The following is a 55,137-nucleotide window of genomic DNA, read 5'->3' as shown; positions in this document are numbered from 1 at the left end:
GTGGGGAAGGGGTGATGGGTGGAAGTCGTTCCGACGCGGTATGCGGAACCATCACTGCTTGAAGCAGTGCTCGCGGTGCCATTGCAGGAAATGAGGATGAGGACGTTCAAGCTGTCGACGGGGTGTAAGCGCCCGGCCTGACTTGTTGACGAACGCCCTTACGCTCTCAGGATCATTGACCTGTCGTGAAATCAGGATTTCCAGATCATCATTTAGGCCGATCAATCCGCGATCGAACATCCAATGCGCTGTGCCGGAGAGTGCAATGCCGTTGCTGACAATATCTGGCCCGCTCGCTTCGACAGGTCGAATATGGGCTGCGGCAACCTCCGCACGGCCACGACCGTTTATCAGCTTAAGTCCCGTGATCGCACAGCGTTCGTCATAAGCGCGCAAAACGATGCGGCGGAAAATGCGGTCCCGTACAATCCTTGATCCGACATAAGCGACACGGTCGCGGCTCTGCTCGAACTGGAATGGAACCTGCTCCTCTTCAAACTCAAAACCGATCTCATCGACACGCGGCAGGAGCGGCTCGTTCTCGTTCAATCCAAGATCGACAATTCGGTTGAAATCGCTCGGGCTGAGCGGACGAACCGCCGATTGGGCGCGACCAGAAATCTGCCCTTCATCATTGAGCAACCCTCGCTCTACGAGCCCATCCATCCCGCTGAACGGAACCGGATTGACGAAATCGAGGTAACTTCCCGGTTCGATGAGAGCGAGGTACATGCCCTGAATCGCAGGATCACGGATGACCTGCTGCACCTTGGCCATGGCGAAATAGCCCCGAGTCTCCGCGATCTTCCGAGGCTCGTAGTAGATGATCCAGCCACCGACGCATGCCTCGACGCGACGCAGATACTGGCTTGGGAACTGATATTGCTCCGCCGGGCTGTCGTCGTAGATCGAATCTGAGCGATGAATAAAAACCCCGAATCCCATGGTCGTCTAATACTAAAGTTTTTGAAGGTATGCATTTCTTTGAATCTGCGGATTTACCGTTCGGCGAATGGGCTGTTACCTGTTCAGCCCACCCTTACCCATAACACCCCCGCTCCACCGCCAACCTCCGTACCAGCGCCAGCACCCCATCGATAGCCGGCGTCGGCTTGCCCGTCAGCCGCCCAAGCTCCTGCACCGCGCCCACCAGCGCGTCGATCTCCATTGGCCGCCCGCGTTCCAAATCTTGCAGCATCGAGGTCTTGTGTTCGCCGACGTCGCCGGCGCCCTTGATGCGGCGGTCGACGTCTATGGGGAAGCGAACGCCGAGGCTTTCGCCGATCGCCTGCGCTTCCAGCATCATGGTGCGGGCGAGCGTGCGGGTGCCCTCGTCGGCGACGATCGCGGCCAGCGTGCTGCCGGTCAGCGCCGAAATCGGGTTGAAAGAGAGGTTGCCCCAGAGTTTTATCCAGATCTCTGCGCGTATGTCGTCGCGCACCGGCGCCTGCAGCCCGGCCTTGACCATCTCCCCGGCCAGCAGCGTGGCCCGTTCGCTCTTCTCGCCCGAGGGTTCGCCGAGCGAGAAGCGCCTGCCCTCGACATGGCGGATCAAGCCGGGCGCGTCGACCTCGACGGCGGGGTAGACCACCGCGCCGATGACGCGCCGCGGGCCGAGCCGGTCCCATATCGTGCCGCCGGGGTCGACCTGATGCAGCCTGGTGCCTTCGAGCGCGCCGCCTGCCTTGTAGAAATACCACCACGGCACGCCGTTCTGCATGGTGACGACCGATGTGTGGTCCCCAAGCAGCGGCGCGATCTGGTCGAGCGCGGGCGCGACGGAATGCGCCTTCAGCGCCAGCACGACATAATCCTGCGCGCCGAGGTCTTCGGCCTTGGCAGCGGAGCGGACGGGGGCGCTCGTCTCCTTGCCGTCCTCGATCAGGCGCAGGCCATTTGCCTTGATCGCTTCGAGATGCGCGCCGCGGGCGACGATCGACAGGTCGGTCCGGCCGGCGATGGCCAGCTTGGCCGCGAGATAGCCGCCGATGGCGCCGGCGCCGAAGATGGTGATCTTCATCGTTAGAGCCCGAGCTTGGCGGCGAGACCGATGCGCTGCAGCTTGCCGGTCGCACCCTTGGGGATCTCGTCCAGGATCAGCACCTTGCGCGGCACCTTGAAGTCGGCGAGCCGGGTCGCGGCGTGGGCGCGGATATCGCCCTCGGTGGCGCTCATGCCTTCGCGCAGCACCACGGCCGCCGCCACCTCCTCGCCGAGCTTGTCGTGCGGCATGGCGAAGGTGACGACCTGCGCCACCGCCGGATGGTCCATCAGCACATCGTCGACCTCGAGCGGCGAGATCTTTTCGCCGCCGCGATTGATGATTTCCTTCAGCCGTCCGGTGACCCTGAGATAGCCGTCATCGTCGAGCACGCCCTGGTCGCCGGTGTGGAACCAGCCATGCGCGAAGGCCGTGGCGTTGGCGTCCTGGTTCTTCTCGTAGCCTGACGTGACATTGGGGCCGCGAATGACGATCTCGCCCGTCTCGCCGGCCTGCACCAGCCGCCCGTCCGGCGCCATGACCGCCACTTCCGGCCCGCCCGCCGCACCGACGCTGCCCGGCTTGCGCAGGCCCGGCGGCAGCCGGTTCGACGCCATCTGGTGCGCGGCCTCGGTCATGCCGTAGGATTCGATGACCGGGCAGCCGAAGGTCGCTTCGAGTTCGGTCATCACCTGCGCCGGCAGCGATGCCGAGGACGAGCGGATGAAGCGCAGGCGTGCCGCCGCCAGCGCTTCGGCATTGCGCGCAGCGCGCGCCAGGATCGCCTGGTGCATGGTCGGCACGGCCGTGTACCAGCTTGGTTTGGCGTCGCCCAGCCACTGGAAGAAGCGCAGCGCGTTGAAGCCCGGCGTGCAGTAGATGCTGCCGCCCGAGGCCAGTGACGACAGCACCGCAGCGATCAGCCCATGAATGTGGAACAGCGGCATGATGTTGAGGCAGCGGTCATTGGCCGTCAGGCCAAGCGTCGCGCCGATATGGCGGGCGGACGCCGCGACATTGGCCTGGCTGAGCGGCACCAGCTTGGGGCGTGAGGTGGTCCCGGAGGTGTGCAGCAGCAGTGCGATATCGTCATCTCCCGCCATGGCGGCCGCCGCTTGCGGGCCGACCGCCGCGCCCTCGATGGTGAAGCTGCCGGCAGGGGCATCCGGCGCCACGATGAGCCGCAGCACGCCGATGCCGAGGCGTTCCGCAACGGTCACCGCTGGCCCCGCCTCGTTTTCCGCGACAAGGATCGCCTTGGCGCCGATGTCGGTCAGGTAGAAATCGAGTTCGTCGGCCCGGTAGGCCGGATTGAGCGGCGCCGTCGAGGCTGTGGCCGCGACCGCGATGAAGGCCGTCGCCATCTCCGGCCCGTTCGGCAGCACGATCGCCACCCGGTCGCCCCGGCCGATGCCGAGCGCGTGGAGCTGCGTGGCCGTGGTCGTGATCAGCGCGCGCAGGCCGCCATGGGTGAGCGTGGGTCTGTCGGGTGCCAGGATGGCAGGCGCATCGTCGGCGCCGGCGACGAGGCGGCGGGAGAGGTTTGGATGATTTTGGGTCATGATCACCGGCTATGTTTCATGTGACTGCTTATGAAAGTCCAGCGCGCCAATTTTTCTATGTTGGCGCCGCCCCTCATTACCCTGCCGGGCATTTCTCCCCGTATAGTGACGGGGAGAAAGGGGCTGTTGTCGATGGTTTCGCCAACTGCCGGCGTTGCCAAGAAAGCGCCGAGGGACCGGCGCGCCCCTCTCCCCGTCACTATACGGGGAGAGGATGCCGGCAGGCAGGTGAGGGGCAGCGCCAGCGCCTGAAAAGTAGCGACCAGCGCCACACCTGCCCATCTGCGCCTCGCCACCGCCTTGCCCATCCCCTCAATACCCCAGCGCCATCCCATCCTTGCGGGGGTCCGATGCCCCCGTCAGCGTTCCCTTTTCCCAGTCGATCAGCACCGCCTGGCCGCCGCCGAGCGGGTGGTGCGGCTCGGTGATGGTGTGGCCGCGCCGGCGCAGGCCTTCGACCGCGCCGGCAGGCACGTTGCGCTCGGCTTCCACCATGCCATCATTGTAGAACACGCGCGGCGCGTCGAGCGCCTGCTGCGGGTCCATGCCGAAATCGATCATGTTGGTCAAAAGGTGGACATGGCCGAACGGCTGGTAGCCGCCGCCCATGACGCCGAACGGCATCACCACGCGGCCGTTTTTGGTCGCCATGCCGGGCATGATCGTGTGCATCGGCCGCTTGCCGGGCGCGATCGCGTTGGGGTGCGCCGCGTCGAGGCGGAAGCTCGAGCCGCGGTTCTGCAGCACGACGCCGGTCTTCGGGCCGACGACGCCGCTGCCGAACGAATAATAGGTCGAGTTGATGAACGAGACCGCGTTGCGGTCTCGGTCGACAACCGAGATGTAGACGGTGTCGCTGCCGGGCAGCTGGACATCCGGAAGATGGGTCATGGCGCGCTCGCGGTCGATCTCGGTGCGCAGCCGATCGGCATAGGCGGCCGACAGGAGCTCCCTCACCGGCACCGGGACACGGTCCTGGTCGCCGACGAAACGATCGCGGTCGCGATAGGCCAGCCGCCCGGCTTCGATCTCCAGGTGCAGGCGCTCGGCGCCGTTCGGGTCGAGCTCGCCGAGCCTGAAGCCCGACAGCACATTCAGCATCAAGAGCGCCGTCAGGCCCTGGTTGTTCGGCGGCATCTGGTGGATCTCGTAGCCGCCATAGCTGACGCTGACCGGCGCCACGTAGTCGCCCCTGGTCGCGGCGAAATCCTCATGCGAATGCAGTCCGCCCAATTCCTTGAGCCGGCGCACCATGTCGTCGGCGACAGCACCCTCGTAGAATCCGGCGCGGCCCTGTTTGGCGATCACCCGCAACGTCGCGGCCAACTCCGGCTGCCGGTGCACGTCGCCGGCCTTCGGCACGGTGCCGCCCGGCAAGAAGATGCGCGCGCAATGTTCGTCGGCGGCAAGATCGATTTCCGGGTCGGCCCAGTCGAGGGCGACGCGGTCGTGCACGACATAGCCGTTCTCGGCATAGTGGATCGCCGGCGCCAGCACTTCCGTCAGGCTCTTGCTGCCATGGTCCTCCAGCAGCCGGCACCAGGCGTCGATGGCGCCTGGCACGGTGACGGGATGCGGCCCTTGGAGCGGGATGCGGTCGAAACCCTTTTCCAGATACCAGTCGACGGTCGCGGCCGCCGGCGCCCGGCCGGAGCCGTTGAAAGCCAGCACCTCGCTTTGTCCGTTGGGGCAATAGAGGACAAAGCAATCGCCGCCTATCCCGGTCGATTGCGGCTCGACCACGCCCTGCACGGCGGCCGCGCAGATGGCGGCATCCATGGCATTGCCGCCGGCGCGCAGCATCTCGATGGCCGCCAGCGTCGAAAGCGGATGCGATGTCGCGGCGATCGCTTCCGTGGCACGAACCGGCGAGCGGCCGGGAAATTGGAAATCACGCATTTTGGTCTGGATATCCTTGAGGCACTTGAAGCGAATGGGTCCGATGAAATCAATGCCGCCGGCCGAAGATCTGCGCCAGCGACAACAGCAGGACCGACAGCACGATCAGGCAGGTCGAGATGGCGGCGATGGTCGGGTCGATCTGGTCGCGCAGCGCGTTGAACATGCGGCGCGTTAAGGTCGTCGTCTCGCCGCCCGAGATGAACAGCGAGACGACAACTTCGTCGAAGGAGGTGATGAAGGCAAACAGCGCGCCCGAGACGATCGAGAAGCGGATCTGCGGCATCGTCACCTGCCAGAAGGCAGCGACACGCCCCGCGCCCAGGCTGCGCGCCACCCGCTCCTGGTTCATGTCGTAGGAGCGCAGGCCCGACAGCACCGTCAGCACCACCAGCGGCAGCGCCTGCACCGTATGCGCGATGACCAGGCCGGTCAGCGTGTTGTTGAGGCCGATGCGCGCATAGAGGAAGAAGGTGCCGATGCCGACCAGGATCACCGGGATGATCAGCGACGCCGTGAGCAGCGCGTTGATGGCGCCGTTGAAGCGCAGCGTGCCCCGGTTGATCGCATAGGCCGCGGCGGTGCCGAGCGGCGTCGCCACCAGCGCGGTCATGACAGCGACCTTCACCGACACGATGGTGGCGTCACGCCATTCCAGCGACTGGAAATAGCTTTCGTACCAGCGCAGCGACCATTGCTGCGGCGGGAACTGCAGCAGCGTCGAATCCGAAAACGACATGATGACTATGATGACCGACGGCGCGATCAGGAACAACAGCACGAGGCCGCCGAGGCCATAGAGCCACAGGCGTTGCCGGTGCGAGATCGGCAGGCCGATATCTTCGCTCATCGCGAACTCCATACGCCGGTGGCGCGCGCGCCGAGCAGCCATTGGAACAGGCCGAGAAGCGCCAGTGTGACCACCAGCAGCACCACGCCGAGTGCGGCGCCCGCACCCCAGTTGGAATAGAGGCTCGTGGTCTGTTCCATGCGCATTGCCCACATCACCACCTTGCCGCCGCCCATCAGCGCCGGCGTGACGAAGAAGCCGAGGCAGAGCACGAAGACCATGACCACGCCGGACGCAAGGCCGGGCAGCGACAGTGGAAAGAAGATCTGCCGGAAGGTCGCGGCAGGGCCGGCGCCGAGATTCATGCCGGCGCGCAGGCAGTCGGTGTCGATCGTCTTCATCGAAGCGTAGAGCGGCAAAACGAGGAACGGCAGCAATATGTGCGTCATGCCGATGACCACGCCGGAAAGATTGTTGGCGAGCGACAGCGGCTGGCTGATCACGCCGAGGTCGATCAGCCAGTTGTTGATCAGGCCCTTGCGCTGCAGGATCACCAGCCAGGCATAGGTGCGCACCAGCACCGAGGTCCAGAACGGCAGGATGACGAAGATCAGGCAGATCGACGCCGCCCGGCGCGGCAGCTGCGACAGCATGTAGGCCAGGGGATAGCCCAGCAGCACGCAGGCGCCGGTGACGATGAAGGCGACCTTGAAGGTGGTGATGAAGGTCTTGATGTAGGAGGCCTGCTCGAAAAAGCGCGCGTAATTGGCGGCGCTGAAGGCACCGGTCTCGTCGAACAGCGACAGCCAGAACAGCCAGCCGATCGGCACGATGATGATGGCGCAGACAAGGAACAGGCTCGGCGTCAAAAGCGCCAGCAGCCGCAGCGACTCGCGCCGCGCATCCGCGCGCAGCGCCTGCGCATTTAGGTCCTGCCCCGCCGGGCCGGCAATCTCGTCTAGCAGGGCGGATTGCGCGCTCATCCCTCGGCCGCCACCAGGATCGTGTCCTTCGCATCGAGGCCGAGCGTGATCGGCTGGCCGGGAGCCGGCAGCCTTGCCAGCACGTCGCTGCGGCAATAGTCGCGCAGCGTCAGCTGGCGGCCGTCGCTCAGGCTGGCGTAGCAGACGAAACTGTCGCCCTGGTAGATGATGTCGCTGACTGTCGCATCGAGCACATTGATGCCGGTCGACGGCTCGCTTGCCGTGACCAGCCGCAGCTTCTCCGGTCGCACCACCATCAGATGCGGACCCCCCGGCGGTGTCGGTGCGCCGGTCTGGATCAGCCTGTCCTGGTACCAGACCGACCCGTTGCGGCTTTCGACCGGGATGAAATTCGATTCGCCGATGAAGCCGGCTACGAATTGCGTCTTCGGCGCGGCATAGAGGGTTTCGGGCTTGTCGAGCTGTTCGATGCGGCCGCCGTTCATCACCGCGATGCGGTCCGACATGGTGATGGCTTCGCGCTGGTCGTGCGTGACATAGACCGTGGTCATGCCAAGACGGCGATGAAGCGCGCGCAATTCGATCTGCATATGCTCGCGCAGGCCCTTGTCGAGCGCCGACAGCGGTTCGTCCATCAAGACGATGCGCGGCTCGAAGACGATGGCGCGCGCCAGTGCCACGCGTTGGCGCTGGCCACCGGAAAGCTGGTCGACGCGGCGCTCGCCCAGGCCCTGCAGCTTCACCAGTTCCAGCGCCTTCTCCACCCGCTGCGCCGTCTCGACGGCCGCGACGCCGCGCTGCTTCAGCGGAAAGGCGATGTTGTGGAAGACATTCATATGCGGAAACAGCGCATAGTTCTGGAACACCATGCCGATGTTGCGCCTGTGCGGCGGCGTGGTGATGATCTCGTCGCCGCCGACGTTGATGCTCCCGCCATTGGCTCTGACGAAACCGGCCAGGATCATCAGCAGCGTCGTCTTTCCCGATCCGGAGGGGCCGAGCAGCGTCAGGAACTCGCCGGCCTCGACATCGAGGTTGAGGTCGCGCAGCACCGGCACGCTGCCAAATCGTTTCTCGATCCGGCGCATGCTGATCGGCAGCGCGGATGGTGCAATGGACAAGATCGTTTTCTCCCGGGCACAGACTGAAGGAGCAGGGCGGCGTTTGCGCCGCCCGCAATGTCAGGGTTCCGGCCTATTGCTGGATCAGGTTGTTGAACTTTTCCGTCGCCTCGACGAGGGTGTCGCGCCAGAACCCGGCGTCCTGCAACACCTGCTTCTTGACGTTCTCCGGCGCCGAGTTGATGTCTTTGATCCGTTCCGGCGGGATCTTGCCGGTCTCGAAAGCCTTCTCGTTGACCGGCCCATTGTCGACATAGAGCGGCAGATTGGCCTGCAGCTGCGGGCTGACGAACATGGCCAGCGCCTTCATCGCCGCTTCCTTGTTCTTGGCGCCCTTGGGGATGACCATGCAGTCGGCGGTGAGCACGCCCTGGTCGAAGGAGAAGCTGACCGGCGCGCCTGCCTTTTTCAGGGTGCCGGCGCGTCCATTCCAGATGCTCGCCATGTCGACTTCGCCATCCTTCACCAGCTGCATGGCCTGGGCGCCCGACGTCCACCAGGCATCGACATGGCCGCGGATCTTGTCGACCGATTTCAGCGCCCCGTCGATGTCGACGGGATAGACCTTGTCGATCGGCAGGCCGGAGGCGAGCGCGGCGACGCTCAGCGTCTCCGTTGCCTGGCTGCTGCTCAGCGCGCGCCGTCCCGGGAATTTTTCGATGTTCCAGAAGTCGGCCCAGGTCTTCGGGCCCTTGTCGCCGAAGACGTCGGTCCGGTAGATCAGCACGACGGAGGTGTAGGAAATGCCGACCCAGTCGTCATGCACCAGCTTCGGGTTGATGCCGCTCTTGTCGATGACGCCGTAATCCAGCTTCTCGAACAGGCCTTCCTTCGAGCCGCGCGCGCATTCGTCGGCGCCGAGCTCTGTGATGTCCCATTTCACGGCATTGCCGGTCACCTGCAGGCGCACGTCGTCGAGGCCGTTGGTGGTGTCTTCCTTGATGGTGATGCCGAGCGCATCGGCGGTCGGCTTGAAGAAGGCCTTGGTCTCGGCCTCCTGGTAGGTGCCGCCCCACGAGGCGACGGTGATCGTGTCGGCGGCGACGGCGGGCACTGCCACGGAGGCAATGAGGCCGGCTATCGCGAAAGTTCTAAAGCTGGTGGTCCTGTTCATTTCGGTTCTCCAACCGGTGTTCCCATTTGTTTTTGATTTAGCATGCGATTTTGTATACAATTTCGAATGTAGCCGAGAGATCGGTGTTGTCAACTGCGATGGGCGCGATCAGTTGGACGGTGGGGACGGCGCCGCAGGGCGTGGCAAATTGGGCCGACTGCGACTACAAACGAGGCAATGCCTGGCCAAAGCGGCCGGAGAACTGGGAACGGAACTTGGCCAAGGAAACCAAAAACACCCTGCGCGACTCGGTCTATTCCGCGCTCAAGGCGATGATCGTGACCGGCCAGATTCCGCCGGGCTCGCGCGTCACCGAGAGCGACATCGCGGCGAAACTCAATGTCAGCCGCACGCCCGTGCGCGAAGCCTTCAATCGGCTGGAGCGCGACGGGCTGGTCACCGGCCGGCCGCGCCAGGGCTATGCCGTCACCGAATTCGACATCAACATGTTCCGCGAGGCCTTCGACATCCGTGAACTGCTCGACGGCCATGCGACCGAACTCGCGGCCACAGCGGCGACCGAGAAGGACAAGGCGCGGCTGCGCGCCATGCTGGCCGAATGCGAGCGGCTGGCCGCCATTCCCGATCGCACCACGCGCGAAAAATTCCAGGAGCTGGAAGTCGGCATCGACCTGCACCGCGTCATTGCCGAAATCAGCGGCAATGCGATGCTGCACGGCATGCTGTGCAGCATCCTCGACAAGTGCCAGCATTATGTCTGGACCGAACTGTTGTGGCTCGACGAATGGAAGATCGCCCGCGACGAGCATGCCGAGATCGTCGAGGCGATTTGCGCCAGCGACGCCGTCAAGGCCGGCGCCCTGGCCCGCGCCCATGTCCGCGGCTCCCGCGAGAACGTGTTGCGCCTGCTGCAGGCGAAATCGGACTATCAGAGTTTTCTGGCCAAGGCGTCCTGAGCGGGACGGCCATTCGCCCCTACCAGGTCCAGCCGCCCTTTCCGAGCGTGGCCACCGCGTCGACGATCCGGGTGAAGCTGGCGCGGGCGCGGCCGACGCTGTGCCGGGCCCTGAGGTAGCCGTGCACTAGGCCGGGCTCCTCGAACCAGGCGGCGCGTCCCCCTGCCGCGACGATGCGGTCGCGATAAGCCTCGCCATCGGATGACAGCGGGTCGCACTCGGCGGTCATCAGCACGGTCGGCGGCAGGTTGGCGAAATCGGCATCGGCCAGCGGCGACAGCGTGATGTCACCGGTCTGGTCCACGCCCCCGGTGCGGATGTGCATGTAGAATTCGAGGTCGCGCACCGTCAGCATCGGCGCTTCGGCATGCCTCACATAGGAGCCGCGCGAGCGATCGCCGCCGAGACCGGGATAGATCAGCACCTGGCCGATCGGCTTCTTCGCATGGCCACGCGTCGCGTGTGCAACGGCGGCGCAAAAATTGCCGCCGGCGCTGTCGCCGCACAGCATCACCGGACGGTCGTAGGTCCGGGCGGCCCATTCGAAGGCGGTCATCGCATCGTCGAAAGCGGCTGGATGCAGATGCTCCGGAGCCAGCCGGTAATCGACCGAGACCACCTCATGACCGGTGCGGCCGCAAAGCTCGGCGCAGACATCGTCATGGCTGTCCAGCCCGCCGAGGATGAAGCCACCGCCATGGATATAGAGCACCATGGCGGCATGGTCCGGCGTCGCGTTGCGATAGGTGCGGATTGGCATGTTGTTGGCGGGTGTGGTGATCGCGGTCGTCTCGGCTGCCACGCCTTGCGGATAGCCGGCAAAGAACTCGCGGCACATGCGGTCATAGATCTCGCGCTGCTGGGCAATCGTGTAGTCGATCGTATCGGGCGGATAGTAGGAGTTGGTCCGCTCGATGAAGGCCCAGGTCTCGGCGTCGATGAGGGTTTTGTAGTCGGTCATGAAGGGAGACCGAACTGCAACGAATGCGCCCAGGCGCCCCCCTCTGGCCTGCCGGCCATCTCCCCCTCTAGGGGGGAGATCGGATGTCGTCTCGGCTTTCGCCAATCTTCAACGTTCGAGGAAAGGCGGCGCTGTTGAAGTTGCCAATCTCCTCCCTTGCGGGGGGTGAGGAGTGGTCCGCGAAGCGGACGGAAAGCCAATTGCTTGGCTTTCCGAATGACGAACGCCCGGAGCGACAGCGAAGGGCCGGGTCCGGCAGGACAGAGGGGGGTGCCTGGCGCGATCATCTCCAGTGTCACTTCCCCTTCCACACCGGCTCGCGTTTCTCCGCGAAAGCACGGAACCCTTCCATACCGTCCTCCGATCCATAGAGCGCATCGACCGTCGGCAACTGCCGGCGCGTCACCTTGTTCATCGCCTCCTGGAAGGTCAGCGATTCTGCCACCCGCGCCGTCTCCTTGATCGCTGCGAACACCAGCGGCGGGCCGCTGGCGAGCAGGCGGGCGATCTCCCAGACGCGGTCCTCGAGCTTTTCCTTGGGCAGCACCTCGTTGACCAGGCCCCAGCGATGCGCCTCGGCGACATCCATCCAGCGGCCGGTGAGCAACAGGTCCATGGCGACATGATAGGGGATGCGCTTTGGCAGCTTGATCGTCGCGGCGTCGGCGAGCGTGCCGGCGCGGATTTCGGGCAGCGCGAAGGAGGAATGATCGGAGGCGTAGATGAGGTCGCACGACAGCGCCAGCTCGAAGCCGCCGCCCACCGCCATGCCGTTGACGCAGGCGATGACCGGCTTGTTAAGGTCGCGCAGTTCCTGCAGGCCGGCGAAGCCGCCGACGCCATAGTCGCCGTCGACCGCGTCGCCGCTGGCGGCGGCCTTCAGGTCCCAGCCGGCGCAGAAGAACTTGTCGCCCGCGGTCTTGACGATGGCGACGCGCAACTCCGGATTGTCGCGGAACGCCTTGAACGTATCGCCCATCAGCCGCGATGTCTTCAGGTCGATCGCATTGGCCTTGGGGCGGTCGAGCGTGACCTCGAGAATCGAGCCTTCGCGGCGGGTCGAAATGACATCAGACATTCTTGTTTTCTCCCAGCACCAGCAGCGCGTCGGCGATCCAGGCGCCCTTTCCCTCGGTGCAGACGATCAGCGGATTGATGTCGAGTTCCTCGATCTCGCCGGCATTCTCCTGCACGAAGCCGGCAATGCCGGCGATGGCGTCGATGGCGGCCTGGACATCGGCCTTCGGCCGGCCGCGATAGCCTTCGAGCAGCGGGAACAGTTTCAGCCCGCGCAGCGCCGCCTCGATGTCGTCCCGGGTCGCCGGCAGCATCAGCGTGACGCTGTCGCGCAGCAACTCGACCAGCACGCCGCCGGTGCCCAGCGTCATGACAGCGCCGAACATCGGGTCGCGGGTGAAGCCGACGATCAGTTCGGCAACGCCGTCGCGCACCATGCGCTCGACATAGAGCCCGGTGCCGAGCGGCAAGAGGTCATGCGCCGCCGTGCTGACCGATTCGGCGTCCTTGAGGGTGAGCCTGACGGCGCCGACCTCGGACTTGTGAGTGACGCCAAGGGCTTTCAGGGCGACGGGGAAGCCGAGCGCCATGGACGAGATCACCGCCTCGACCGCATTGCCGGCCCGCTCGCCTTTCGGCACGGGAAGCCCGGCCTTGATCAGCCGCGCCTTGGCTTCGGCTTCGTCAGGCGTAACGCGCGGCGCATCGGATGCGCCGGCAGCCCTCGTATCCACTGGCTGCGCCTGCGGTTCGCGCCAGGCCCAGCCGATGAAGGCCGCCGCCTGCGCGGCGTCCATCGCCTCGGAAATGCCGAACAGCGGCACCATGCCCCGCGCCATCAACTCGGCGGTGTATTCCTCCGGCAGGTTCTCCGGCAGCGAGGAAACGATCGCGCCATGCGCATTGTTGGTCTTCAGCGCCGATTCGAAGGCGCGCAGCGTCGCCCACCAGTCGGTCACCGTGCAGCGGTCGGGGCGCGGAAAATCGAGCACCAGCATGTTGAGGTCGAAGCCGCCCGACACCATGGCGGTGAAGGTGGCGGTCATCGCCGGCTCGTTGTTCCAAATGAAGGTGTGGTAGTCGAGCGGGTTGGCCACCGCGACCAGCGGCCCGAGCGTCGATTTGACATGGGCGCGATGGGTGTCCGTCAGCACCGGGAAGTTGACCCAGCGCCCTTCGGCGCTGTCGGCCATGACCGATGCCTCGCCGCCCGAACAGCTCATCGATGAGAGACGATAGCCAGGCAGCGGGCCGGTGATGTGCAGCAGCTTCAGCGCCTCGATGAAGGCGGGGATGGAATCGACACGCGCAATGCCGAGCCGCCTCAGGAAGGCGCCCGAGGCCGCGTCCGAGCCGGCAAGCGAGGCGGTGTGCGAGACGGTCGCCTGCCGCGCCTGTTCGGAGCGGCCGACCTTCATGGCGATGATCGGTTTCTTCAGCTCCCGCGCCCTGGCCGCCAGACGCTCGAAGCCGGCTACCGAATCGAAGGCCTCGATGTGCAGTCCAAGCGACGTCACGCGTTCGTCCTCGATCAGGCCGAGCGCCATTTCGGACAGGCCGGTCTGCGCCTGATTGCCGGCGGTCATCAGGAAGGCGATCGGCAGGCCGCGCTTCTGCATCGTCATGTTGATGGCGATGTTGGAGGACTGGGTGATGATGGCGACGCCCTTGCCGCCCTCGTCCAGCCTGATGCCGCCATGCTGGTCGGGCCACAAAAGCGCACCGTCGGCATAGTTGATCAGGCCGTAGCAATTCGGTCCGATGATCGGCATCTGGCCGGCAGCGGCGACCAGTTCGGCCTGCAGCCGTTCCCCGTCCTCGTCATAGGCTTCGGTTTCGAGGAAGCCGGCGGCAAAGCAGACGGCGCCGCCGGCGCCGCGCTCGGCGAGCGCCTTGATCACCTCGATGGTCAGGTGCCGGTTGACACCGACAAAGGCGGCGTCCGGCGCGCCGGGCAGATCCGTGACCGACCGGTAGGCCTTGCGTCCGGCAACCTCGTCCTTGGTCGGGTGCACAGGCCAGATCTCGCCGGCAAAACCCATCTTGATCGATTGCGCCACGACGGCGGCGGCCTGCACGCCGCCGAACACGGCGATCGATTTCGGGCGCAGGAGACGTTCGAGTTTATGCATGGTCATCTTTTCGTTTGAGCGCGATCTCAGGACAAACGATCTCGTTTGCCCGACAAAACCGGATGCCGGCTTTGGCTATCATGCTCTAAGCGCCGAACGGACGCAGCAGCGCCCGCGAAATAATATGTCGCTGAATCTCCGAAGTGCCTTCCCAGATGCGCTCGACGCGGGCATCGCGCCAGATGCGTTCCAGCGGCAGGTCGTCCATCAGCCCCATGCCGCCATGGATCTGGATCGCCTCGTCGGCAACGAAGGCGAGCATTTCGGTGGCCTTCAGCTTGGCCATGGCCATGTCCTGGTCGGTGACGGTGCCCTGATCGTACTTCCAGCCGGCTTCGAACACCATTAGGTCGGCGGCCTTGAGTTCCGTCGCCATGTCGGCGAGCTTGAACGACACGCCCTGGAACTTGCCGATCTGTTGGCCGAACTGCTGGCGCTGCGCGGCGTATTCGACGGCATGGCCAAGCGCCCGCTCGGCGCGGCCGAGGCAGGTGGCGCCGACCTGCAGGCGCGTGGCGCCGAGCCAGGAATTGGCGACGTCGAACCCCTTGTGCACTTCGCCCAGAACCTGGGATGCCGGCAGGCGGCAGTCGTCGAATTCGAGGATGGCGTTGGTGTAGCCGCGATGCGAGACGTTGCGATAGCCGTCGCGCACCGTGAAGCCCTTGGTGCCCTTGTCGACGAAGAACGCGGTGATCTTCTTGCGTTTTCCACGCGGCGAATCCTCTTCGCCCGAAGCCATGAAGACGATGGCGAAATCGGCGAGATCGGCGTGCGAGATAAAATGCTTGGTGCCGTTCAGCACCCAGTCGTCGCCGTCCTGCACGGCGGTCGCCTTCATGCCGCGCAGGTCGGAGCCGGCGCCTGGCTCCGTCATCGCCAGGCAGTCCCACTTCTCGCCACGGATGCAGGGGAAAAGATACTTTTCGCGCTGCTCCGGCGTGCCGGCGAGCAGGATGTTGGAGGGGCGGGCAACGCAGGTCCAGTGCAGCGCGTAATTGGCGCGGCCGAGCTCCTTTTCGTAGAGCAGCCAGGTCACCGTATCGAGCCCCGCGCCGCCGACATCGGCCGGCATGTTGGCCGCATAAAGTCCGGCCTCGATCGCCTTCGCCTTGATCTCCTCGATCAGCTCGCGGCGCAGCACGCCCGTGCGCTCGACCTCGCGTTCATGCGGATAGAGCTCGTTCTCGACGAAGGCGCGCGTCGTCTCGACAATGAGCTTCTGCTCTTCCGAAAGACCGAAATCCATGGTCTCAGCCCTTCTTCTTTTTCTTCGGCTTTTCGGCTTTCCTCACCGGCTTGGCGGCCCTGGCCTTTTCCGCCGCCTTTGAAGCCACGGGCTTCTTCGCCGCCAGCTTGGCGAGTTGCTTCGTATAGTCCTTGTGCAGCGCGCCGGCGCCCCAGCCCTTGCCCTTGTTCTGCTTCGACAGCGCATCCATGATCGCGACGAGATTGTCGTCGCGGATCTTTTCCAGCTCGCGGATCGACAGGCCGTGCGCCTGGTCGTCCGACTGGGTGGCGATCAGGTCGACCAACTCGTCGTTGAACTCCGGCACGTCCATCAGCTTGGTCCACGGCCATTTCAGGCAGGGTCCGAACTGCGCCATGAAGTGGCGCATGCCGGCTTCGCCGCCGGCGACGCGGTAGACCTGGAACATGCCCATCTGCGCCCAGCGCAGGCCGAAACCATAGCGCATGATGTCGTCGAGTTCCTCGACCGTGCAGATGCCGTCCTTGATCAGCCATAGCGCCTCGCGCCAGGCGGCTTCGAGCAGGCGGTCGCCGACGAAGGCCTCGATCTCCTTGCGGATGACGACCGGCTTCATGCCGATCGAGGCGTAGATTTCCTTGGCGACCTCGATTGCCTCGGGGAAGGTCTGGTCGCCACCGACGATCTCGACCAGCGGCAGCAGATAGACCGGGTTGAACGGATGGCCGACGACCAGCCGCTCCGGATGCTTCTTCATCGCCACCTGCATGTCGGTCGGCTTGATGCCGGAGGTCGAGGAGCCGACAATGGCGTTGGCCGGCGCGTGGGTGTCGATCTCGGCCAGCACCTTGTGCTTGAGGTCGAGCCGTTCCGGCACGCTTTCCTGGATGAAATCGGCATCGGCCACCGCTTCGGCGATCGTCTTGGCGAAGGTCAGCTTGCCCTCTTTGGGCAGACCGCCGGGAACCATCTGCTTGTAGGCGCGGCGTGCGCCCTTCATCACTTCCGAGACCTTGCGCGAGGCCTCCGGGTCGGGATCGAAGATCGAGACGTCGATGCCGTTCAAGAGCAGCCGCGCGACCCAGCCGGCGCCGATGACGCCGCCGCCAATGGCGGCCGCCTTGTTGATGATGCTCATTGAGAGGCTCCGGTTCTTTTGCTGGCTGTTTGGAGATCTGTGAGAGGTACACGCTCGCCGGCGCGGATGATCGCTGGATCGTAAGCGTTACGAGAAAAGACTTCGAGCACGAAGGGCCGGAAGAATTCGATCGGCAGCGTGTCATAGTCGGGATCGAAGCTCGACTGGTCCCAGCGCTCGCAAAACGCATCGCAATCGTCGAAATAGGCATGGCCGGCGAAGCGGTCGCGCGCATGGCGGTTGCCGCCGAGATGATGGGCGTAGTAGAGGCGCTGGAAATCGCCATGCTTCTCCACCACCCAGGTGCATTGCTCCCGCACGAAGGGCTTCAGGATCGACGCGGCGTATTCGTCATGATTGTAGGGCGCGTAGATGTCGCCGATGTCGTGCAGCAGCGCACAGGCGATCCAGTCGGTGTCGGCGCCATCGCGCCAGGCGCGCGTGGCTGCCTGCAGCGAATGGCCGAGCCGGGTAATCTTGTAGCCGGACAGGCCTTCGTCGAGCTGCACCAGCGCGTCGAGCAGCCGCTCGCCGGTCCTGGCCGCATAGTCGATTTCATGGGCGGTCAGGAACTCGTAGTCGTCCCTGTCGCCATCCTTCATCGCGGTGAATTTGACGGTAGCCATATCGACCCTCCCTGCGAATAATCTTCTTGTTTGAACATGATCTTATCCGAAAACCGGTTCCCACTTTTCGGGATCATGCTCATGCCGTTATCGGCGCTCGCTTGGTCAGGTTGAGCTTTTTGCGCACTTCTTCCGGTCCCAAAATCCTGGCGCCGAGATTGGTGACGATGGAGGCGGCGCGCTCGACCAGTTGCGCATTGGTCGCCAGCACGCCCTTGTCGAGCCACAGATTGTCCTCGAGCCCGACGCGGACATTGCCGCCGGCGAGCACCGCCGCCGCTACATAGGCCATCTGGTTGCGGCCGATCGCGAAGGCCGACCAGTTCCATGTCGAAGGCACGTTGTTGACCATCGCCATGAAGGTGTTGAGGTCGTCGGGCGCACCCCACGGCACGCCCATGCAGAGCTGCACCAGCGCGTCGGGGTTCAGCACCTTTTCCTCGACCAACTGCTTGGCGAACCAGAGATGCCCGGTGTCGAAAGCCTCGATCTCGGGCTTGACGCCGAGCGCCGTCATCATGCCGCCCATCGCACGCAGCATGCCGGGCGTGTTGGTCATGACATAGTCGGCTTCGGCGAAATTCATGGTGCCGCAGTCGAGCGTGCAGATTTCAGGCAGGCACTGGCGCACATGTTCCATGCGGTTGGTGGCGCCGCCCATGTCGGTGCCGTTTTCGTTGAGCGGCAGCGGCGCTTCCGGCGAGCCGAACACCATGTCGCCGCCCATGCCGGCGGTCAGGTTCAGAATGACGTCGACGTCCGCCGCGCGGATGCGCTCGGTCACTTCGCGATAGAGATGCACGTCGCGCCTGGGCTTGCCGGTTTCGGGGTCGCGCACATGGCAATGGACGATTGCAGCACCCGCCTTGGCCGCGTCGATCGCCGAATCGGCGATCTGCTTGGGCGAGCGCGGCACATGCGGGGAGCGATCCTGCGAGCCGCCGGATCCGGTCACGGCACAGGTAATGAAAACCTCACGGTTCATCGCGAGCGGCATGGAATGTTCCTCCCAATCAAACAGAGAGCGTAGCATTGCGCGACTTGCCGGAGACTGCTTTGCGCTTTACGAAGACGGCATGATAAAAAACGAAAAAACGACAATCTTTCGAGCCGAGCAGTCGCCGCTCAAGGTGACGCTACTGGTATTTTCCGGAGCGTCCATCATGTGCGTGGCATGCGCCGTCGATCCGTTGCGTGCCGCCAACCGTATCGCCGGTGAAACCCTGTTCGACTTCAAACTGGTTTCGGTGACCGGTGAGGCGCCGGTCACAACATGCGGCTTGCCCGTGGCGGTCAGCGGCCGGTTCGATGCGACGGAACCAACCGATGTCCTTGTCGTGGTCGCGGGCTTCGGTACGCAGAACTATGCCACGTCAGCCTTGCTTGCCGGCCTGCGCCGCGCGGCCCGGTCGGCCCGCGCCTGCGGCGGCGTCGAGGCAGGCACGTGGCTGGTGGCGCGTGCAGGCTTGCTGGAAGGACGCAGCGCCACCACCCATTGGGAGGACATGGAGGATTTTTCGTCCGCCTTTCCAGGCGTCGACGTGCGCCCCGATCGATATATCATCGATGGGCCGGTGTTCACCACGGGCGGTGCGTCCCCGACCCTGGACCTGATGTTGCATCTGATCCGCACTCGGCTCGGCATGGCGGTTGCGCTGGATGTGGCAAGTGCGTTCATCTACGATCAGGCGCGCGTGGCGACCGATGCACAGCCGCTGGTCTCGCTTGGCCGGCTTGATGGCTACGATCCACGGTTGGCACAAGCCATCCGGCTGATGGAAGCGCATGTCGACCAGCCGCTGACCATAGAGGCCATTGCAAAACGTGCAGGCGTGACGGCGCGGACGCTGGAAAGCATCTTTCGCAAGTCGATCGGCGAGACGCCGGGCGCCTACTATCTCAGGTTGCGCCTGGGTGCCGCGCGCCGGCTCGTGGTCGACACGCGGATCGCCATGGCGGATATTGCCGGGCGGACGGGGTTCTCGTCTGCCGCGGCCTTTTCCAGAGCGTTTTCAAGAGCTTTTGGCGAAGCCCCCGTCAGGCTTCGCCGGGGTTAATGCATGTCGCTCGGAAGTGTCCTCGGTTCCGGGATAACGACATGCATAAAATCAGAAACTTACAGCAGGTCGGGCGAATCCTATTCGCCGCGACATGCTGTAGTGCAGGCCGCCCAAAACTGTGTAGCGGTTTTGGGGCAACGACATGCACGGATAGAGGATTTATGCCGCATTCTGGCGGTCGCTGCCGCCATCGATCTGCGAGCGCATCTGCCGCGCGAGATGGGTCTCGAAGCGGCTGGCAACGGCGCGGTCCCATTCATTGGTGCTGCGTGCGCCCTGCTTTGGATGCGGCATTGCCATCAGCCGGTCGATGATCGATCCGGCCTCGCCAGGTGAGAGCAGGGCGTCGATTTCACGTTCGTTCTGCATATCGGTTCGCCTCCTTCTTCCTCTCCCGCCACGAGCAATATCTATACGAGATTCGTGACGGCAGTTTGAAGGCAAGAGCTGGGCGATTGAGGGGCGCTGGGGGCAAAACCTTGTCGTGGATTTCAGCATGGCGCGCAAAAGGTTTCCGCGCGCCAAGCTTTTTCGTATCACATGGCCGCCGGCCTGGATTGCCGGCGGCCAAACAGCGTCAGACGTAGCGGTTGACGATGTTTTCGAGCAGTTCCTGACGGCCGGAGCGCGGCTGCGGTTCGATCTTCTTTTTCACCACGCGCTCGGCGATCTCTTCCAGCGTCCGCTTGCCCGAGAGCATCGCCTTGGCCTCGGTGCCGTTCCAGCCGGCATAGCGCTCGGCGAGCGGACCCGACAGCGCCCTGTCCTCGACCATGCGGGCTGCCGCCTTCAGGCCGCGCGCACAGGAATCCATGCCGCCGATATGACCGATCAGCAGGTCCTGCGGGTCGAGCGACTGGCGGCGCAGCTTGGCGTCGAAATTGGTGCCGCCGGTTTTGAAGCCGCCGGCCTGGAGGACCTGGTAATAGGCGAGCGCCATCTCCGGCACGTTGTTGGGGAACTGGTCGGTGTCCCAGCCCGACTGGTAATCGTTGCGGTTCATGTCGATCGAGCCGAAGACGCCGAGCGCATTGGCCAGCGCCAGTTCGTGCTCGAAGGAATGGCCGGCCAGGATGGCATGGCCTTGCTCGATGTTGAGCTTGACCTCCTTCTCCAGGCCGAAGCGCTTGAGAAAGCCGTAGACGGTCGCGACATCATAGTCATACTGGTGTTTTGTCGGCTCCTGCGGCTTCGGCTCGATCAGGATCGTGCCCTTGAAGCCGATCTTGTGCTTGTAGTCGACGACGAGGTTCAGGAACCGGCCGGCCTGTTCCTGCTCGCGGGCAAGGTCGGTGTTGAGCAGCGTCTCGTAGCCCTCGCGCCCGCCCCACAGCACGTAGTTCTCGCCCTTTAGCCGCTTGGTGACGTCGATGCAGCTCTTCACCGTCGCCGCGGCGTAGGCGAACACATCCGGATCGGGATTGGTCGCGGCACCCGACATGAAACGGCGGTTGGAAAACAGGTTCGCCGTACCCCAGAGAAGCTTGACCCCGGTCTGCTTCATCTTTCCGGCGAAATAATCCGCGATTTCATCGAGACGGGCCGCACTTTCGGAGAAATCCTTGCCCTCGGGCCGCACATCGGCGTCGTGGAAGCAGAAATAGGGGGCACCGAGCAGCGAGAACATCTCGAAGGCGACGTCTGCTTTCAGTTTCGCCAGTTCCATCGTGTCGACGCCGCCGGCCTTGGGGAACCAGGGACGGTCGAAGGTCTGGCCGCCGAACGGGTCGCCGCCCGGCCAGGCGAAGGAATGCCAGTAGGCGACGGCAAAGCGCAGATGGTCTTCCAGCCGCTTGCCTGCCACCACTTCGTCGGGATTGTAGAAACGATAGGCCAGTGGATTGGTCGAATCCGGTCCCTCATATTTGATCTTCTGGATGTCGCCGAAAAAGCCGCTGCTCATGTTCTCTTCCTCTCCAAGATAGTTTTGCCTGATTACCTCAGGCGTAATTGGTTTCACGCCGGCGCTGGTCGAAAACGGTCATGTCAAAACCGTCAAACGAAGGAGACAGACCATGACCGACCTCGACACGATCGCCCAGAACTACATCACCGCCTGGAACGAAGCCGATGCCGACCGCCGGGCAGCCTTGCTCGAGGCTGTCTTCACCGAAGACGTCAGCTACAGTGATCCTCTCATGCAGGGCGACGGCCATGAAGGCGTCGCGGCGCTGATCGACGGCGTGCAGCAGCGCTTTGCCGGCTTCCGCTTCTCGCTGAAGGGCACGCCGGACGGCTTTGCCGACAAAATCCGCTTCTCTTGGAACCTCGGCCCCGAGGACACGCCTTCCGTCATCGAAGGCACCGATATCGGCGTCATCGAGAACGGCCGCCTGAAGAGCGTCACCGGCTTCCTGGATAAAGTGCCCGCGCAGTGAGGTCACCTCTTCAAGATGTGGTTGGGAATACCAATCGCCAAAGTCGGCGCCGCCCCTCATCGCCCTGCCGGGCACTTCTCCCCGTATAGTGACGGGGAGAAGCGGGCTGGCCGCAACCTTGGCGCCCGCCTCGCTACGCTGGTGATTGGCGAAAGCGGTGACGGGAGCGCCCCTCTCCCCGTCCCTATACGGGGAGAGGATGCCGGCAGGCAGGTGAGGGGCAGCGCCAGCGCCTGGACAAAGGGGGTGGAGTAAGCCCACGCTCACGCCGTGGCGCTCTTGATCGCCGGGTAAAGCGCCCGGTAGCGGTGATAGGCATCGGCATAGGCGCCGCCGAGTGCCGAATCCGGTTCGATCGTGGCGTCGGTCTTCGGCGCCGTGCAGACGCTGAGCGGATCGGCGCCCGTCGCGGCGATCAGGCCGAGCCGGGCGGCACCGAAGGCGGCGCCGAAATCGCCATCGGCGGGGATGTCGACCGGCAGTTGCAGCCCGGTGGCGATCGCCTTCAGCCAGTAGCGCGAGCGCGAACCGCCGCCGATCGCGGTCACGCGCGTCAAGGTCGTGCCGGCCGTCTTCAACGCTTCCAGGCTGTCGCGGAAGGCGAAGGCGACGCCTTCGAGCACGGCCTGGGTCAGCACGGCGCGGCCCGATTCATGCGCGAGGCCGGTGAAGGAACCGCGAATGACGGAATCATTGTGCGGCGTGCGCTCGCCCGAGAGATAGGGCAGAAAGGACACGCCGGTCGGCGCTTTCAGGGAATCGCCGAGTTCCGAGGTCAACTCGCCGGCGCCTTTGCCCGTGATCTCCGACAGCCAGTTGAGCGAATCGGTCGCCGACAGGATGACGCCCATCTGGTGCCAGGTGTCGGGCAGCGCATGGCAGAAGGTGTGCACCGCGCTTGCCGGGTTCGGCAGATAGGACGCGTTGGCGGCAAACAGCACGCCCGACGTGCCGAGCGAGACAAAAGCATGGCCGGCGCCGACCGTGCCCATGCCGCAGGCGGAAGCCGCATTGTCGCCGGCGCCGCCAGCCACCGGAATGCCGGCGGCGATGCCCCATCGCGATGCAAGTTCGCTGCGCAGGCCGCCAGCCTTTGCCGTACCTTCGACCAGAGATGGCATGTGCTTCTCGTCAAGCGATGTCGCCGCGAGCAGGTCCGCGGACCAGCGGCGCTTGCCGACATCGAGCCAGGACGTACCGGCCGAGTCGGACATTTCCGAAATATGTTCGCCGGTCAGCCAAAGCCGCAGAAAATCCTTCGGCAAAAGCACCTTTGCCACCTTGGCGAAGACAGCGGGCTCGTTGTTCTTGACCCAGGCGAGCTTGGGCGCGGTGAAACCGGGAAAGACGATGTTGCCGGTGAGCGCGCGGAAGCGCGGATCGGCGTCGAGCGCGGCCGCCTCGACATGGCTGCGCGTGTCGTTCCACAGAATGCAGGGGCGCAGCACCTTGTCGGCCGCATCGAGCAAGGTCGCGCCATGCATCTGGCCGGACAGGCCGATGCCCTTCACCGCCGCGAATTGCCCGGGGTGCGACGCCTTCAGTTCGGCGATCGCGTCCTCGCAGGCGCGTATCCAGTGCAGGGGATCCTGTTCGGACCAGCCGGGATGCGGCCGAGAAACATCGAGCGTGCCATGGCCGGAGCCGATGACGCCCTGTCCGGCATCGATCAGCAGCGCCTTGACGCCCGATGTGCCCAGGTCGAGGCCGAGATACATGGTTTCCTCCCACGTTCTTATTTTTTTCGGAGCCCGAAAAAATATGCTTGAGCAGTTTTTAAGGCAAGATCCGCTCCGGGTCAATTCTCCGACAAATCGGCGGCGCGTCTCGAAAACAGCGCCGACAGCGGACTGTCCGGGCGTGCCGTCGAGCGCTCCGTCGTCAGTGCCTTGGCAAGCGCGGCGTCGCCGGCGCGCAGGGCGGCCTCGATCAGCGTGAGATCGAGGACGTCGCGCTGCGCGTGGCTGCCGCCAAAGCGATGGGCGATGGCCCGGATCGGACCGATCAGTCGGATGGTTTCGGCGTAGTTGCCCTCTCCGAACGCCTTGATCGCAAGCGTCAGGGGATGGCCGACATCGCTGGTGAAGCCGGCGTTGTCGTTACTGCCCCGCATCGCCTCGCGCTGGGTTTCGAGCAAGGTCTGGGCCGGGGCGTCGAGCCCGGCGCCGACGAAGGCCATCATCGCATGGGCGTCGTTGAAGGCGTAATTGCCGGAGGCGGCCTTGGGCACCCAATTGGCGGCCAGCGCCACCCAGCGGTCGCCGACATCGATCCCACCGAGATGAAGCCGCCACAGGATCGCCGATGCATCGACCATGTTGAGCGCCAGCGTTGATCTGTTGCCGTAGATCGGCCCGTCATAGAGCGCCAGCACCTCTGCGGTCTCGCCGAGGTCGTAGTGGAACAGCGCCAGGTGCCACCAATTGTGCACTTGGAGGAAGCTCTCCTTCGTCCAGGCTTCGGGATCGGAACGCATCCAGGCAATGCCGTCCCTTTGCCGGCTTTGCATCTCCATCACATGCGCGACCGCATGTTGCGCCCAGCCGTCGCGCGGCTCCATCTCGACCGCTGTACGACCCAGTCTTTCGGCCTGCGCATACTCACCCATTTCTTCGAGCCCGAAGGCCTGCATGCCGAGGATGGCGTGGTAGCCCGGCATGTCCGTCCGCCATGACGGCAGGGCGCGGGCGATGCGGTCGCGCAGCATGCGGGCGTTGCCGGTGAAGAAATCGACCTGGTGTCCGACCTGGAGCGCCACGGCATCGAGGGGGAAATCGATCGCTATGTCCCGCAGGATATCGGAGGCCTGATGCCAGCGCCCGTTGGCGAGGTGGCCGAGGGCCGAGACATGGGCCCGCTCGCGGGTTGTCGCGGCAAGCGGCAGTGCCGCCTCGTGGCAGGTCCTGGCCACGGCCGTCGCCTCCGGTTCGGTGGCAAGGCCGAAAAGGTAGCCCTTGAAGACATGCGCCATCACGAAACCGGGATCCTGCGCGATGGCGCGACCGACGGAGTTCGCCGGATCGCCAATGAAACACTGCAATTCGCGCACAGCCTGGCCGTAGGAAGAGAGCCCGCCCTGTGTCGCGCCTGACAATGATAGGCCGAATTCGTCCTTGATCATCATGCCTCGTCCCTGGATCGCCGCCCCGGCGCCGATCCTAGAGCATCGACTGCTGGCGCGCCAAGCGACCAGAGAAGCCGGCTAGTTGCCCGACCGCATCGCCACCGTGGCGATGCCGGCGCCGACCAGCAGCGTGCCGCCGGTGCGGTTGAAGATGCGGATCGCGTTGGGATTGCGCACCACGTTGCGGGCGCGGGCCGCGATCAGCGCATAACCGAAGGCATTGGCGAAGGCGAGCGCCAGGAAGGTCGTCTCGAAAACCAGCATCTGCGTCCAGAAATTCGCATGCCGGTCTAGAAACTGCGGCAGGAAGGCGACGAAGAAGGTGATGCTCTTCGGGTTGAGCGCGGTGACCAGCCAGGCATGCGCCATCATCCTGGCCGGCGACACCGCGTCGGTGCGAGGTTCGGCCTTCAGCGTGCCGCCGGCGCGGAACAGTTTCACGCCGAGATAGATCAGATAACCGGCGCCGATCAGCTTCAGGATGGTGAAGACACCAGCGGAAGCCGCCAGCAGTGCGCCGATGCCCAGCATCGACAGCGTCATGGCGGTGAAGTCGCCGAGCGCCACGCCGACGGCCATCGGCAAGGCGGTGCGCCAGCCCTGGCCCAGCGCATAGGACACGACCAGAAGGATGGTCGGGCCCGGGATGACAAGAAGGACGGTCGACGCGGCAGCGAAGGCGGCCCAGTTTTCGAAGGACATGCTCGTCTCCTTTGAGCTCAAAGAAGAGGATAAATCCTTGGGTCCCGAAGAATGTAAAGGGCCGAATCTTTGTTTTTGCAAACACAAGCAGCACAAGGCATTCACGCTTTATCAACCATGAATGATGAAAATGCCTGCTATCCGGCCGGACCGTGCTTCCCGCCGAAAGCGTAGGGTTTGGGTATATGGGTGAGTTGCCGCAAGGTCCGACGCCGCCGCGAAACGGCGACGCAATCGAAACCGATCTTCTTCTCTCCCGCCGCGCCGTCCTGTCCGGGGCGGGCGCTTTGGCGCTGCTCGGCGTCGCCGGCTGCTCGACTTCGGGTGGTGGCGACCTGCCGGCGCTCCAACTCGACGATACGGTCACCGGTTCGGTGCCGATCCGGCCTTCGATCAGCGTCGACAAGAACATCACCAGCCCTGACGTCATGTATGCCTCCTTGACGGACAACGGCTTCAACGTGCCCGAGGTCCCCTATCTCAAGGTGAAGCCGGAATTCCGCCGCCAGATCGTCGTCGACACCACTGGCGAGGCGCCCGGCACGATCGTCGTGCATCTCAAGGAGCGCATGCTCTATCTCGTCCAGCCGGGCGGCGACGCCATCCGCTACGGCGTCGGCATAGGCAAGGACGGGTTCCGCTGGTCCGGCCGCGCCAACATCCAGTACGGCCGGGAATGGCCGACCTGGACGCCGCCGCCCGAAATGATCCAGCGCAAGCCCGAACTGGTGAAGTGGCAGGGCGGCCAGCCCGGCGGCCTGACCAATCCGCTCGGCGCCCGGGCGCTCTACATCTACCAGGATGGCAAGGACACCGGCTACCGCATCCATGGCTCGCCCGAATGGTGGAGCATCGGCCAGGCGATGTCGTCGGGCTGCGTGCGCCTGATCAACCAGGACATCATCGATCTCTACAGCCGGGTATCGAAGAAAAACCCCGTCGTCGTCATGTGATCGTGGCCGCGGTTTGCGGCCGCCAGACTCTTCCGTTGCGCGAGGCGACAAGACAGGCCAAGGTGCCTTGAAAACCATCGCCTAGAGCCGGATGATTTCAGGTCCGTTCGACCTGAAATCTGAATCCGTCTCTAAATCAAAGAAGTAGAGCGTGATGTCGTCCGAAAACCGCTTCACACTTTTCGGCATCATGCTCTAGGGAGACGTCAGGAATGGCCGGAACTTTTGTTATCGCGCAGGGCGGCGGCCCGACCGCCGTCATCAACCAGACGGTGGTGGGCGCCACGCTGGAGATTCGCAAGCGGCATCCCGGCGCCAAGGTGCTGGGCTCCATCCACGGCGTGCGCGGCATCCGTGACGGCAACTATGTCGATCTTTCCGCCATTCCGGAGGACCGGCTGCGGCTGATCGCCGGAACGCCGAGCGCCGCACTCGGCTCCACGCGCGACAAGCCGGATGCCGCCTATTGCGAGGTCATCCTGAAGGGCCTGCAGAAAGCGGGAGCCGACGCCTTCATCTATATCGGCGGCAACGACACCTCGGGCACCCAGCAAATCCTGACCGATGCCGCCGGCGGCAAGATCGCTTTCGTCCATGCGCCGAAAACCATCGACAACGATCTCGAGGAAAACGACCATACGCCGGGCTTCATTTCGGCGGCCGAATTCGTCGCCGGTGCCTTCCTGTCCGTCGATCTGGATTTTCGCGCGCTGCCCGGCATCTATGTCGGCATCGTCATGGGCCGGCATGCCGGCTTCCTGACCGCGGCGGCGGCGGCCTGGCAGCTCGACCCCGACAGCGGCCCGCATCTCGTCTACGTGCCGGAGCGGCCGTTCTCTGCTGCCGGTTTCATCGACGACGTACGCGCCACGCTCGACCGCCACAAGCGCTGCATCGTCGCCGTGTCGGAAGGCGTCAGCACCGCCGATGGCAAGGCGCTGGTCGAAAGCCTGGTGCCGGCAGAGAAGCTCGAACGCGACCAGCACGGCAACGTCAAACTGTCGGGCAGCGACCTGCCGGCGGCGCTCGAACGGGCATTGGCCGAAGGGCTCCCGGGCAAGCGGGCCCGCGTCGACGCGCTCGGCTACATGCCGCGCGGCTATGTCGGTGCCATCAGCGCGGTCGACGCGCAGGAGGCCTTCGATGCCGGCGCCTTCGCCGTCGGCGTTGCCGAACAGGGCGGCGGCTCGGTGGCGCTGCAGTATGATGGCAGCAAGATAGTGCTGAAGAAGGTTCCGCTGAAGAACGTCGCCGGCAAGACCCGACACATGCCCGACGATTTCATGAAACCCGACGTCAACCAGCTGTCCGATGCCGGCATGGCCTATCTCGAGCGGCTCGTGCCGGAAAAATACAAGGTCGGAAAGCCGTTCGTCTGATGCCCCGGCTCATACCTGACGCCGGGCCTGCAAATTATCCGGATTCTCACGTGAACTCGGGCTGGTTCAGCAAGCGCATCGTCGACGACAGGACGACGATGCTGACCGAACCGTTTGTGCACGACTATGTTCGCGCCAACATCTGGCATCTGACCGGCCGCGACGCCGACCTTCTGGTCGATACCGGCATGGGCATCTGTCCGCTGGCGCCGCAGATAAAGACGCCCGAAGGCAAGCCGCTTCTGGTCGTCGCCACCCATATCCACCTCGATCATGTCGGCTCGCTGCACGAATTTCCGCTGCGGGCCGGGCCAAGGATGAGTGCCGCGCAGTTCGAGAGCATGGATGAGGCCGCGACCTACGCCTATATGTTCCACGATCTCGAGGGCGCGGTCTCGAGATTGCCGGCGCCGGGCTGGAAATCGGCCGACTATACGATAGCGCCGGCGCCGTTGACGCGCACGCTCGACGAAGGCGACGTGGTCGATCTCGGCGACCGCCGGTTTCGGGTGCTGCACCTGCCCGGGCACTCGCCGGATTCGATCGCGCTTTTCGACGAGGCCGACGGCCTGTTCTTCAGCGGCGACGCCATCTATGACGACACGCTGATCGACGATTTGCCGGATTCCGACCGGGCCGCCTATGCCGGCACGATGCGGCGCCTGCTCGAGCTGCCGATCCGCATCGGCCATGGTGGCCACGGCCCGAGTTTCGACGGCAAGCGCATGCGTGAAATCGCGTCGGCCTATCTGCGATCCGTAAGCGCGCTCTGAATTAAATCTTCGTAAGGTCGGGCAAAACCCCTAAATTGGGCAGATCGGCGCCCTAGATAGTTTGTTGTCGATCCGGCCGGTCGCCATGTACGGCGAGACAGGCCACCCGGCTGTCGACACGCTGACGGGTGCTTTCTCCCAGGAGCCGCCCGCGGCGCCGGATCAACCCTCGCCCGGACAGAACGACCATGTCACCCCTTGGTATTCTTCGTAGGCATCGCGTCGCCGCCCTGCTGGGCGCCGCGCTGTTAATCTCTCCTGTCGTCGTCTCATTCGCCCAAAATGCCGGCAATGCCGGCCTGAGCAAAGTCGTTGCGACGACACAGACCCCAGTCGCCGGAACAACGGCCCCGAACGGATCGTTCGCGCCAGTCGTGGCCGCGACCAAGCCCGCGGTCGTCACCGTCACGACGGTCATGAAGGCGCAGCCGCGAATCATGAGCGAAGGTTCACCCTTCGGCGGCAATTCGCCCTTCGACGACTATTTCCGCCAGTTTTTCGGCGATCAGGGCATGCCCGCTCCCAAGACGCCTCCGCAGCAACAGGGGCCGCGCGCCGAGGCGCTCGGCTCGGGCTTCATCGTCAGTGCCGACGGCACCATCGTCACCAACAACCACGTCGTCGACGGCGCCTCCTCGATAAAGGTCACGCTCGACGATGGCACGGAGCTTCCGGCCACGCTGGTCGGTCACGATGCCAAGAACGACCTCGCCGTGCTGAAGATTAAGGCCGGCAAGTCGTTGCCGACCGTGAAATGGGGCGACTCCGACAAGCTCATGACAGGTGACCAGGTGCTGGCGATCGGCAATCCGTTCGGCATAGGCACCACGGTAACGGCCGGCATCGTCTCGGCGCGGGGCCGCGACTTGCATAGCGGGCCCTTCGACGATTTCATCCAGATCGACGCGCCGATCAATCACGGCAATTCCGGCGGACCGCTGGTGGACGTCAATGGGAATGTCGTCGGCATCAACACGGCGATCTATTCCCCTAACGGCGGGAGCGTCGGCGTCGGCTTCGCCATTCCGTCCGACCAGGCCCAGAAGGTGGTCGCCAAGCTGATGAAGGGCGGCAACATCGAATACGGCTATCTCGGCGTCGAGATCCAGCCGGTGACCCCGGATGTGGCAAGCGCCATGGGGCTCGACCATCCCGGCGGTGCCTTGGTCTCGCAGGTCAATGATGGGTCGCCTGCGGCCAAGGCCGGCGTCGAAACCGGCGACGTCATCACCGGCTTCGCCGGGCAGGACGTCAAGGATCCCAAGGATCTGTCGCGGTCTGTGGCCGACGTCGCGCCGGGTGCCAAGGAGACACTGGATGTCTGGCGCAAGGGCAAGGCCATGCAGATCTCGGTGGAGGTCGGGCGCAACGGTGAAGATGTGAAGACGGCATCGACTGGCAATTCCAGCGCGCCGGGCACCGGGCAGGGTTCCCGCGCGCCGGGCATCGGCCTCGGCCTGATGGACATTACGTCCGACATCCGCCAGCAGATGAACCTCCCCGAGACCGAGCACGGCGCCGTGGTTGCCAGCGTCAATCCCGACAAACCGGCAGCGGCTGCCGGCATCCAGCCGGGAGATGTCATCGTCGCCGTCAACCAGGCCCCGGTGAAGAGCGCGAAGCAGGTGACCCAAGCGATTGCCCAAGCCGGCAAATCCGGACGCAAGTCAGTGCTGCTTCTGGTGGAGCGTGGCGACACGCAGATCTATGTCGCCGTCCCGTTCGCCAATGGCTGACAGGTAACACCTGCATGGCGGGCTTGGATGAGTCCTCCGTGCGGGGTTCTATCAGCTATAACTTGCGCAGCGCCACTTCCTCGACCAGGTGGTCGGCGCCCTTGCGCAGGATCAAGTCGGCGCGGGCGCGCGTCGGCAGGATGTTTTCGCGCAGGTTCTTCAGGTTGATGTTGGTCCACAGGCCCTCGGCGATTGCCTTGGCCGCATCCTCCGACAACTGCGAATAGCGGTGGAAGAAGGAGTCCGGATTGCGGAAGGCGGTCTCGCGCAGCCGCATGAAGCGGGAAATATACCAGTTGTGGATCAGCTTCTCGTCGGCATCGATATAGATGGCGAAGTCGAAGAAGTCCGACAGGAAGGGCACGATCTTGCCGTCCTGCGGCAGCTTGCCCGGCTGCAGCACGTTGATGCCTTCGAAGATCAGGATGTCGGGCCGGTCGATGGTGACGAATTCGCCGGGGATGACGTCATAGGTGAGATGCGAATAGACCGGCGCGCGGACATCGGGCAACGCCGACTTGATGCCCGACAGGAAACGCAGCAGCGCGCCGACATCGTAGCTGTCGGGGAAACCCTTGCGCTCCATCAGGTTTTCGCGGCGCAGCACCTCGTTGGGCAGCAGGAAGCCGTCCGTGGTGATGAGATCGACCTTGGGGCTCGACGGCCATCGCGCCAGCAATTCCTTCAGCACGCGCGCCGTGGTCGATTTGCCGACCGCGACCGAACCGGCGATGCCGATGATGAACGGCGTCTTGACGACATCGACGGCATTGAAAAAGGCCTGGCGCTGCCGGAACAGAAGCTGGCTTGCCTCGACATGCGCCGACAAAAGCCGCGATAGCGACAGATAGATTCGCTTGACCTCTTCGAGGTCGACCGGGTCGTTGAGCGACCGCAGGCGGCGGAACTCGTCCTCGGTCAGCGTCAGAGGCGTGTCGGCGCGGAATTGCGACCATTGCTCGGCCGAGAAGAAGCGAAACGGAGAATATTTCTCGGTTGGCGCGAGCTGATCCATCGAGATACCTGCCCTCCCTCCCGATCAGCCCTTGGGCCGTGACGCCTTCTCGGCGATGCCCGAACGCCCGGTGCGGCTTTCGAGTTCCTCGAGCACGTCGTTCAGCGGAACGCCTGCTATGCCGAGAACGACCAGCCAATGATATATAAGATCCGCACTTTCCGAAACGAGGCCCTGTTTGTCGCCCTTGACGGCGGCGATGACCGTCTCGACCGCCTCCTCGCCGAGCTTCTGCGCCGCCTTGTCCATGCCGCGCGCGAACAGTTTGGCCGTCCACGAGTCCGGATCGCCGGAATGGGCGCGGTCGCTGACGATTTTTTCCAGGTCGGAGAGCGAAAACTCGGCCATGCCAGTCTATCTTCTTGTTTAAGCCTGATCTTTTCCGAAAGCCGGTTCAAGGAACATGCTCTAGGACCTGTTGCCCAGCGAGTCCAGCCGCATCGGCAGGCCGGCCTCGGCCATATGCGCCTTGGCTTGCGCGATCGTGTAGGTGCCGAAATGGAAGATGGAGGCCGCCAGAACCGCGCCGGCATGGCCGTCACGAATGCCTTCGACTAGGTGGTCGAGCGTGCCGACGCCACCCGAGGCGATGACCGGCGCGCGCACCGCGTCCGATACCGCCCGGGTCAGCGCGATGTCGTAGCCGGCCTTGGTGCCGTCGCGGTCCATCGAGGTCAACAGGATCTCGCCGGCGCCGCGATCGACCATCCGGCGCGCGAATTCGACGGCGTCGATGCCGGTCTTCTCGCGTCCGCCGTGGGTGAAGATCTCCCAGCGGTCGGCCTCACCGGGGCCGGACACTTTCTTGGCATCGATGGCGACGACGATGCATTGGTTGCCGAACTTGTCGGCGGCTTCGGCGACGAAATCCGGGTTCTTCACCGCGGCCGTGTTGATCGACACCTTGTCGGCGCCGGCCAGCAGCAACTTCCTGATGTCTGCAACCTGGCGCACGCCGCCGCCGACGGTCAGCGGCATGAAACATTGTTCGGCGGTGCGGGCGATGACGTCGAAGATGGTCGCGCGATTCTCCGACGAAGCGGTGATGTCGAGAAAGCAGAGCTCGTCGGCGCCGGCGGCATCATAGGCCTTGGCTGCCTCCACCGGATCGCCGGCGTCGATGAGATCGACGAAATTGACGCCCTTGACGACACGGCCGTCCTTGACGTCGAGGCAAGGGATGACGCGGGCTTTCAGCATCAGCGGCCCTCTATCGTGGCAAGCAGATCGTTGAGCAGCTGGCCGACCAGCGGCGGCACATCGGCCTGGGCATCGAAAGCCGGATCGTAAGCGGAAACGGTGATGCCGATAATCGGCACCGCAAGCGCCATGGCGCAGACCGCGTCGCGCAGCTGCTCCGGGTTCGGCCCGCCAGGGGTGGCGTAGCGATTGGCCTGCAGCTCATTGGGATCATGCACGTCGAGATCGAGATGCATGTGCACGCTGTTGGCGCCGGCTGCCCTCAGTTTTTCCGTCGCTTGCGCCACGCCGGGACATTCCGTCCGGATGACCGGCAATGTTTCGAGAAGTTTCTCCTCCGCCGGATCGAGATCGCGGGCGTTGACGAGCACGCAGCGCGCGGGATCGATCGGCTTGAATCCGGGAATGGCCGCCGCCATCGGGCGCCAGCACAGGCCAAGCACCGTCGACAGCGCCATGCCGTCGAGAAAGCCGTATACGGACGTCTCGGGCGTGTTGAGGTCGCCATGCTGGTCGGCCCAGATGATCGCATCGGCGCCTTCGCCGGCGACCGCGCCGGCACTGGTCAGGCAGTTTCCGGCCAGCACGATGGGAAACCGCCCCCTGTCGCGGGCGATGCGGACCTCGCCCGCGACGGCGTTGCAGACGGCAAAACCCGTGGCGATCTCGCGCCCCTGGTCGGCGCCAACCCTGCCGATATCCTCGACCGTGACGTCATGGCCGGCAAGGGTCAGGGCATCGACGAGCCCGCCCGATATCAACGCGTCGGGCCCCTGGCCCATGCCGCCGTGATAGTGGCCGCTGTCATAGGAGGCCAGGATGAGCGAGACCTTCACGACCGCGCCTCCGCCACCGGCCGGCCCTGCAGGATCGCCAGCGCCTCGGCGGGATCGATGCGGCCATCATAGAGGGCGCGGCCCGAGATCGCGCCTTCGAGTTTTCGCGCGTCGGGCATGGTCATGCGCACGATGTCGGCGATCGAAGCCAGCCCGCCCGAAGCGATGACCGGGATCGACACGGCCTCGGCGAGGTCGATGGTGGCGTCCCAGTTGATGCCGGTCAGCACGCCGTCGCGATCGATGTCGGTGTAGATGATGGCGGCGACGCCCGCACCTTCGAATTTCCTGGCCAGTTCGATGACGCCCAGGCTCGAGGCCTCGGCCCAGCCTTCGACCGCCACCTTGCCGCCCTTGGCGTCGATGCCGACGGCGACCTTGCCCGGAAACGCCTTGCAGGCCTGCCTGACCAGATCGGGATCGCGTACCGCCACCGTGCCGAGGATGACGCGGGCCAGTCCACGGTCGAGCCAATCCTCGATCTGCTCCAGCGTGCGGATGCCGCCGCCGAGCTGCACCGGGTTCTTCGTCGCCTTCAGGATGGCGCCGACCGCGGCGCTGTTGACGCTCTGGCCCTGGAAAGCGCCGTTGAGGTCGACGACATGCAGCCATTCGAAGCCCTGCTCCTCGAAGGCTTTGGCCTGCGCGGCCGGATCGTCATTGTAGATCGTCGCGGTCGCCATGTCGCCGTGCTTGAGGCGCACGCACTGGCCGTCCTTCAGGTCGATGGCTGGAAACAGGATCATATTTTCAGGCGCCTTCAACGATGACGAAATGACCTGATGAGGCGGCAAGCCGGAATTTGGAGGCATGCTGATATTCAGGCGAATGATAGCATTCGACCGCCTTGTCGAAAGACTCGAACTCGACCAGCACATGGCGGTTGCCGGTAGGTCCTTCCGGATTTTCGTGGCGGCCGGCCCGCACGGCGAATTTCGCCCCATACTTCGCGAACGCCACCGCGTTCGCCTCGATGTACTGTTTGTACAGTTCGGGGTCGCGGACATCGATCATCGCCATCCAGTAGCCCTTCTTGCTCATGGTGTTCAGGGCCTCCAGCGCAGGAAATTGGTGATCAGCGCCAGACCCAGCTCCTGGCTCTTTTCTGGATGGAACTGCGTGCCGGCGAGATTGTCTCGGGCGACGGTTGCCGTCACCGGGCCGCCATAGTCGGCGACCGCAACGACCTCGTCCGGCTTTTTCGCATCGAGATGGTAGGAGTGGACGAAATAGGCATGCAGGCCCGTCGCGCCGGTCGGAATGCCGGAAAACAGCGGGTGCCGACGCCGCAATTCGATCGTGTTCCAGCCGATCTGCGGGATCTTCAGCGCCGGATCGGAAGGCTGGATCTCCTTGACGTCGCCCGATATCCAGCCGAAGCCGTTGGTGATGGTCTTTTCGAGACCGCGCTGCGACATCAGCTGCATGCCGACGCAAATGCCCAGGAAAGGCCGGCCCTTGGCGATGGCGACGTCCTCGATCGCGTCCCACATGCCCTCGACGGCGCGCAGCCCGGCGGCGCAGTCGGCGTAAGCGCCGACGCCGGGCAGGACGATGCGGTCCGCGGTGCGCACGCGGTCGGCGTCGGCCGTCAGGTCGATCTCGGCCGATATGCAGGCCTCGCGCGCGGCGCGCTCGAAAGCCTTGGTGGCCGAGCGCAGATTGCCCGAACCGTAATCGATGATCGCAACCCGCATCTCAGCGCCGTCCTGGAATGTGGGTCAGCCCCAGCGCCATGCCGGGCTGCGCCGGGCGCGCCAGAGCGGCATCGGGAACGATGCGCGGCGCGGGCTCATCCGAAAGCCCTTCGGCTTCCAGGGCATAGCGTATGTCGGCATCCCCGAGCCAGCCGGCCTCGACCACGCCCCATTCATGCCAGCCGCGGCGGCGTAGCGCCGCGATGCGCAATCCCTGCCCCTCCAGCCCGACATAGAGCGAGACGAACAGCGACAGCAGCGAGCCGGCGACACCGAGGCCAAGTTTCTGGCCAAACATCGAAAGCACGCCCATGACGACAAAGGCGAGCGCCGCTTCGACCCACAGCCGGTGCCAGGCAAGCCACAGCGGCGGCACCAGCAGGCCGAGCCAGGTGAAGCCGTCGCGGACCAGCGTCGTCATGTCGAATTTCTCGCTGCGGCCAGGTGGCTCCATCACGACATAGGCGGTCATGAGGCTATCCCTTCAAAGAACCCTTGGTGGAGGGAACCGCGCCAGGCTGGCGCGGATCAAGCTCGAGCGCGGCGCGCAACGCGCGCGCCACCGCCTTGAAGCAGGTCTCGGCTATATGATGGTTGTTGGCGCCATAATGGTTGGTGACATGCAGCGTGATGCCGGCGTTCTGCGCCAGCGCCTGAAAGAATTCACGCACCAGTTCGGTGTCGAAGGTGCCGATCTTGGGCGACGAGAACGAAACGTTCCAGACCAGGAAGGGGCGGCCCGACACGTCGATCGCCGCACGCGTCAGCGTCTCGTCCATGGCAAGGTCGATCGAGGCGTAGCGCATGATGCCGCGCCGCTCGCCCAGCGCCTTGGTCAGGGCCTGGCCGAGCGCGATGCCGGTGTCCTCGACCGTGTGGTGGTCGTCTATGTGCAGGTCGCCCTTGGCCTTGACGGTCATGTCGATCAGTGAATGGCGGGCAAGCTGGTCCAGCATATGGTCGAAGAAGCCGACACCCGTGGCGATGTCCGATTTGCCGGAGCCGTCGACATGGATCGACACGGAAATGTCGGTTTCCGCGGTCTTGCGGCTTGCATCGGCGGAACGAGGCGCCATCACTCTATCCTTGTGCCAGTGGTTCAGATCGTGACCGGTTCACGGCCCTCGAGCGCTCGCGGGCTTGAAAACGAGAGCCTTCTAGCAGCATGATCCGGCGATTGCCAGTTGCGATCCCGGCCGCTATCGAGCGGTTTGCAATCATTGGCCCCGTGCATACATATGGCCGATCAAAGTTACTCGTACCGCGCCAATCGCCTTTTTGGGATGGCGCTGCTCGGAGCCAGGAAATGTCTGATAATCTGACCATGCACGCCACGACGATCGTGACCGTGCGCAAGGGCAACAAGGTGGTGATCGCCGGCGACGGCCAGGTCAGCCTTGGCCAGACCATCATGAAGGGCAATGCCCGCAAAGTGCGCCGCATCGGCAAGGGCGGCAATGTGATCGCCGGCTTCGCGGGTGCCACCGCCGACGCCTTCACGCTGCTGGAGCGGCTCGAAGCCAAGCTCGAACAGTATCCTGATCAACTCACCCGCGCGTGCGTCGAGCTTGCCAAGGACTGGCGCACCGACCGCTATCTGCGCCGGCTGGAGGCGATGATGCTGGTTGCCGACAAGTCGGTCTCGCTGGCGCTGACCGGCAATGGCGACGTGCTGGAGCCCGAACATGGCGTCATGGCCATCGGTTCGGGCGGCAATTACGCGCTGGCCGCGGCGCGCGCGCTGATGGACACCGACAAGGACGCCGAGGAGATCGCCCGCAGGGCGATGCAGATCGCGTCCGACATCTGCGTCTACACCAACAACAATTTCGTCGTCGAAACGCTCGATGCCGGCTGAACCAGTCGCGCCCTACGATTTTCGGCCGGTGACCAAAAAGGACCTGCCGATGATCGCCGGCTGGCTGGCCGAGCCGCATGTTGCAGAGTGGTGGGACGATCCCGAGACGGAAATCGCGGAGATTGCCGATCATATAGACTCGATTTCCGTCGAGCCGCTGATCGTCGAGCTCGACGGAAAGCCGATCGCCTATCTCCAAAGCTACGACCCGCATCTGGAAGACGGCCATCCCTATGCGGATCAGCCGTTCGGCACGCTCGGCATCGATCTCTCGATCGGCCGGCCGGAGCTGATCGGCATCGGCCACGGCTCGGCGATCGTGCGCCAGTTCGTCGAAGACCTGTTCGAGGAGGGCGTGCCGCGCGTCATCATCGATCCCGACCCTGCCAACATCAGGGCCATCCGCGCCTATGAAAAAGCCGGATTTCGGGCCATTGATCGCAGGCAGTCGGTTTATGGCGACGTCGTGCTGATGGCGATCGATGCCGAAGACGCGCAAGAGGGGTAATCCGGGGCATGGTCACATCGAGCGAGGACAAGAGCCTTTCCGCTTACGAGGACAGCTGGCGGATGGGGCTGCTGATCGTCGCCGGCCTGCTCGTCGCCCAGGCCGTCACGCTCTACCTGATGGGCCATCCGCCGATCTGCACCTGCGGCTATGTCAAGCTGTGGCATGGCGTGGTGAACAGTTCGGAGAATTCCCAGCACATTTCGGACTGGTACACCTTCTCGCACATCATCCACGGTTTCCTGTTCTATGCGCTGGCGCGGTTCCTGTTCCCGCGCTCGCCGATCGGCTTGCGGCTGGCATTCGCCGTCCTCGTCGAGGGCGGGTGGGAAATCCTCGAAAACAGCCCGTTCATCATCGAGCGCTACCGCGCCGGCACCATTTCGCTCGATTATTACGGCGACAGCATCATCAATTCGGTGTCCGACACACTGGCCATGGTGCTGGGATTTGTCATGGCGCGAAGGCTACCTATATGGGTGATCGTCAGCCTCGCCATTCTCTTCGAACTGGGCACCGGCTACCTCATCCGGGACAACCTTACACTCAACGTGATCATGCTGCTGCATCCGTTCGAGACCATCAAGCAGTGGCAAAGTGGAATTTAGCGATATGAGCACATTTTCTCCCCGCGAAATCGTTTCGGAACTCGACCGCTTCATCATCGGCCAGAAGGACGCCAAGCGCGCCGTGGCCATCGCCTTGCGCAACCGCTGGCGGCGCCAGCAACTCGAAGGCCAGATGCGCGAAGAGGTGATGCCGAAGAACATCCTGATGATCGGCCCGACCGGCGTCGGCAAGACCGAGATTTCGCGCCGACTGGCGCGGCTCGCCGGCGCGCCGTTCGTCAAGGTCGAGGCGACCAAATTCACCGAGGTCGGCTATGTCGGCCGCGATGTCGAGCAGATCATCCGCGACCTGGTTGAGATTGCCATCGGCCTGATGCGCGAGAAGATGCGCGAGGACGTCAAGGCACGCGCCCATGTCAACGCCGAGGAACGCGTTCTGGAAGCCTTGGTCGGCAAGACGGCGAGCCCGGCGACGCGCGACTCATTCCGCAAGAAGCTGCGCGAGGGTGAGCTCGACGACAAGGAAATCGAAATCGAGGTGGCCGACACCGGCAATGGCGGCATGCCCGGTTTCGAGATTCCCGGCATGCCTGGCGCCAATATCGGCGTTCTCAACATCAACGACATGCTGTCTAAGGCGATGGGCGGCAAGAAGACCAAGCTGCGCAAGACCACGGTGAAGGAATCCTACGACCTGCTGGTCGGCGACGAGTCCGACAAGCTGCTCGACCAGGACGAGGTGGTGCGCCGGGCGCTCGACGCGACGGAGAATGACGGCATCGTCTTCCTGGACGAGATCGACAAGATCGCCGCCCGGTCGGACATTTCGGGCGGGCCTTCGCGCGAAGGCGTGCAGCGCGACCTGCTGCCGCTGGTCGAAGGCACGACGGTAGCTACCAAATACGGACCGGTGAAGACGGACCACGTCCTGTTCATCGCTTCCGGTGCCTTCCATGTCTCCAAGCCGTCCGACCTGTTGCCGGAACTGCAGGGCCGCTTGCCGATCCGCGTCGAGCTGCGCGCGCTGGAGAAGGAGGACTTCGTCCGCATCCTGACCGAGACCGAGGCGAGCCTGATCAAGCAGTATATCGCGCTGATGAAGACCGAGGGCGTCGAGCTGACCTTCACCGACGACGCCATCGATTCGCTCGCCGGCGTCGCCGTCGATCTCAACGCCAGCATCGAGAACATCGGCGCGCGGCGGCTGCAGACGGTGATGGAGCGGGTGTTGGACGACATCTCCTATGATGCGCCGGACCGCAACGGCACGGCCGTGACCATCGACGCCGCCTACGTCCAGAAGCATGTCGGCGACCTCTCCAGAAACACGGATCTGTCGCGGTTCATCCTTTGAACGGCAGCGCCGGAGCAATCCGGCCCGGTCAAGCAACAACTTCCGGCAGGAGCCATGTGTGGCCAGATGGTACCATCTGGCCACCTTTCGTCTCGCCGGATGATGGGGCGCTCTCGACTCGACCAAGTGCTTTACCTAGTTTGCGCGGCAATTCCCTAGAGCGGTTCAGCGTTTGATAGATCGCCGACCCGCTCTAGCTCTTTGTTTTCACGCAATTCCGGACGGAAAACCGTTACGCACTTTTCCTGGAATTGCTCTAGGCGGCGGCGCATGAAAAAACTTATCCTGGTCATTCTCGGCTTGACGCTGGCGGCGACGCTGTTCGCCGCCGACGCGGCGACATTGGTGCCGGCGGGAAACCGCAATGCCGAGCAGCCCGACATTCCCGGCGCCTCCAGCCGCCGCACGCAGGCGACCAACACCACCTTCCAGGCGAAGTACCGCAAGGTCTATGCGCTGCTGCAGAACGACGCTGATCTGCGCGCCAAGATCAGGAAGGCGGCCAGCGCCTATGGCATAGACCCCATGCACATCGTCGGCGCCATCGTCGGCGAGCACACCTACAATGTCGACGCCTATGACCGGCTGCAGACCTACTACGTCAAGGCGATCTCCTACCTGTCGAGCAAGCTGTCCTTCGCCTATGACGGCGAGGATGTCAGCGATTTCGTGCGGCGGCCGGAATTCAAGAAATGCGTCGCCATTTCGGACAGCTACGATCTGTGGGAATGCCGCGAGCAGGTCTGGAACCATTCGTTTCGCGGCAAGACCGTCGGCGGCGAGGATTTCCCCGACAACCGTTTCGGCGCCACCTTCTTCCAGCCCTACTATGCCGGTCAGACCTTCGGCCTCGGCCAGCTCAACCCGCTGACCGCCTTGCAGATGAGCGACCTCGTGCACAAGGTGTCCGGCCTGCCGGAACTCGACGTCTCCGATCCCAATTCGGTCTACAAGACCATCATGGATCCGGACCTGACGCTGCCCTATGTCGCGGCGACGATCAGGAAATCGATCGACGCCTACAAGAGCATCGCCGGCTTCGACATATCGGGCAATCCGGGGCTGACCGCCACGCTCTACAATGTCGGCAATCCGGAACAGCGCGCCTATGCGCTGAAGGCGGAGAACGAGAAGCGCCGCGCCGCCGGCGAGCCGGAGAAGCTGCCGGAAGAGAATTATTACGGCTGGCTGGTCAACGACAAGCTGGCGGAGCTCAAGGCGCTGTTTTAGCGGCGCAGGCGCGCTGGCATTAATTTGTCGACACCTGCGCCGCCCCTCATTGTCCTGCCGGCCATTTCTCCCCGTTTAGTGACGGGGAGAAAGATGCCGTTATCAATGATTTCGCCAATTATTTGCGGTGCGTGAATCGCGGCGATGTTGCCACAGCTCCCTTCTCCCCGTTCTACGGGGAGAAGATGCCGGCAGGCAGATGAGGGGCGGCGCCGACATCGACCAAGTGGTGCGACTTCACGCCGCCAGCAACGCCTTCAGCTTGACTTCAGGCGATCCCAGCGCCCCCGGCGCCGGCCTGGCCCGCTTGCCGATCAGCATTTCGGCCAGCCTTATGTCGCGCGCCACCGCGTTGCCCGGGCCGATGCCGCTGGCCGCCACCAGCCTGCCGTCTTCGGCGAGATGGAAGAGGATGAAGGCGCCGGCGCCGAGATCGCGACGCACGGTGCTACGGCCTTCGTCGGAAAGGCCGGCGATCTGTAGGGACAGGCCGTACTGGTCCGACCAGAACCACGGCACGGCGGTATGCGCCTCGCCGGCGCCCAGCGTGTTCTTCGCCGCCAGTGCCCCCTGTTCCTGCGCATTGCGCCAGGCCTCCAGCCGCACGCGGCGGCCGCCATAGACGGCGAGCGGAAACGAGCAGCAATCGCCGGCGGCAAAGATGTCGGGATCGCTGCTGCGTAATTCCGCGTCGACCGCGATGCCGTTTTCGATGGCCAGGCCGGCTTCAGCCGCGAGCCCGGTCACCGGCACGGCGCCGATGCCGATGACGGCGAGGTCGGCAATGATCTCCCGGCCGTCGGCAAGTGTCACCCGCACCTCCCTGCCGTCGTCGGCTATGGAGGCGATGCCTTGCCCGCAGACCACGTCGACACGCTCGGCGACATGCGCTTCATGGATGATTTCGGCGATCTCGGCCGGAACACCGCGCATCAGGATACGTGGCTGCGCCTCAATGACGGTGACATCTGCGCCGAGCTTGCGGGCGGCCGCCGCAAGTTCGAGGCCGATGAAGCCGCCGCCAATGACGGCGATGCGGTTGCCGGCGCTGAGATGGGCGCGGATGGCCAGTGCATCGGCGAAGGTCCTGAGATACACGCAACGCCCGCCAAGGCCGGGCATCGGCAGCTTGCGCGGCGTCGAGCCGGTGGCCAGCAGCAGCTTGTCGTAGGCCAACACCGAACCATCGGATAGGCGCACCGTATGCGCCGCGCGATCGATCGCCACGGCCTGGACGGAATGGATATGCCGGATCGATTTTTCGGCCAGGATCTCGTCGCTGGCGATCGCCTTGATTGTGGGCGCGTCGCTGGCCATCGCCTCCTTGGACAGAGGCGGCCGTTCATAGGGCAGATGCGGCTCGTCGCCGACCAGCGTCACCGGCCCGTCATAGTCGAGATCGCGCAACGTGAGCGCCGCCCGCCCGCCGCATTCGCCGGCTCCGATGATCACCATCCCGCGTGCCATGCCGGTCATCCGATCTGAACGAGGACTTTGCCTGCGTCGACCTTGACCGGATAGGTTCTGAGGTCGACGCAGACCGGCGCGCCCCTGGCCGCGCCGGTTTTGTAGTTGAAGCGGCCATTGTGCTTGGGGCATTCGATGATGTCGTCCATCACCAGCCCGTCGGCGAGGTGCACTTTCTCATGTGTGCACAAGCCGTCGGTGGCGAAATATTCGTGGTCCGGGCTGCGATAGATGGCGAAGGTGCGCCCGCCATGATCGAAGCGCATCACGTCCTCTTCATCGATGTCGCCGGCGGCGCAGGCCTCGACCCAATCGCTCATTCAGTCCTCCCCTGCAGTCGTTTGATGTCATTCCGCCGCCGCGGCGACGGTATCGTTATGGAATTCCTCGCGGTACGGCCTGGCGGTCGGCGGCAGTTCGCGCTTGAGGAAATAATCCTCGTTGCGCAGCTGGCGGCGGAAGACCGGGATCATCTCGCGGTAACCGGCCAGGATCGACGGCGTCGGCGCCGGCAGGTCGTGCTTGATCAGCGCATGCAACCTGGGCAGCGCATGGTAGGGCACCATGGGGAACATGTGATGTTCGACGTGGTAATTCATGTTCCAGTAGATGAAGCGGCTGATCGGGTTCATGTAGACGGTGCGGCTGTTCAGCCGGTGGTCGGTGACGTTGTCGGCGAGACCGCCATGCTGCAGCAGGCCGACCATGACGTGATGCCAGGCGCCGTAAAGCCGGGGCAGGCCGACCAGCATCAAGGGCAGGAACGACCCGGTGTAGAGCGCCAGCGTGATCGTCGTGGCATAGATCGCCGTCCAGATGCGGGCAACACGGATCGCTTTGGGCTGCTCCTGTTCGGGAATGAAGGTTTTCTCCGCTGCGCTGATGTTGGCGGCGGCGTTGCGCAGCATATCGCTCATCGCATGCCAGGCGTCGAGCACGCCGACAAAACCGAGGACAAGGCGCACCAGATCCGGCGGCCGCATGACCGTAATCTCAGGATCGCGGCCGACGATGATGGTATCGGTGTGATGGCGCGTGTGGCTCCAGCGCCAGGTCACCGGATTGCGCATGATCATGAAGCAGGCGATCTGGTAGACCACATCATTCATCCACTGCGTGCGGAACGCCGTGCCGTGGCCGCATTCGTGCCAGCGCGAATCGGTCGATGAGCCGTAGAGCACGCCATAGGCGAAGAAGAACGGCACGCACAACCAGCTGCCCCAGAACCAGGCGCCGCCGGCGCCGCTGATGACGAGGGCGGCGAGCCAGATCGCGGTGTCGCGGATCGCCGGGCCATCGGAGCGCTGCATCAACTCCTTCATCTGCTTGCGGGGAATGTCGGTGTGATACCACTCGGCCGCCGACAGGCCGTTTTCGACGGCAAGCCGGGCGTCGCGGCCGATCAGGCTGTAGTCACGCCGGGACGGCGCTGCGGTCATGATTGCCTCCCAAGGCAGGGCATCCGCCATGCGAATGCCGATCACCAACTGGCTCCATGCTCAGAAATAACGCCGAGTCATGATAGACTCAACATCACAAAGATGGTTTCTATCATTTCCTATCAAGATGATGTATCGATATCAGGCAATCGAACGAGGGCGATCATGGCGAAACGGCCGACCATCACTGATCTGGCGCGCGTCTCCGGCGTCAGCGTCGCCACGGTGGACCGCGTGCTCAACAATCGCTTGCCGGTACGCGAGGAAACCGCGCGCCGTGTCTACGAGACCGCGACCGAGATCGGCTATCACGCGGCCGGCCTGATCAAGCAGCGCATGCGCCACGAGCTGCCGGAATACCGGCTCGGCTTCCTGCTTTTGAGAGGCAATGATGTCTTCTACACCGAGTTCGCGCGGCAGCTCGAGCTCGCTGTTTCGCAATCGCAGCGCTTCCGCGGTGTCGCGATCATCGACTTCGCCAGTTCGCTGACGCCGGACGAAATCGTCGAGCGCACGCGCAAGCTGGCGGCCAAATGCAGGGCTGTCGCCCTTGTCGGGCCGGATCACCCGGCGTTGACCGTCACCGTAGAGGAGATGAAGGCCAGGGGATTGCCTGTCTTTTCCCTGCTGTCCGACTTCGCCGCCGGCATTCGCGAGGGCTATGTCGGCCTCGACAACCGCAAGGTCGGCCGCACTGCGGCCTGGATGATCTCGAAAGCGGCGAAGCGGCCGGGCAAGGTCGCGCTCTTCGTCGGCAGCCACCGCTTCCATGGCCACGAACTGCGCGAGATCGGCTTCCGCTCCTTCTTCCGCGAACAGGCGCCGGACTTCACCTTGCTGGAAACGCTGGTCAATCTCGAGGCCAACCAGATCACGCAGGACACGCTGCTCGACCTGCTCGGCCGCCACCCGGACTTCGTCGGCTGCTATGTCGCGGGCGGCGGCATGGAAGGCGCGGTCGCGGCGCTGAGGCAGGCCAGGCCGGCCGAGATGCCGGCGGTGGTCTGCAACGAGATATCGGCGGTCTCGCGATCCGCCCTGGCGGACGGGGTGCTGACCATGGTGATCTCCACGCCGCTGGCGGCATTGTGCCGCGAACTGCTCGATCTCATGGCGCACGCCATCGAGACGGGCGCGGCGAACGCACCCGGCCAGACCTTCCTGCCATTCGACATCTACCTGCCTGAGAACATCTAGCGCTGGACTTTCAGGCGCGCCGCGCCCGCAGGCGTATCCAAATTGACGCATGAGTGGCAGCTAATATATACATGGCTGATGGATGGGGATGGGTTTGGCTACATCGCTTTTGGGAGCGACGAACTCTATGCGCGTGGCGCGCTCTTCAGCGCGCTTCGCCTGCTTCACTTTTGCCCGAATGCCAGGGTAATGGTCCTGACCGACAGGCCCTCCATTTTCGACGACTATCCCATCGAAACAATCGAACTCACGGCCAAGAGACAGACCGAGATGTCCTTCGGCAATCGATACATGTTTGGCATCAAGGCCGCAGGCATCGTCGATCTGCTGCGGCGTTGCGAGCGCCTGTTCTTCATGGATACGGACATGTATCCGACCGGTGACATATCGCGATGTTTCAACCGGATTTCAGCTTTGTCCTCCATAATGTGGCGGTGTGAAGGGCGCCCGAAGGCCTCTTATCGCGCGCTCAAGGGTAAGGGGCTCTCAATTGGAGGTCACATCCTGACGGGAGACGAGACGATGTGGGCGAGCGGCGTCCTTGGCGTTCATCATGATAACATCCCGGCGCTACAGCTAGCGTACGCGGCCAGCGAGAAAGTCAGCGAAATCGTGCGTTTGCACACCCCGGAACAATTCTGCATCGGCGTCGCGCTATCACAGGATGGACGGAAAATCCGCAGCCACCGGCTGCCGATCCGCAACTACAACACCAGGGGAAAGAAGCTTCACGCCCGAAAGCGAATTGGAGCTTTCTTCGATCTCAGCGGCAAGCTCAGTGTCGAACAGCAGGTGAGGCAGGCCGCGGGATACAGGGTCTGGAGAGCGCCGCTCGATCTCTTGCTGCAGAGAGACATCTGGCATTTCTGAACTGCCATCGCCTGTCGACGGCATCCAAGGAACGGACATGGCGCGCGGATGCCATCGGCATCGCCGCCGGCGGCAGGCGTGCGCCTGCCTGCCCCGCGCCGCCAAGGCAGCGGCATTCATCCGGCAGCATCCGCACAGTGTCGACGCGTCCGCCAAAATCGCACATCCGGTTTTGGAATCGCCCTTGACGCCTCCCGACGAAATGGAATAAATATTTCACCAGTCATGTATTTTGGTTCTTTCGTTCCGGAACATCTGTTTCAAACAGAAGCTTTGGCGTTCCAGCAAACGGCAGGCGCCATCCGGGGGAGAGAAGACAATCGGGAGAGATTCCCCGGGCAGATCGGGGATTCCGGAGACATCGGTGCAACCGGACACCAAAAGTGGAGGAGAGATTACAATGAAGAAACTGCTTTTGGGCGTCGCCTTCGCGGCGCTGATGAGTTCATCGGCCATGGCCGCCAAGATCGGCGTCTCGATGGCCAAGTTCGACGACAATTTCCTCACCGTGCTGCGCAACGGCATGATCGAGCAGGCCAAGGGCATGAGCGGCGTCGAGTTGCAGGTCGAGGACGCACAGAACGACGTCGCCAAGCAACTCGACCAGATCAAGAACTTCGCCGCTTCGGGCGTCGACGCCATCATCGTCAACCCGGTCGATACCTCGGCCACACAGGCGATGTCGGATGCGGCCGCCGCCGCCAAGATCCCGCTGGTCTACGTCAATCGCGAGCCGGTCAATGTCGACAAGCTGCCTGACAACCAGGCCTTCGTCGCTTCGAACGAGGCCGATTCCGGCACGCTCGAGACCAAGGAAGTCTGCCGCCTGTTCAAGGAAGCCGGCAAGAAGGAAGCCAACGTCTACGTGATCATGGGCGAGCTTTCCAACCAGGCCGCCGTGCAGCGCACCAAGGACATCGACAATGTCATCGCCACGCCGGACTGCAGCTTCATCAAGATCATCGACAAGCAGACCTCGAACTGGGATCGCGACCAGGCCCAGAACCTGATGGCCAACTGGCTGTCGACCGGCAAGAAGTTCGACGGCGTCATCGCCAACAATGACGAAAGCGCCATCGGCGCCATCCAGGCGATGAAGGCCGCCAACATCGACATGAAGTCGGTTGTCGTCGGCGGTGTCGACGCCACCCAGGACGCGCTTGCCGCCATGCAGGCGGGCGACCTTGACGTAACCGTGTTCCAGGACGCGGCCGGCCAGGGTGCGGGCGCGCTGGATGCGGCGCTGAAGCTGGCCAAGGGCGAGAAGGTCGAGCACAAGGTCTATGTGCCCTTCCAGCTCGTCACCCCGGCCAACATCGACAAGTTCTTGAAGAAGAACTGAGCGGCGGATAGCGGGAGCGGCGCTCTCAAAGCGTCGCTCCTCCTTCCCTCAGCGCCGGCAAGGCGCGAGGATCGACTGCGGCTGACGGAGGATAGAAAGACGTGGCACAGACATCTCATGGCGTCGGCGGTCTGACCTACGATGCGAAGAAGCGCGCATGGCCGGCCGAGTTCAATGTTTTCCTGGCGCTCGTCATCCTTGTCGTCGTCTTCGAGCTGATCGGCCGGATCTTTCTCGGCGACAGCTTCCTGTTCAACACCCGCAGCGACGTCAGCGGCATCTTCAACGAGGCGCGCCTGCAGATCATCATCCTGCAGGTGTCGATCGTCGGCATCATCGCCATCGGCGTTACGCAGGTGATCATCACGGGCGGCATCGATCTGTCCTCCGGCTCGATCGTCGGCGCGACGGCCATGATCGCCATGAGTTTCGCCCAGGTCGCGACCGTCAATGGCAATCCCAATCCCAAGGCGATGTTCCTGGCGCAGGGCTGGACCGACCTGCCGGTGATCGTCCCGGTGGTGGTGGCGGTCGGCTGCGGCCTGCTCGCCGGCATGGTCAACGGCGCGCTGATCGCCTACACGCGCATTCCGCCCTTCATCGCCACGCTCGGCATGATGGTGACCGCGCGCGGCATCGCCAAATGGTGGTCCAAGGGCCAGCCGATCTCGTTCCCGACAGACAGTTTCGCGGCAATAGGCAAGGGCCTGATGCCGGTCATCATCTTCCTGTCGCTGGCGGCGCTGTTCCAGCTGATCATGACCTACACCAGATACGGCAAGCATTGCTACGCCATCGGCTCCAACGAGGATGCCGCGCGCATGTCGGGCATCAAGATCGCCAACCACAAGATCCTCGTCTATGTCATCGCCGGCATTCTCGCGGCGCTCGCCGCCGTGGTGCTTTCCTCCAAGAACCTCACCGCCCAGGCCGGCATGGGCGTGATGTATGAGCTCGACGCCATCGCCATGGCGGTCATCGGCGGCGTCTCGCTGTCGGGCGGCCGCGGCTCGATCATCGGCACGGTGATCGGCGCGCTGATCTTCGGCGTCATCATCTCCGGTTTTACCTTCCTGCGCCTCGACGCCTACTATCAGGAGATGGTCAAGGGCGTGATCATCGTCGGTGCGGTCGTTCTCGACCAGTGGCGCCAGCGCATGCGGGCATTGAGGGCTTGACCATGTCAGACATCGTCCTGAAGACCGAAAACCTGACCAAGCGCTATGGCGGCGTGCACGCGCTGGATGGCGCCAACTTCGAACTGCGCAAGGGCGAGCATGTCGCCATCATGGGCGACAACGGCGCCGGCAAGTCGACCTTCGTGCGCCAGATCACCGGTGTCGAGCAACGCACAAGCGGCCAGATCTGGTTCGACGGCAAGGAAGTGAATTTCGCCGGACCGATCGAGGCCCGCGAGGCAGGTATCGAGACGGTGTTCCAGAACCTGGCGCTGGCCGACGATCTCGACGTGCCCTCGAACCTGTTCCTGGGCCGTGAAAGGGTGCTGTTCAACCTCGGGCCGTTCTCGATCCTCGACCGCCGCTATATGCGCAAGGCGACCGAGGCGGCGCTGGTCCGCACGGCGGTGAAGATCCCCAATCTGTCCAACACGATCCGCCACATGTCAGGCGGCCAGCGGCAGTGCGTGGCGATCGCCAGGACGGCGACCTTCGCCTCCAAGCTGATCATCATGGACGAGCCGACGGCTGCCCTCGGCGTGCAGGAGACGGCGCAGGTCGAAAACATCATCCGCACGCTAAAGGACAATGGCGAGCCGCTGATCCTGATCAGCCACAACATGCGCCAAGTGTTCGATCTCTGCGACCGCATCGTGGTGTTCCGGCGCGGCCGCATCGTCGCCAATCTGCGCAAGGAGAATACCGACGGGCAGGACATCGTCTCGTACATCACCGGCGCCAAGACCGGAGAGGCGGAACTCGCGGCGTAGGCGGCGTGGCTGCCCCGCTCCGGGACGATCCGCCACGCCGACAAAAATGAACTTGCCCCTTTCCTCGACAGGAAGGTGCGGACACAACTCTCTCGAACCCATCCCCTAGAGGAAAATTTCCATGACTGTTCGCTTCGCCCTCCTCGGTGCCGGCCGCATCGGCAAGGTCCACGCCCGCGCCGTGGGTTCCAACCCCCAGGCAAAACTGGTCGCCGTGGCCGACGCTTTCGAGAAGGCGGCGAGCGAATTGGCTGGTGCCTATGGCGCCGAGGTGCGCACCATCGACGAAATCGAGACCGCCAGGGACATCGATGCCGTCGTCATCTGCACGCCGACCGACACGCATGCCGATCTGATCGAACGCTTCGCCAAGGCCGGCAAGGCGATCTTCTGCGAGAAGCCGATCGACCTCGACGTCAAGCGGGTGGAGAGGTGCCTGGCCGTCGTCGACAAGGCCAAGGCGACGCTGATGGTCGGCTTCAACCGCCGCTTCGATCCGCATTTCGCCGCCGTGCGCAAGGCGATCGATGACGGCGCCATCGGCACGGTCGAGATGGTCACCATCACGTCCCGCGATCCCGGCGCCCCGCCGCTCGACTATATCGCCCGCTCCGGCGGCATTTTCCGTGACATGACCATCCATGACTTCGACATGGCGCGCTTCCTGCTCGGCGAGGAGCCGGTCGCGGTCAGCGCACACGCTTCGGTGCTTGTGGACAAAAAAATCGGCGAGGCCGGCGATTTCGATTCGGTCAGCGTCATCCTCGAAACCGCATCGGGCAAGCAGGCCGTCATCTCCAATTCCCGCCGCGCCACCTACGGCTACGATCAGCGTATCGAAGTGCACGGTTCGAAGGGCATGGTGGCTGCCGAGAACCAGCGGCCGGTGTCGATCGAACTCGCCAATGAGAAGGGCTATACGCGCCCGCCGCTGCACGACTTCTTCATGACCCGTTATCTGGACGCCTATGCCCTCGAGATCGCCGCCTTCATCACCGCGGCGACTTCAGGCAAGAAGGCGGCGCCGAGCGGCGCGGACGGCCTCGTCGCGCTCAAGCTCGCCCATGCGGCGCTGAAGTCGGCGACCACGGGCAAGACCGTCCGCTTGGACAAGTAAGAACGCATCCGGACCCAACGCACAGGAGCAGAGCGATGAGCGCATTCGCCGGTCGCAATTCGAACACCCGCGCCATCGTTACCGGCGGCGCGCAAGGCATAGGCTTCGCGGTCGCCGAGGCCCTGGCCGACGAGGGCTGCCGGGCGCTGGCGCTCATCGGCCGCTCGCAGGAGAAGGGCGACAAGGCAGTCGCCCATTTCAAGAAATCAGGCGTCGACGCGATTTTCATCAGCGCCGACGTTTCCAAGGTGGCCGACTGCAAGCGCGCGGTCGCCACCGCGCTCTCGCATTTCGGCAGCATCAACACGCTGGTCAATGCCGCCGCCACCTCGGCGCGCGGCTCGCTGGTCGAGACATCGGAAGAGCTCTTCGACCAGATCTTCGACACCAATGTGCGCGGTCCCTTCTTCCTGATGCAGGGCGTGGTGGCGCATTTGCTGGAGAAAAAGGCACCCGGCTCGATCGTCAACGTGCTGTCGATGTCGGCGCATACCGGCCAGTCCTTCCTGACGCCCTATTCGACCAGCAAGGGCGCGCTGATGACGCTGACCAAGAACGTCGCCAATGCCTATCGCTTCAACCGCATCCGCTGCAACGCCGTGCTGCCCGGCTGGATGGACACCGAAGGCGAGGGCATCGTGCAGAAGCAATGGCACGATGCGCCCGATGACTGGCTGGCGAAGGCCGAGGCCGCGCAGCCGATGGGCCAGTTGGTCAAGCCGGACCAGCTCGCGCGGCTGATCAGCTACATGGTCAGCCCGCAATCGGGCGTCATGACCGGATCGCTGGTCGACTACGACCAGAGCGTCGCGGGGTCGTCGCCGGAATAGGTTCATGCGAGCAGTCCGCGTGACACATCTTGAACCTATCGTATGTCTGTCTTTGTGAAGTCCTGACCGGTGTAGAGCAAAGCCAAATCATATGCCTTGCAACAGGCATAGGAAAAGCAATCGCCCATGTTGAGCTGCGCCGGCGAATTGACACCCTTGCCGTAGCTGCGTGCCGCTTCGACAGCGAGCCGCCCGACTTCAGCCGAAATGAGGACTTCGCCGATCCCCAAATCCTGCACGAAGCGGTCGACGGCGGCATTCGCCTTTGCGATTGCCGCCGGTTCCACGGGTGAAGGCAGGGGGGTCTTTGAACGCGCCAAGGCCATTGCGGTCTCGAAACGAACGACCGCCGAAATGAAGAAAGGCCCGCCATGGGCATCCATCCGGGCGGCGAGTTCTCCTGCCGTGGGCTCCGGGCGCAACAGAGCGACAGCCGCCGACGCGTCGATGAACAGGCTCATAGCCCGCCTGAAAGCTCGTCCGAATAGGCTTTCATATCGAAGTCAGGATTATCCTCTCCGATTTCGCCAGCCATTCTGACCGCCTCCGCCAAGCGTTCCGACACGGATTGGACAGCGCGGGCGCGCTCGATTTCATGCGTCAGAGCGCGGCGAACCGCCTCGGCCTTACTCGGCGCCTTTGTGAGGCGCTGCACCTCGAGTACCAGCCGGTCGACTTCCGTGTCCTTCACGTAAAGCGGCATCGGAGCATATCCTTTTTGGCATATCCAACATATGCATTCTTACATATCCATGCAAGACTCCTATCAGACGCGTGACATCCAACGCGACTTCAGCTATACGCCCACTCATGATCAACCTGACCGCCACGTATTGGTACTTTAGGAGCTCGCTGGCGGCGGGAGGATTGCGCTCGATCTGAAGATTGCAGCACCAAGATCCGAACAGCCGCCAGACCTGGCGGCTTTTTTGTTTCAGCCGGCAGGTTCCCAAACATAGTTTTACGCAATTCCGGACGGAAAAACGCTACGCACTTTTCCTGGAATTGCTCTAACAGGAGCAGAAAGCCGTGTTGACCACCACAGACGACCTTCGGGTCAAGGAACTCAGACTGCTGAGCACGCCGGAAGAGGTGATGCGCGAGATACCGCGCTCGCTGACGGCGACGCGCACCGTTGCCGCCTCGCGCAACGCCATCCACTCCATCCTGACAGGGGCCGACGATCGACTTGTTGTCATCGTCGGCCCTTGTTCCATCCACGATCCGGTCGCGGCCGTCGACTACGCCAGCCGTCTGGCGGCGCTGCGCGAGACCCTGGCCGACCGGCTCGAGATCGTCATGCGGGTCTATTTCGAGAAGCCGCGCACGACGGTCGGCTGGAAGGGCCTGATCAACGATCCCGACCTCGACGGCAGCTTCAACATCGACAAGGGCCTGCGGATGGCGCGCAACGTGCTTTCCGCCGTCAACAATCTCGGCCTGCCGGCGGCGACCGAATTCCTCGACATGACGACGCCGCAATACATTGCCGACCTCGTCGCCTGGGGCGCCATCGGCGCGCGCACGACCGAGAGCCAGATCCATCGCGAGCTGGCCTCGGGCCTCTCCTGCCCCGTCGGCTTCAAGAACGGCACCGACGGCAATCTCAGGATCGCCGGCGAGGCGGTGAAGTCGGCCGCCCAGCCGCACCATTTCATGGCGGTGACCAAGGGCGGGCGCAGCGCCATCGCGGCGACCACCGGAAACGAGGATTGCCATGTCATCCTGCGCGGCGGCATCGCGCCGAACTATGACGCGGCAAGCGTCGAGGCCGCCTCCGTCGAACTCGCGCGCATCGGTATCGCGCCCCGTCTGATGATCGACGTCAGCCACGCCAATTCGAGCAAGAAGCCCGAGAACCAGCCCAAGGTGGCAGCTGACGTGGCGGGCCAGGTGGCGGCGGGCGACGAGCGCATCATCGGCGTCATGATCGAGAGCAATCTCGTCGCCGGACGGCAGGACGTCGTGCCTGGCAAGCCGCAGGTCTACGGCCAGAGCATCACCGATGGCTGCATCGACTGGGCGACCACCGAGACAGTGCTACACGGCCTTGCCGGCGCTGTCGAATGGCGCCGCTCGGCGCGCCGCGCCATGCTGGACAGCCGGCAAGGGGCCGCCTGATACGGCCGACGATAGGGGAAGGGCGGCGCCGACAGGAATTACGCCGCCCTCAAGCCTTCCCATGCAGTGAAGACCGAGACCGCAAAGAGCAGCAGCCCGGCCGCCCGGCCGGCAAGAACGGTCGCCCGGGGATTGGCGATCAAAAGGCTGCGGCTGCGGCCGGCTGATATGGCGAGCCCGCCATAGATCGCGGCCTGCGTTAGCACGGTGAGCAGGCCCATGATCGTCGCCTGCATCCAGATCGGGCCGTAGTGCGGTTTCAGGAACTGCGGGTAGACCGCCAGGACGAAGAGATAGGCCTTGGGATTGATCAGGCAGGTCACGAAACCCTGGCGAAACGCCTTCCATGCGGAGCTGCTGCCGGCCGGTCCGTCATGCCCGACGGTGATGGAACTGCGCATCAGAGTCAGGCCGATGAATGCCATGTAGGCGGCGCCGGCAAGCAGCAGCGGTTTGAACAGGATCGGCACGAAATGCATCAGCAAGCCGACGCCGATCGCACCGTTAAGCGTATGCACCATGCCGCCGACCATGATGCCGCCGGTCGCCGCAAGCCCCCTGTCGCGTCCGCCGGTCAGCGCATTGGCAAGCACGAACAGCATGTCCATGCCTGGAACAGCGATGATGCCGAACAGGAGAAGAAAGAAAAGCCATAGATTTTCCGCGTAGCTCATGTCAGTTGCCTGTCGCCTCTTACCGGCGTGCCGCCAAGGAATTGTTGCTTTTCAACCCGATAGGCGATCCTATAGATCGAGCCAACTGACGATGGTGTGTCAGTTGTGATCGCTGCCGGTGAGAAAAATGCGCAAGGCATCGCGCCTGTTCGAGATCATTCAGATCCTGCGGCTGGCCAGGCAGCCGGTGACGGCGGCGATGATTGCCGCGCAGCTGGAAGTGACGATTCGCTCGATCTACCGCGACATCGCGGCACTGCAGGCCATGCGTGTCCCGATCGAGGGCGGCCGTGGCATCGGCTACATACTGCGCCCCGGCTTCGACCTACCGCCGCTGATGTTCTCGATCGAGGAGATGGAGGCGATCGTGCTGTCGCTGGCGCTGCTGGAGCGCACCGGAGACGACGAACTCAAGCAGGCGGCCAAGCGCGTCGGCGCCAAGATCGCCGGCGCGGTGCCGCCGCCCTTGCGCCAGACGCTCGACGCCAATGCGTTGCATGCCTGGGGCTTCGCCGCGCCCTCCGCCGGTACGATCGACCTGGCGCTGGTGCGCCGCGCCATCCGCGACGAGGAAAAGCTCGACCTTTCCTACCGCGACGAACTCGGCCGGACCTCCGAGCGGCTCATCCGCCCGATCGCGCTGATCTACTACGCCGAGACGGCCAACATCGTCGCCTGGTGCGAACTGCGCCAGGCGATCCGCAATTTCCGCAGCGACCGCATCGAGGATTGCCAGCCAACCGGCCTACACTTCAAGGGCCAAGGCGATAGGTTGCGGCAGGTTTGGGTGGACGGCTGGGAGACGAACACGGCTGTCGGTGGTTGAGATCGCGGATGGGCTGCCGCAGCGCGATTGGTTTGATAGGCTGGCGCCGCCCCTCATTGCCCTGCCGGGCATTTCTCCCCGCATAGTGACGGGGAGAAAGGTCGCCTTGTCCGAACCGGATAGATAGGTAACAGAATGGACCGATAGCATGGGTGACAGTTTTCTTGTCCGCCGGGAGGACCGGCGATGGTTTGGCGAGCGACTGGCATCATGGACGAGCGGCTTCGGTTTGTAGTGGATTGCCTGGCCGGCGAGGAGACGATGAGCGCGCTTTGTGGGGCCTACGGCATATCGCGCAAGAGCGGCTACAAATGGCTTGGTCGCTATCGGGAGTTTGGCCCGGAAGGTTTGCATGATCTGCCGCGGGCGCCGCTCGAGCCCGGCCGAGCAACGGCAGCGGAGCTGGTGGATCGGATTTTGGCGAAGAAGCAAGCGCATCCGCTGTGGGTCCAAAGAAGATCATTGCGCGCCTGAGACGCAGCGAGCCCTGCTGCGACTGGCCGGCGGTCTCGACGGCAGGCG

The 55,137-nt window shown here is 64.0% G+C and carries 55 protein-coding genes and 2 pseudogenes; 22 read left to right on the top strand and 35 right to left on the bottom strand.

All coding sequences use genetic code 11. The annotated features are described in order from the left end of the window. Nucleotides 1-51: 51 nt before the first annotated feature. The 8 genes from LB543_RS28340 to LB543_RS28305 form a co-directional block, all read right to left on the bottom strand. Nucleotides 52-945 (bottom strand): HNH endonuclease, encoded by an 894-nt coding sequence (locus LB543_RS28340; RefSeq protein ID WP_224599123.1) that lies wholly within the window; start codon nt 943-945, stop codon nt 52-54. Between the two features lie 94 nt (nt 946-1,039). Further along, entirely contained in the window at nt 1,040-2,020 is a 981-nt protein-coding gene (locus LB543_RS28335) for a 2-dehydropantoate 2-reductase (protein WP_224616518.1), read from the bottom strand. Nucleotides 2,021-2,022: 2 nt separating this feature from the next. After that, entirely contained in the window at nt 2,023-3,543 is a 1,521-nt protein-coding gene (locus LB543_RS28330) for an acyl--CoA ligase (RefSeq protein ID WP_224616517.1), read from the bottom strand. Nucleotides 3,544-3,855: 312 nt separating this feature from the next. Continuing rightward, nucleotides 3,856-5,442 (bottom strand): gamma-glutamyltransferase, encoded by a 1,587-nt coding sequence (gene ggt, locus LB543_RS28325; protein ID WP_224616516.1) that lies wholly within the window; start codon nt 5,440-5,442, stop codon nt 3,856-3,858. 49 nt (nt 5,443-5,491) lie between these two features. Next, the gene (locus LB543_RS28320; protein WP_224616515.1) at nt 5,492-6,292 is read right to left on the bottom strand and encodes an ABC transporter permease; all 801 of its coding nucleotides are present in this window, start codon (nt 6,290-6,292) and stop codon (nt 5,492-5,494) included. After that, nucleotides 6,289-7,215: an ABC transporter permease gene (locus LB543_RS28315; RefSeq protein ID WP_224616514.1), complete on the bottom strand. Its 927-nt coding sequence runs from the start codon at nt 7,213-7,215 to the stop codon at nt 6,289-6,291. Before LB543_RS28315 ends, LB543_RS28320 begins: the two co-directional genes overlap by 4 nt. Then, complete coding sequence (locus LB543_RS28310; RefSeq protein ID WP_224616513.1) at nt 7,212-8,297, bottom strand: ABC transporter ATP-binding protein; 1,086 nt, start codon at nt 8,295-8,297, stop codon at nt 7,212-7,214. The genes LB543_RS28315 and LB543_RS28310 overlap by 4 nt, the downstream gene beginning before the upstream one ends. Before the next feature lie 73 nt (nt 8,298-8,370). Continuing rightward, nucleotides 8,371-9,411, bottom strand: coding sequence for an ABC transporter substrate-binding protein (locus LB543_RS28305; RefSeq protein ID WP_224616512.1), 1,041 nt, complete (start codon nt 9,409-9,411; stop codon nt 8,371-8,373). A gap of 215 nt (nt 9,412-9,626) precedes the next feature. Here LB543_RS28305 and LB543_RS28300 point away from each other — a divergent pair, with 215 nt between their 5' ends. Beyond that, complete coding sequence (locus LB543_RS28300) at nt 9,627-10,328, top strand: GntR family transcriptional regulator (protein ID WP_224616511.1); 702 nt, start codon at nt 9,627-9,629, stop codon at nt 10,326-10,328. A gap of 19 nt (nt 10,329-10,347) precedes the next feature. Here LB543_RS28300 and LB543_RS28295 read toward each other — a convergent pair whose 3' ends face one another. From LB543_RS28295 to LB543_RS28265, 7 genes are all read right to left on the bottom strand, one after another. Next, nucleotides 10,348-11,289, bottom strand: coding sequence for an alpha/beta hydrolase (locus tag LB543_RS28295; RefSeq protein ID WP_224616510.1), 942 nt, complete (start codon nt 11,287-11,289; stop codon nt 10,348-10,350). A 295-nt stretch (nt 11,290-11,584) separates the two neighbouring features. Further along, entirely contained in the window at nt 11,585-12,367 is a 783-nt protein-coding gene (locus tag LB543_RS28290) for a carnitinyl-CoA dehydratase (RefSeq protein WP_224616509.1), read from the bottom strand. Continuing rightward, entirely contained in the window at nt 12,360-14,438 is a 2,079-nt protein-coding gene (locus tag LB543_RS28285; RefSeq protein WP_224616508.1) for an acetate--CoA ligase family protein, read from the bottom strand. Before LB543_RS28285 ends, LB543_RS28290 begins: the two co-directional genes overlap by 8 nt. An 85-nt stretch (nt 14,439-14,523) precedes the next feature. Further along, a complete protein-coding gene (locus LB543_RS28280; RefSeq protein WP_023772121.1) occupies nt 14,524-15,687 on the bottom strand; it encodes an acyl-CoA dehydrogenase family protein in 1,164 nt (387 codons plus the stop codon). Nucleotides 15,688-15,691: 4 nt separating this feature from the next. Beyond that, nucleotides 15,692-16,786: a carnitine 3-dehydrogenase gene (locus LB543_RS28275; RefSeq protein WP_224616507.1), complete on the bottom strand. Its 1,095-nt coding sequence runs from the start codon at nt 16,784-16,786 to the stop codon at nt 15,692-15,694. Then, nucleotides 16,783-17,412: an HD domain-containing protein gene (locus tag LB543_RS28270; RefSeq protein WP_224616506.1), complete on the bottom strand. Its 630-nt coding sequence runs from the start codon at nt 17,410-17,412 to the stop codon at nt 16,783-16,785. The genes LB543_RS28275 and LB543_RS28270 overlap by 4 nt, the downstream gene beginning before the upstream one ends. A gap of 79 nt (nt 17,413-17,491) precedes the next feature. Next, on the bottom strand, nt 17,492-18,409 hold the full coding sequence (locus LB543_RS28265; protein ID WP_224616505.1) for a 3-keto-5-aminohexanoate cleavage protein: 918 nt from the start codon (nt 18,407-18,409) through the stop codon (nt 17,492-17,494). Nucleotides 18,410-18,488: 79 nt separating this feature from the next. Between LB543_RS28265 and LB543_RS28260 the strand changes: the two genes are divergently transcribed. Then, nucleotides 18,489-19,469 carry a GlxA family transcriptional regulator gene (locus tag LB543_RS28260; protein WP_140758833.1) on the top strand — a complete coding sequence of 327 codons (981 nt, stop codon included), beginning with the start codon at nt 18,489-18,491 and terminating at the stop codon, nt 19,467-19,469. 162 nt (nt 19,470-19,631) lie between these two features. On the opposite strand, the gene LB543_RS28255 is transcribed toward LB543_RS28260, so the two are convergent. Both LB543_RS28255 and xylA read right to left on the bottom strand, forming a co-directional pair. Further along, on the bottom strand, nt 19,632-19,841 hold the full coding sequence (locus tag LB543_RS28255; protein WP_027142450.1) for a hypothetical protein: 210 nt from the start codon (nt 19,839-19,841) through the stop codon (nt 19,632-19,634). Between the two features lie 208 nt (nt 19,842-20,049). Beyond that, complete coding sequence (xylA, locus tag LB543_RS28250; RefSeq protein WP_224616504.1) at nt 20,050-21,375, bottom strand: xylose isomerase; 1,326 nt, start codon at nt 21,373-21,375, stop codon at nt 20,050-20,052. Nucleotides 21,376-21,487: 112 nt separating this feature from the next. On the opposite strand from xylA, the gene LB543_RS28245 reads away from it, so the two are divergent. Next, nucleotides 21,488-21,850, top strand: a complete 363-nt coding sequence (locus LB543_RS28245) for a nuclear transport factor 2 family protein (protein WP_224616503.1) — start codon at nt 21,488-21,490, stop codon at nt 21,848-21,850. Nucleotides 21,851-22,113: 263 nt separating this feature from the next. On the opposite strand, the gene xylB is transcribed toward LB543_RS28245, so the two are convergent. From xylB to LB543_RS28230, 3 genes are all read right to left on the bottom strand, one after another. Continuing rightward, a complete protein-coding gene (gene xylB / locus LB543_RS28240; protein ID WP_224616502.1) occupies nt 22,114-23,568 on the bottom strand; it encodes a xylulokinase in 1,455 nt (484 codons plus the stop codon). Between the two features lie 80 nt (nt 23,569-23,648). Next, nucleotides 23,649-24,974, bottom strand: coding sequence for a tetratricopeptide repeat protein (locus LB543_RS28235; protein WP_224616501.1), 1,326 nt, complete (start codon nt 24,972-24,974; stop codon nt 23,649-23,651). Nucleotides 24,975-25,052: 78 nt separating this feature from the next. Then, nucleotides 25,053-25,676, bottom strand: coding sequence for a LysE family translocator (locus LB543_RS28230; RefSeq protein ID WP_224616500.1), 624 nt, complete (start codon nt 25,674-25,676; stop codon nt 25,053-25,055). Nucleotides 25,677-25,861: 185 nt separating this feature from the next. Here LB543_RS28230 and LB543_RS28225 point away from each other — a divergent pair, with 185 nt between their 5' ends. The 4 genes from LB543_RS28225 to LB543_RS28210 all read left to right on the top strand — a co-directional run bounded on the left by LB543_RS28225 (nt 25,862) and on the right by LB543_RS28210 (nt 30,517). After that, a complete protein-coding gene (locus LB543_RS28225; RefSeq protein ID WP_140758825.1) occupies nt 25,862-26,629 on the top strand; it encodes a L,D-transpeptidase in 768 nt (255 codons plus the stop codon). 212 nt (nt 26,630-26,841) lie between these two features. Then, a complete protein-coding gene (locus tag LB543_RS28220) occupies nt 26,842-28,008 on the top strand; it encodes a diphosphate--fructose-6-phosphate 1-phosphotransferase (RefSeq protein ID WP_140758824.1) in 1,167 nt (388 codons plus the stop codon). 98 nt (nt 28,009-28,106) lie between these two features. Then, the gene (locus LB543_RS28215; protein ID WP_181178603.1) at nt 28,107-28,781 is read left to right on the top strand and encodes an MBL fold metallo-hydrolase; all 675 of its coding nucleotides are present in this window, start codon (nt 28,107-28,109) and stop codon (nt 28,779-28,781) included. Between the two features lie 188 nt (nt 28,782-28,969). Further along, entirely contained in the window at nt 28,970-30,517 is a 1,548-nt protein-coding gene (locus LB543_RS28210; protein ID WP_224616499.1) for a DegQ family serine endoprotease, read from the top strand. A gap of 55 nt (nt 30,518-30,572) precedes the next feature. On the opposite strand, the gene coaA is transcribed toward LB543_RS28210, so the two are convergent. From coaA to hisB, 9 genes are read right to left on the bottom strand one after another with little or no spacing between them, the layout of a single operon-like run. Then, nucleotides 30,573-31,532 carry a type I pantothenate kinase gene (gene coaA, locus LB543_RS28205; RefSeq protein ID WP_140758821.1) on the bottom strand — a complete coding sequence of 320 codons (960 nt, stop codon included), beginning with the start codon at nt 31,530-31,532 and terminating at the stop codon, nt 30,573-30,575. A 24-nt stretch (nt 31,533-31,556) separates the two neighbouring features. Then, nucleotides 31,557-31,880, bottom strand: a complete 324-nt coding sequence (locus LB543_RS28200) for a phosphoribosyl-ATP diphosphatase (protein ID WP_140758820.1) — start codon at nt 31,878-31,880, stop codon at nt 31,557-31,559. Between the two features lie 60 nt (nt 31,881-31,940). Beyond that, entirely contained in the window at nt 31,941-32,735 is a 795-nt protein-coding gene (gene hisF, locus LB543_RS28195; protein WP_224599018.1) for an imidazole glycerol phosphate synthase subunit HisF, read from the bottom strand. Beyond that, complete coding sequence (locus LB543_RS28190) at nt 32,732-33,568, bottom strand: arginase family protein (protein WP_224616498.1); 837 nt, start codon at nt 33,566-33,568, stop codon at nt 32,732-32,734. Before LB543_RS28190 ends, hisF begins: the two co-directional genes overlap by 4 nt. Further along, nucleotides 33,565-34,314 (bottom strand): 1-(5-phosphoribosyl)-5-[(5-phosphoribosylamino)methylideneamino]imidazole-4-carboxamide isomerase, encoded by a 750-nt coding sequence (hisA, locus tag LB543_RS28185; protein ID WP_140813641.1) that lies wholly within the window; start codon nt 34,312-34,314, stop codon nt 33,565-33,567. Before hisA ends, LB543_RS28190 begins: the two co-directional genes overlap by 4 nt. A gap of 4 nt (nt 34,315-34,318) precedes the next feature. Next, on the bottom strand, nt 34,319-34,609 hold the full coding sequence (locus LB543_RS28180; RefSeq protein WP_224616497.1) for a DUF1330 domain-containing protein: 291 nt from the start codon (nt 34,607-34,609) through the stop codon (nt 34,319-34,321). 5 nt (nt 34,610-34,614) lie between these two features. Next, the gene (gene hisH / locus LB543_RS28175) at nt 34,615-35,265 is read right to left on the bottom strand and encodes an imidazole glycerol phosphate synthase subunit HisH (protein WP_224616496.1); all 651 of its coding nucleotides are present in this window, start codon (nt 35,263-35,265) and stop codon (nt 34,615-34,617) included. 1 nt (nt 35,266) lies between these two features. Further along, nucleotides 35,267-35,737 carry a DUF2628 domain-containing protein gene (locus LB543_RS28170; RefSeq protein WP_224616495.1) on the bottom strand — a complete coding sequence of 157 codons (471 nt, stop codon included), beginning with the start codon at nt 35,735-35,737 and terminating at the stop codon, nt 35,267-35,269. A 4-nt stretch (nt 35,738-35,741) separates the two neighbouring features. Beyond that, entirely contained in the window at nt 35,742-36,341 is a 600-nt protein-coding gene (gene hisB, locus LB543_RS28165) for an imidazoleglycerol-phosphate dehydratase HisB (RefSeq protein WP_224616494.1), read from the bottom strand. Nucleotides 36,342-36,571: 230 nt separating this feature from the next. Here hisB and hslV point away from each other — a divergent pair, with 230 nt between their 5' ends. The 5 genes and pseudogenes from hslV (at nt 36,572) to LB543_RS28140 (ending at nt 40,784) form a co-directional block, all read left to right on the top strand. Then, on the top strand, nt 36,572-37,123 hold the full coding sequence (hslV, locus tag LB543_RS28160) for an ATP-dependent protease subunit HslV (RefSeq protein ID WP_224616493.1): 552 nt from the start codon (nt 36,572-36,574) through the stop codon (nt 37,121-37,123). Beyond that, a complete protein-coding gene (locus tag LB543_RS28155) occupies nt 37,113-37,631 on the top strand; it encodes a GNAT family N-acetyltransferase (protein WP_224616492.1) in 519 nt (172 codons plus the stop codon). The genes hslV and LB543_RS28155 overlap by 11 nt, the downstream gene beginning before the upstream one ends. Nucleotides 37,632-37,639: 8 nt before the next feature. Beyond that, nucleotides 37,640-38,239: a DUF2585 domain-containing protein gene (locus LB543_RS28150; protein ID WP_140813634.1), complete on the top strand. Its 600-nt coding sequence runs from the start codon at nt 37,640-37,642 to the stop codon at nt 38,237-38,239. Between the two features lie 4 nt (nt 38,240-38,243). Then, the gene (hslU, locus tag LB543_RS28145; protein WP_224616491.1) at nt 38,244-39,554 is read left to right on the top strand and encodes an ATP-dependent protease ATPase subunit HslU; all 1,311 of its coding nucleotides are present in this window, start codon (nt 38,244-38,246) and stop codon (nt 39,552-39,554) included. 214 nt (nt 39,555-39,768) lie between these two features. After that, a pseudogene (locus tag LB543_RS28140) lies at nt 39,769-40,784 on the top strand (DUF1402 family protein). Between the two features lie 237 nt (nt 40,785-41,021). Here the strand turns inward: LB543_RS28140 and LB543_RS28135 are convergent. From LB543_RS28135 to LB543_RS28125, 3 genes are read right to left on the bottom strand one after another with little or no spacing between them, the layout of a single operon-like run. After that, the gene (locus LB543_RS28135) at nt 41,022-42,260 is read right to left on the bottom strand and encodes an NAD(P)/FAD-dependent oxidoreductase (protein ID WP_224616489.1); all 1,239 of its coding nucleotides are present in this window, start codon (nt 42,258-42,260) and stop codon (nt 41,022-41,024) included. Continuing rightward, the gene (locus LB543_RS28130; RefSeq protein WP_224616488.1) at nt 42,257-42,571 is read right to left on the bottom strand and encodes a MocE family 2Fe-2S type ferredoxin; all 315 of its coding nucleotides are present in this window, start codon (nt 42,569-42,571) and stop codon (nt 42,257-42,259) included. The genes LB543_RS28135 and LB543_RS28130 overlap by 4 nt, the downstream gene beginning before the upstream one ends. 27 nt (nt 42,572-42,598) lie before the next feature. Further along, nucleotides 42,599-43,690: a fatty acid desaturase family protein gene (locus LB543_RS28125; RefSeq protein ID WP_224616487.1), complete on the bottom strand. Its 1,092-nt coding sequence runs from the start codon at nt 43,688-43,690 to the stop codon at nt 42,599-42,601. Nucleotides 43,691-43,855: 165 nt separating this feature from the next. Between LB543_RS28125 and LB543_RS28120 the strand changes: the two genes are divergently transcribed. The 7 genes from LB543_RS28120 to LB543_RS28090 all read left to right on the top strand — a co-directional run bounded on the left by LB543_RS28120 (nt 43,856) and on the right by LB543_RS28090 (nt 50,994). Then, complete coding sequence (locus LB543_RS28120) at nt 43,856-44,887, top strand: LacI family DNA-binding transcriptional regulator (RefSeq protein WP_224616486.1); 1,032 nt, start codon at nt 43,856-43,858, stop codon at nt 44,885-44,887. A gap of 42 nt (nt 44,888-44,929) precedes the next feature. Next, nucleotides 44,930-45,757, top strand: a complete 828-nt coding sequence (locus LB543_RS28115; RefSeq protein WP_224616485.1) for a hypothetical protein — start codon at nt 44,930-44,932, stop codon at nt 45,755-45,757. A 400-nt stretch (nt 45,758-46,157) separates the two neighbouring features. Further along, nucleotides 46,158-47,099: a sugar ABC transporter substrate-binding protein gene (locus LB543_RS28110; protein WP_224616484.1), complete on the top strand. Its 942-nt coding sequence runs from the start codon at nt 46,158-46,160 to the stop codon at nt 47,097-47,099. Between the two features lie 101 nt (nt 47,100-47,200). Then, nucleotides 47,201-48,277 carry an ABC transporter permease gene (locus LB543_RS28105; protein ID WP_224616483.1) on the top strand — a complete coding sequence of 359 codons (1,077 nt, stop codon included), beginning with the start codon at nt 47,201-47,203 and terminating at the stop codon, nt 48,275-48,277. 2 nt (nt 48,278-48,279) lie between these two features. Continuing rightward, nucleotides 48,280-49,047 (top strand): ATP-binding cassette domain-containing protein, encoded by a 768-nt coding sequence (locus LB543_RS28100; RefSeq protein WP_224591238.1) that lies wholly within the window; start codon nt 48,280-48,282, stop codon nt 49,045-49,047. A gap of 121 nt (nt 49,048-49,168) precedes the next feature. Continuing rightward, the gene (iolG, locus tag LB543_RS28095) at nt 49,169-50,164 is read left to right on the top strand and encodes an inositol 2-dehydrogenase (RefSeq protein ID WP_224616482.1); all 996 of its coding nucleotides are present in this window, start codon (nt 49,169-49,171) and stop codon (nt 50,162-50,164) included. Between the two features lie 35 nt (nt 50,165-50,199). Further along, complete coding sequence (locus tag LB543_RS28090) at nt 50,200-50,994, top strand: SDR family oxidoreductase (protein ID WP_224616481.1); 795 nt, start codon at nt 50,200-50,202, stop codon at nt 50,992-50,994. Nucleotides 50,995-51,029: 35 nt separating this feature from the next. Here the strand turns inward: LB543_RS28090 and LB543_RS28085 are convergent, their stop codons facing one another. Beyond that, nucleotides 51,030-51,455, bottom strand: a complete 426-nt coding sequence (locus LB543_RS28085) for a type II toxin-antitoxin system VapC family toxin (protein WP_224616480.1) — start codon at nt 51,453-51,455, stop codon at nt 51,030-51,032. Beyond that, nucleotides 51,452-51,697, bottom strand: a complete 246-nt coding sequence (locus LB543_RS28080) for a type II toxin-antitoxin system VapB family antitoxin (RefSeq protein ID WP_224616479.1) — start codon at nt 51,695-51,697, stop codon at nt 51,452-51,454. The genes LB543_RS28085 and LB543_RS28080 overlap by 4 nt, the downstream gene beginning before the upstream one ends. Before the next feature lie 326 nt (nt 51,698-52,023). Between LB543_RS28080 and LB543_RS28075 the strand changes: the two genes are divergently transcribed. Continuing rightward, the gene (locus LB543_RS28075) at nt 52,024-53,115 is read left to right on the top strand and encodes a 3-deoxy-7-phosphoheptulonate synthase (protein WP_224616478.1); all 1,092 of its coding nucleotides are present in this window, start codon (nt 52,024-52,026) and stop codon (nt 53,113-53,115) included. 38 nt (nt 53,116-53,153) lie between these two features. Here LB543_RS28075 and LB543_RS28070 read toward each other — a convergent pair whose 3' ends face one another. Beyond that, nucleotides 53,154-53,789, bottom strand: a complete 636-nt coding sequence (locus LB543_RS28070; protein WP_224616477.1) for a LysE family translocator — start codon at nt 53,787-53,789, stop codon at nt 53,154-53,156. Nucleotides 53,790-53,916: 127 nt separating this feature from the next. On the opposite strand from LB543_RS28070, the gene LB543_RS28065 reads away from it, so the two are divergent. Continuing rightward, complete coding sequence (locus tag LB543_RS28065; RefSeq protein ID WP_224616476.1) at nt 53,917-54,615, top strand: helix-turn-helix transcriptional regulator; 699 nt, start codon at nt 53,917-53,919, stop codon at nt 54,613-54,615. A 186-nt stretch (nt 54,616-54,801) separates the two neighbouring features. Continuing rightward, nucleotides 54,802-55,137, top strand: a pseudogene (locus LB543_RS28060) (helix-turn-helix domain-containing protein); the annotation flags it as partial.

Source organism: Mesorhizobium sp. ESP7-2, assembly GCF_020164715.1.
Taxonomy (GTDB): Bacteria; Pseudomonadota; Alphaproteobacteria; order Rhizobiales; family Rhizobiaceae; genus Mesorhizobium.
This window is presented reverse-complemented; position numbering and strand designations above follow the sequence as displayed.

Excerpts from the sequence above, each read along its gene's own strand:
- LB543_RS28340 (WP_224599123.1), bottom strand. The coding sequence starts at position 945 with ATGGGATTCGGGGTTTTTATTCATCGCTCAGATTCGATCTACGACGAC.
- LB543_RS28335 (WP_224616518.1), bottom strand. The coding sequence starts at position 2,020 with ATGAAGATCACCATCTTCGGCGCCGGCGCCATCGGCGGCTATCTCGCG.
- LB543_RS28330 (WP_224616517.1), bottom strand. The coding sequence starts at position 3,543 with ATGACCCAAAATCATCCAAACCTCTCCCGCCGCCTCGTCGCCGGCGCC.
- ggt (WP_224616516.1), bottom strand. The coding sequence starts at position 5,442 with ATGCGTGATTTCCAATTTCCCGGCCGCTCGCCGGTTCGTGCCACGGAA.
- LB543_RS28320 (WP_224616515.1), bottom strand. The coding sequence starts at position 6,292 with ATGAGCGAAGATATCGGCCTGCCGATCTCGCACCGGCAACGCCTGTGG.
- LB543_RS28315 (WP_224616514.1), bottom strand. The coding sequence starts at position 7,215 with ATGAGCGCGCAATCCGCCCTGCTAGACGAGATTGCCGGCCCGGCGGGG.
- LB543_RS28305 (WP_224616512.1), bottom strand. The coding sequence starts at position 9,411 with ATGAACAGGACCACCAGCTTTAGAACTTTCGCGATAGCCGGCCTCATT.
- LB543_RS28295 (WP_224616510.1), bottom strand. The coding sequence starts at position 11,289 with ATGACCGACTACAAAACCCTCATCGACGCCGAGACCTGGGCCTTCATC.
- LB543_RS28290 (WP_224616509.1), bottom strand. The coding sequence starts at position 12,367 with ATGTCTGATGTCATTTCGACCCGCCGCGAAGGCTCGATTCTCGAGGTC.
- LB543_RS28285 (WP_224616508.1), bottom strand. The coding sequence starts at position 14,438 with ATGCATAAACTCGAACGTCTCCTGCGCCCGAAATCGATCGCCGTGTTC.
- LB543_RS28280 (WP_023772121.1), bottom strand. The coding sequence starts at position 15,687 with ATGGATTTCGGTCTTTCGGAAGAGCAGAAGCTCATTGTCGAGACGACG.
- LB543_RS28275 (WP_224616507.1), bottom strand. The coding sequence starts at position 16,786 with ATGAGCATCATCAACAAGGCGGCCGCCATTGGCGGCGGCGTCATCGGC.
- LB543_RS28270 (WP_224616506.1), bottom strand. The coding sequence starts at position 17,412 with ATGGCTACCGTCAAATTCACCGCGATGAAGGATGGCGACAGGGACGAC.
- LB543_RS28265 (WP_224616505.1), bottom strand. The coding sequence starts at position 18,409 with ATGCCGCTCGCGATGAACCGTGAGGTTTTCATTACCTGTGCCGTGACC.
- LB543_RS28260 (WP_140758833.1), top strand. The coding sequence starts at position 18,489 with ATGATAAAAAACGAAAAAACGACAATCTTTCGAGCCGAGCAGTCGCCG.
- LB543_RS28255 (WP_027142450.1), bottom strand. The coding sequence starts at position 19,841 with ATGCAGAACGAACGTGAAATCGACGCCCTGCTCTCACCTGGCGAGGCC.
- xylA (WP_224616504.1), bottom strand. The coding sequence starts at position 21,375 with ATGAGCAGCGGCTTTTTCGGCGACATCCAGAAGATCAAATATGAGGGA.
- LB543_RS28245 (WP_224616503.1), top strand. The coding sequence starts at position 21,488 with ATGACCGACCTCGACACGATCGCCCAGAACTACATCACCGCCTGGAAC.
- xylB (WP_224616502.1), bottom strand. The coding sequence starts at position 23,568 with ATGTATCTCGGCCTCGACCTGGGCACATCGGGCGTCAAGGCGCTGCTG.
- LB543_RS28235 (WP_224616501.1), bottom strand. The coding sequence starts at position 24,974 with ATGATGATCAAGGACGAATTCGGCCTATCATTGTCAGGCGCGACACAG.
- LB543_RS28230 (WP_224616500.1), bottom strand. The coding sequence starts at position 25,676 with ATGTCCTTCGAAAACTGGGCCGCCTTCGCTGCCGCGTCGACCGTCCTT.
- LB543_RS28225 (WP_140758825.1), top strand. The coding sequence starts at position 25,862 with ATGGGTGAGTTGCCGCAAGGTCCGACGCCGCCGCGAAACGGCGACGCA.
- LB543_RS28220 (WP_140758824.1), top strand. The coding sequence starts at position 26,842 with ATGGCCGGAACTTTTGTTATCGCGCAGGGCGGCGGCCCGACCGCCGTC.
- LB543_RS28215 (WP_181178603.1), top strand. The coding sequence starts at position 28,107 with ATGCTGACCGAACCGTTTGTGCACGACTATGTTCGCGCCAACATCTGG.
- LB543_RS28210 (WP_224616499.1), top strand. The coding sequence starts at position 28,970 with ATGTCACCCCTTGGTATTCTTCGTAGGCATCGCGTCGCCGCCCTGCTG.
- coaA (WP_140758821.1), bottom strand. The coding sequence starts at position 31,532 with ATGGATCAGCTCGCGCCAACCGAGAAATATTCTCCGTTTCGCTTCTTC.
- LB543_RS28200 (WP_140758820.1), bottom strand. The coding sequence starts at position 31,880 with ATGGCCGAGTTTTCGCTCTCCGACCTGGAAAAAATCGTCAGCGACCGC.
- hisA (WP_140813641.1), bottom strand. The coding sequence starts at position 34,314 with ATGATCCTGTTTCCAGCCATCGACCTGAAGGACGGCCAGTGCGTGCGC.
- LB543_RS28180 (WP_224616497.1), bottom strand. The coding sequence starts at position 34,609 with ATGAGCAAGAAGGGCTACTGGATGGCGATGATCGATGTCCGCGACCCC.
- hisH (WP_224616496.1), bottom strand. The coding sequence starts at position 35,265 with ATGCGGGTTGCGATCATCGATTACGGTTCGGGCAATCTGCGCTCGGCC.
- LB543_RS28170 (WP_224616495.1), bottom strand. The coding sequence starts at position 35,737 with ATGACCGCCTATGTCGTGATGGAGCCACCTGGCCGCAGCGAGAAATTC.
- hisB (WP_224616494.1), bottom strand. The coding sequence starts at position 36,341 with ATGGCGCCTCGTTCCGCCGATGCAAGCCGCAAGACCGCGGAAACCGAC.
- hslV (WP_224616493.1), top strand. The coding sequence starts at position 36,572 with ATGTCTGATAATCTGACCATGCACGCCACGACGATCGTGACCGTGCGC.
- LB543_RS28155 (WP_224616492.1), top strand. The coding sequence starts at position 37,113 with ATGCCGGCTGAACCAGTCGCGCCCTACGATTTTCGGCCGGTGACCAAA.
- LB543_RS28150 (WP_140813634.1), top strand. The coding sequence starts at position 37,640 with ATGGTCACATCGAGCGAGGACAAGAGCCTTTCCGCTTACGAGGACAGC.
- hslU (WP_224616491.1), top strand. The coding sequence starts at position 38,244 with ATGAGCACATTTTCTCCCCGCGAAATCGTTTCGGAACTCGACCGCTTC.
- LB543_RS28135 (WP_224616489.1), bottom strand. The coding sequence starts at position 42,260 with ATGACCGGCATGGCACGCGGGATGGTGATCATCGGAGCCGGCGAATGC.
- LB543_RS28130 (WP_224616488.1), bottom strand. The coding sequence starts at position 42,571 with ATGAGCGATTGGGTCGAGGCCTGCGCCGCCGGCGACATCGATGAAGAG.
- LB543_RS28125 (WP_224616487.1), bottom strand. The coding sequence starts at position 43,690 with ATGACCGCAGCGCCGTCCCGGCGTGACTACAGCCTGATCGGCCGCGAC.
- LB543_RS28120 (WP_224616486.1), top strand. The coding sequence starts at position 43,856 with ATGGCGAAACGGCCGACCATCACTGATCTGGCGCGCGTCTCCGGCGTC.
- LB543_RS28110 (WP_224616484.1), top strand. The coding sequence starts at position 46,158 with ATGAAGAAACTGCTTTTGGGCGTCGCCTTCGCGGCGCTGATGAGTTCA.
- LB543_RS28100 (WP_224591238.1), top strand. The coding sequence starts at position 48,280 with ATGTCAGACATCGTCCTGAAGACCGAAAACCTGACCAAGCGCTATGGC.
- iolG (WP_224616482.1), top strand. The coding sequence starts at position 49,169 with ATGACTGTTCGCTTCGCCCTCCTCGGTGCCGGCCGCATCGGCAAGGTC.
- LB543_RS28090 (WP_224616481.1), top strand. The coding sequence starts at position 50,200 with ATGAGCGCATTCGCCGGTCGCAATTCGAACACCCGCGCCATCGTTACC.
- LB543_RS28085 (WP_224616480.1), bottom strand. The coding sequence starts at position 51,455 with ATGAGCCTGTTCATCGACGCGTCGGCGGCTGTCGCTCTGTTGCGCCCG.
- LB543_RS28080 (WP_224616479.1), bottom strand. The coding sequence starts at position 51,697 with ATGCCGCTTTACGTGAAGGACACGGAAGTCGACCGGCTGGTACTCGAG.
- LB543_RS28070 (WP_224616477.1), bottom strand. The coding sequence starts at position 53,789 with ATGAGCTACGCGGAAAATCTATGGCTTTTCTTTCTTCTCCTGTTCGGC.
- LB543_RS28065 (WP_224616476.1), top strand. The coding sequence starts at position 53,917 with ATGCGCAAGGCATCGCGCCTGTTCGAGATCATTCAGATCCTGCGGCTG.